This is a genomic window from Streptococcus equinus ATCC 9812, assembly GCF_000187265.1.
Taxonomy (GTDB): Bacteria; Bacillota; Bacilli; order Lactobacillales; family Streptococcaceae; genus Streptococcus; species Streptococcus equinus.
The window spans coordinates 102,701-160,371 of record NZ_GL698429.1; the positions used below are offsets into that span (position 1 = coordinate 102,701).

Sequence of the window (57,671 nt, forward strand, 5' to 3'; positions counted from 1 at the left end):
TTTTAGGCACAGCAAGCAATACTTTGCTGATTTCAGCAATTGGTTTTGCATTTATTACAATTTATGCTATCGCTCATTACGTGAGAGTGCATAAACTTCACGTTAGTAATGTCAAAGAAGAAAAAATCTGAGAGTGAATTCTTTTATCAGGAGGTATTTTTTGGAACAAAGTCAGCATGAAGTTATCAATCCTAACCAAAGACTACTTTCTTTTTTAATCGTTCATGATAATCAGGATTCAACTTATATTTCGCCACATTGGCATAGGGCAGTTGAGCTGAGTTATACCTTAAAAGGTTCGATTGACCAGTTTTATGTCGCAGGTGAAAATTTTCAAATGCATTCTGGTCAGATTTTAGTGATTAACACGCAAGAGGTTCATAGTATCCGTGTTTTAAAGCACAAGGAAGAGTCTAATTTGGCTCTGACAATAACTTATCCTTATCCTTTTTTGATTGGGCAGTGCGAAAAAAATGCTTATAGTCGTTTTGATATTAATCATCCAGAACGATTTTCAGCAGAACAAAAAAGGGCGTATAAGGAACTTCAAGAGATTCTAGAAAAAATAGTTTTAGATTGTCATTCTGACAGGTCTGATAAAAATTTAAAATTAAATCTTGGGATTTTAAAAGCCTTAGAAATGTTAATCTATTTTTTCTTGGTGGATGATTTTTCTGCAACTCGTAGGGATAATCGTCTGCAAGTTGCTGAGCGCATTAAAGAGATTGACGAATATTTGCAGCAATATTACCAAGACCATATCCATTTGGAAGATTTGGCAGCATATTGCCATCTTTCACGTTCTTATATGGCTCGATTTTTAAAAAAACATCTCGGAGTCACTTTAGGAGAATATTTGAGAAATATTCGTGCTCAGCGAGCGCGTGATAGTTTGATAGAAACGAATGATAGTTTTACAAGTATTGCTTTAGAGCATGGATTTAGTGGCTTAAGGTCGATGAATCGTGCTTTGGAAGCAAGTTTTGGGCAAAATGCTAGACAAATTCGGAATAATACAAATAGTTGAGGAGAGAAAATGGCTACATTTTTGAGCTTTGATGTAGGTGGAACACGCATAAAATACGCATTGATTACTGATAAAAGAGAAATAATTGAAAAGAATTCTACGCACACACCTGACAACGGCCAAGAGTTTTGGCAAAAGATTGATGAAATTATTGAATTTTATAAGTCTACAATCAGTGGCATAGCATTTAGTGTGCCTGGTCGTGTCGATACCGAAAAAGGAATTATTTATATCGGCGGTGCTTTACCTTATCTGAAAGATATTCATATCAAAGACGTCTTCTTTGAAAAGTATGGCTTGCCTGTGGCGGTCGTTAATGATGCAAAAGCAGCAGCGCTTGCCGAAGTCTGGCATGGCAGTCTAAAAGGAATTAAAGATGGTGCAGTTATTGTTCTAGGAACTGGTGTTGGTGGCGGTTTGATTTTAGATGGCAAACTCCGAAATGGTTCACATTTTCAAGCTGGCGAGTTGAGTTTCTTGGCACTAAATCTCACAAACAAAGGTTTTGAGCGTACTAGTGGTTATTTGGGCTCGGCAGTCGGAATGGTTTCTGCCGTTAATAAAGCAATTGGAAATGTTGATGAAAAAGATGGCAAAAAAGCTTTCTCTGCTATCAATGACAATCATCCGAAGGCGGCAATTTTTGAAAGTTACTGTCGAACAATTGCTCAGATTATCTTGAATGTCCACACGACTTTGGATTTAGAATGTTTTGCAATTGGTGGTGGTATCAGTTCCCAACCAATTCTTGTTGATGAAATTAATCGTCAGTATGATTTGCTTTTAGATGAGGACGAAGTGACTAAACACGTTTTGATACGTCCTAAAATTGTACCGACAACCTTTAAAAATGACGCCAATCTTCTCGGGGCTCTTTACCAATTATTACATTCATAAAAAAGCACACTTTTTATAAAGTGTGTTCTTTTATATACTCTAATTTTTGTTTTCGTGTTTTCTGTTTGAAATAACTTTCGGCAGACATGGCGGCTTCTTTGCTCTCAAAACTTTCTTGATAAATGAGCTTTACTGGTCGTCTAGCTCGAGTGTACTTGGCACCTTTGCCGCTATTATGAGTCTTTATACGATGCTCGACATCTGTTGTATAACCAGTGTAAAGAGTGCCATCTGAACACTCAACCACATACATGTAAGCTTTTTTAGTCTTTTTTGCCGTTTTTTCCATAATAAATTTCAAAAATTTCGTCAGTGTAGTCGCCGTTTTCTTTGTGAACAAAGAGTGGCGGAAGAATTTTAAGCCCGTCAGTTGAGCCATCTTTTATAGCTTCAACGAGGAGTAAGTTGGCGTCTTTTCCAACTTTTGGGTAAATAAATTGAATGCGTTTTGGAGCCAGATTATATTGACGTAGTATGTCAATGATGTCTAAAAATCTATCAGGGCGGTGTACGAGTGCTAGACGTCCATTTGATTTGAGAGCATGGCGTGCAATGTCACAAATTTCTTCAAGGTTTGTTGTGATTTCATGCCTTGCAAGCAAGTAATGTTCAGAGAGATTCTTCTTTGATGTCTCTGAAACTTTGAAATACGGCGGGTTGCACAGAATCAAATCAACACCAGTTCGTGGCACATGCTTAAGAAGATTTTTCAAATCATCATTAATCATCTGAACTTGTTCACCGAGGTCATTTAACTGGATTGAACGCTCTGCCATGTCTGCTAAACGCTCTTGAATCTCTATCTCAATGATAGGCGCTTTGGTACGAGTACTGGCAAAAAGTCCAACGGCACCGTTACCAGAACAAAGGTCAACGATTAAGCCGCGTGATGGGATTTTTGGAAATCGTGACAAAAGCACGCTATCGATAGAATAACTGAATACTTCTCTATTTTGAATAATTTTTACGTCTGTCGAAAAGAGCTGATCAATACGCTCGCCTTCTTTTAAAATTGATTTAGTCATGACAATTATTATAGCAGATTTTGTTTGTTCTCACTAGCGAGCCAGCTAATTTTTACTTTCTAAAACCGCTTAAGAATGGTACAATGTTATGGAATGATTGAAAAAAGGAGTAAATCTGTGTTTTATACTTATTTACGCGGGCTAGTGGTTTTCCTACTTTGGATTATCAACGGTAATGCTCACTATCACAATGAAGACAAAATCTTGAGTAAAGATGAAAATTATATTTTGGTTGCCCCTCACCGTACATGGTGGGACCCAGTTTACATGGCTTTTGCTGCGCGACCAAAACAATTTATTTTTATGGCTAAAAAAGAATTGTTTGAAAATCGTATTTTTGGTTGGTGGATTCGCATGTGTGGTGCCTTCCCAATCGACCGTGAAAATCCTGATCAAAAAGCCATTAAATACCCTATCAATATGTTGCGAAAAAGCAATCGCTCACTTGTCATGTTTCCAAGTGGTAGCCGCCATTCTACAGACGTTAAAGGTGGCGTAGCTGTTATTGCTAAAATGGCTAAGGTTAAAATCATGCCTGTTGTTTACGCAGGACCAATGCAATTAAAAGGTCTTTTGACTGGTGAACGTGTGGACATGAACTTCGGTAATCCAATCGATATTTCTGATATCAAACGCATGAATGATGAAGGTATCGAAGAAGTAGCTAACCGCATTCAAACTGAATTTGACCGTTTGGATGCTGAAAATGTAACTTTCCACATCAATAAAAAACCAAATCCACTAACTTATATTTATCGTATCCCACTTGGGCTAGTTGCTATTGTTGTTGTGCTTTTTACACTTCTCTTTAGTTACATTGCAAGTTTTGTTTGGGACCCAGATAAACACCGTAAAATGAAATAATTTATAAAAGCTCAGCGATTTTGCTGGGCTTTTTCGAATAAATAAGTAAAGGCTCACATGAGTCTTTTTTAGTACCAAAAAGTGAGGTAGTGAGATGATTGAAGAGATGAAAGAAAAAATTTTAGAGCATAAAACTGTGGCATCAGTTTTGGGGACAGTACTTATTATGCTAGTGATGTTTTTTGCTTGGTCTAGTATGGAAAGCCACAAAGCTGAAGTGCAAAATGATTTACCAGCATTGAGCACTAGCTTTTCAACAAGCAGTGTGGAAATATCTCAGCCAAAAACAGCGAAGTCTGCTTCAAAATCTGAATCAGATAAGATTTTCGTTGATATAAAAGGTGCCGTCAGAAAAGAAGGCGTTTATGAATTGATATCAGGTAGTCGTGTGACAGATGTGGTCAAATTAGCTGGCGGTTTTACAGATGATGCGGATAAGAAATCTGTTAATTTAGCTGAAAAAGTAGCGGACGAATCAGTGATTTACGTGGCAAGAGTTGGTGAAGAGGTCACACCAGAAAGTACCACGTCTCAAATCAAAAATACAGCAGCTAGTGGAGCACTGCAGGATGCAGACTCAGCACAAATCAATCTTAATACTGCGTCTTTAGAAGAACTTCAGACGATTTCTGGCATCGGCGCCAAACGGGCTCAAGACATCATCGATTATCGTGATAACAACGGTGGATTTTCGTCAGTTGATGATTTGAAAAATGTGTCAGGTATTGGTGAGAAGACCTTAGAAAAACTAAAAGCTGAGGTGACAGTTGATTAAACATTTTCCCATTAAGCCAATTCAATTGGCTTTTTTGCACATTCTCGTTTATTACTTTTGCTTTTTGAAGTTCTTTTGGTGTTTAGTCCTCCTTTTATTAGCCCTGATCTGCTTATGGAAAAACTACGGTTCTAAAAAATTGTGGCAAACCTTGATAATTCTGATGTGCTTTGCTAGTTTTATTAGTTTTAAAAATCAGCAAGCAGAGCAAGCTGACAAAGTAGCGCCAGCTCATTTATCAAAAATCCAGATGATTCCAGACACGATTTCGGTCAATGGTGACTTGCTGTCTTTTCGAGGAAAGGAGGATGGACAGACTTATCAAGTCTTTTATACTTTGAAGTCAGAAAAGGAGCAGCAATTTTTTAAAAGTCTTAATCAGACGCTTGTCTTGTCTGGTGAGATTAACTTGGAGAAAGCAACGCCTCAGCGTAATTTTGGTGGGTTTGACTATCGGACTTACTTGAAACATGAAGGTATTTATCGCATTGGGAATCTTTCTTCAATTGTTGGGATGAGACGTCAAACTTCTTTGAATTTGGTTGAGCGACTGCATGATTTGCGACGAAAAGCAATTGTTAGCATCCAGCAAAATTTTCCAGCACCCATGCAACATTATATGACGGGGCTTTTGTTTGGTTATCTGGATAAATCTTTTGATGAGATGATCGATATTTACACGAGTTTAGGAATTATTCATCTCTTTGCTCTTTCCGGTATGCAGGTTGGCTTTTTTGTCGGTGTTTTTCGCTATTTCTTTTTGCGACTAGGCTTAAGACGTGATTATGTTGACATTCTTCAAATCCCTTTTTCGATTGTATATGCTGGTTTGACAGGATTTTCAGTGTCAGTTGTCCGAAGTCTCATTCAGTCAGGTTTAGGCAATATTGGCGTTAAGCGACTTGATAATCTTGCTTTGACTATGATGATTCTTTTCTGCATTATGTCTAATTTCCTGCTGACAACGGGAGGCATTTTGTCATTTACTTATGCCTTTATTCTAAGTTTTATTGATTTTGTGGAACTTGAAAGTTATCAGAAGAAAATTGTAGAATGCTTGGCAATTTCATTAGGTAGCTTACCAATTTTGATTTACTTTTTTTCAGTTTTTCAACCGATGTCCATTCTTTTGACAGCTATTTTTTCATTGGCATTTGATACGCTTATGTTGCCAGTTCTGTCAGTGGTTTTCTTGATTTCGCCACTCGTGAGATTATCAATTTTTAATAGCTTTTTTATCGTTTTAGAAGATGTGATAAAGCTGACTATGAATTTCCTTGGTGGTCCGATTGTTTTTGGCAAACCAAGTATTGGTATCTTGGTTTTTTTATTATTTAGCTTGGGTGTTCTTTATGATTACAGGCAGAAAAGGAAAGTTGTAATTTTTCTTGTCAGCTTAGTAGCTCTGCTATTTTTCCAAATCAAGCATCCGCTGGAAAACGAAGTGACGGTGGTTGACATCGGGCAGGGAGATAGTATTTTTGTGCGTGATGTTAAAGGGCATACGCTGTTAATTGATGTCGGAGGAAAAGTGAGTTTTAGCCCAAAAGAAGGCTGGCAGGAGCGTTTGTCTGACAGCAACGCAGATCGAACCTTGATTCCGTATCTCAATAGCCGTGGCGTTGGAAAAATTGACCAGCTGGTTCTGACGCACACGGATACTGACCACATGGGAGATATGTTGGAAGTGGCAAAGCAGGTGAAAATTGGTGAAGTTTTGGTTAGTCAAGGAAGTTTGACAAAGCCAGATTTTGTGGCAAAATTACAAGCTATGAAAACCAAGGTTCGCACAGTTTCTGATGGAGATAGTCTACCGATTATGGGAAGTAGCTTGCAGGTGCTGTACCCTATTAGAGTTGGCGATGGTTCTAATAATGATTCGGTGGTGTTGTATGGCAAGCTTCTTGGTAAAAATTTTCTGTTTACAGGAGATTTGGAAGAAGAAGGTGAGCGCGAGGTGATGGTGACTTATCCTAATTTGCCAGTTGATGTTTTAAAAGCAGGACACCATGGCTCAAAAGGGTCATCAAGCCCAGCATTTCTAGCCCATATTTCACCGCAGATTGCTCTGATTTCTGCAGGTCAAAATAACCGTTATAAGCACCCTCACCAAGAAACGCTTGAACGATTTCAAGCGCAAAATATGACCACTTACCGCACAGACCAACAAGGCGCCATCCGCTTTAGAGGATTAAACCACTGGAAAATTGAAACGATGAGGTGAGCTTTTTTTACAAACTTTCTTTGGTGATTGTGTTAAAAAGAAAGCAGTTTTGGTATAATATTCCTATGATTGCAATCGAAGAAATTGATAAATTACGAAAAGAAAATCTTAGCTTGATTACGGTGGTGACGGGTGAGGATTTGGGACAATTTTCTCAGCTGAAAGAACGCATGGTGGAGCGTGTTGGCTATGATAAGGATGATTTGACTTATTCTTACTTTGATATGGCTGAGGTTGATTATCAGGATGCGGAAATGGACCTTGAAAGTCTGCCGTTTTTTGCTGACCAAAAGGTAGTTATTTTTGATAATCTACTCGACATCACGACAGCTAAGAAGTCTTATTTGGATGAAAAGGCGCTTAAACGTTTTGAGGCATATCTTGAAAATCCTTTGGACACGACACGTTTGATTATCTTTGCGCCAGGGAAATTGGACGGCAAACGTCGTTTAGTAAAGATTCTTAAGCGAGATGCCAAGATTTTTGAAGCGAGTGAATTAAAAGAAGCCGAGCTAAAAACGTATTTCCAAAAATTAGCACACAAAGAAAATCTTACCTTTGATTCAGGTGTTTTTGAGGCTTTGCTTTTAAAATCAAATTATGATTTTAGCGAGATTTTGAAAAATATTACCTTTTTGAAATCTTATAAAAAAGACGGACACATCACAGGAGAAGACATCAATCAAGCCATTCCAAAAACACTTCAAGATAATATTTTTGATTTAACACAGTTTGTTTTGAGTGGCAAAATCGATGAGGCGCGTGAGCTGATTCGCGATTTACGTCTTCAAGGTGAGGATGAAATCAAGCTCATTGCCATTATGCTTGGTCAATTCCGCACATTTTTACAGGTCAGCATTTTAGCCAGCCAAGGAAAAACAGAACAGCAGATGGTTGTTAGCCTGTCTGATTATCTTGGACGCCGTGTCAATCCTTATCAAGTTAAGTTCGCTGTGCGTGATTCGCGTACTCTTTCTATGACTTTCTTGAAAAAAGCTATTGCTATTTTGATTGAGACGGACTATGCTATAAAAACTGGAACTTACGATAAAGATTATCTCTTTGATGTGGCTATTTTAAAAATCGCTCACGAGCATCGCTAAAGGAATTAAAAAAATAACGGTCAAATAATTTGCTAGCTTTGCCATTTTTCTATAGAATGATAATAACAAATAATGAAGAGAAAGAAGGTAACTAGCATGGCTATTATTTTACCAGAACTACCATACGCATACGATGCTCTTGAACCATATATCGATGCAGAAACAATGACATTACACCATGATAAACATCACGCAACTTACGTAGCAAACGCCAATGCGGCTCTTGAAAAACATCCTGAACTTGGAGATGATTTGGAAGTTATCTTGGCAGATGTTGACAAGATTCCAGCTGATATTCGTCAAGCAGTGATTAACAACGGTGGAGGCGCTCTTAATCACTCACTTTTCTGGGAATTCTTGTCTCCAGAAAAACAAGAACCAACAGCAGATGTCCTAGCTGCGATTGAAGCTACATTTGGTTCATTTGATAATTTTAAAGCTGAGTTTACAAAAGCTGCAACAACACGTTTTGGTTCAGGTTGGGCTTGGCTTGTGGTTAACAAAGAAGGTAAACTTGAAGTGACTTCAACAGCTAACCAAGATAACCCAATCTCAGAAGGTAAGAAACCAATTCTTGCTCTTGATGTTTGGGAACATGCTTACTATCTCAAATACCGCAATGTTCGTCCAGACTATATCAAAGCTTTCTTCGACATTATTAACTGGGCAAAAGTTGCTGAATTATACCAAGCAGCAGTTGCTGATTAAGTATCATTATCATAGCACTCTCTAATCTATGAGGATAGGCACAGCTCTATCCTCTTTTTATGTCGCAAATATGATATAATAGCAAGGAATAGGGAGGAATTTTGCATGTCAGGACATAATAAATGGGGCAAAATTAAAAACAAAAAAGGTTAAGCAGATGCTAAACGCGGAGCAATTTTTAATAAATTGTCACGTGAAATTTTTGTAGCTGCTAAAGCTGGTGGTGGCGATCCATCAATGAACGCTAATCTTCGCATGGTTTTGGATAAAGCGCGTGCGGCTAATATGCCAAAAGATAATATTAACCGTGCTATCAAAAAGGCAACTGATGTTGGCGATACAACAAACTATGATGAAATCACTTATGAAGGCTATGGGCCTAGTGGGGTAGCTATTCTCGTTCACACACTAACTGACAATAAAAAACGTACAGATGCGAACATGCACACTATTTTCACACGTAATGGTGGTAACATGGGTTCAACTGGTTCAGTTGCTTACATGTTTGACCGTAAAGGTTACATTGTCATTGACTGTGAAAATTTGGACTTGGACGAAGATAGCATGCTTGAGTTGATTTTGGATGCTGGGGCAGAAGATTTGAAAACATCAGATAATGCCTTTGAAATCTTCACTGAACCAAAAGAATTTCCAGCTGTTAAAGAAGATTTGCAAGCACAAAATCTTGAATTTGCACAAGATCAACCTAGCATGATTCCACAAGACTAGGTTAACCTTGATGCAGAACAAGCAGATATTTTGGAAACTCTCGTTGATAAACTTGAAGATGATGATGATGACGTCCAAGATGTTTACACAAATATGGCAGATTAAGAGTAAAAAAAGAACTTCGATTTTCGAAGTTCTTTTTTAAAGTTATTATTTTACAAACATAGCATCGCCAAAGCTAAAGAAGCGGTAGCGCTCATCGATGGCGTGTTGGTAAGCTTCTAAGACAAATTCACGTCCTGCAAATGCTGAAACAAGCATGACAAGAGTTGATTTTGGTAAGTGGAAGTTTGTTGAAAAGGCATCAACTACTTTAAATTCGTAACCAGGTTTGATGAAGATGTTTGTCCAACCGCTATCAGCTTTAATTTCGCCGTTGAATTTTGAACCAATTGTTTCAAGTGTACGGATAGAAGTTGTTCCGACAGCAACGATACGACCGCCAGTAGCTTTAACATCACGAAGTGTTTGAGCAGCTTCTTCAGATAGACGATAGAATTCTGAGTGCATTTCGTGTTCTTCAACATTGTCAACAGAAACTGGACGGAATGTTCCAAGTCCGACGTGCAAAGTAACGTAGACAAGTTTAACACCTTTTGCTTCAATTTTTTCAAGCAATTCTTTGGTGAAGTGAAGTCCAGCAGTTGGGGCTGCAGCAGAGCCATTTTCTTTGGCATAAACAGTTTGGTAACGATCTGGGTCATCCAATTTTTCGTGAATGTATGGTGGAAGTGGCATTTCACCAAGACTTTCCAAAACTTCAAGGAAGATACCGCCGTAATCGAACTCGACGATACGACCACCGTTATCCAATTCTTCGACGACAGTAGCAGTCAAACGTCCATCACCGAAAGAAACTTTAGTTCCGACACGAAGACGTTTTGCTGGTTTGGCAAGAACTTCCCATTTATCCCCTTCAGTATTTTTCAAAAGAAGAAGTTCAACGTGTCCGTGTGTTTCAGGTTTTTCACCATAAAGACGAGCTGGAAGTACGCGAGTATTGTTCATGACAAGTGCATCACCTGGGTTTAGCTCATCAAGAATGTGGTCAAAATGCGCATCGACCATTTCGTGAGTATTGCGGTCAATAACCAAAAGTTTAGAACTGTCTCGTTTTTCAAGAGGAGTTTGTGCGATTAACTCCTCTGGTAAATTAAAATCAAAATCGTTGGTATTCATAATATGTCCTTAATAATTATATTCTCAACTTTACATTATAACACGAGAAATCTTTTCCGTCATCTGGTCGAGTTTTAATTGTAACTATTCTAAAGAGATGTTATAATGAAGGCAATTAGGGAAAACGCTTAAAAATTTATGGAAAGTGGTGAAAAATAGATGAAAGAAAAATTTGGAGATTACGCAAAATCCATCGTCTATGGTGGTATGGATGGTATTGTAACAACCTTTGCGGTTGTTGCTGGTGCGGTCGGTGGAAATCTTGGTATCACAGCAATTGTTATACTTGGTTTTTCAAATCTACTAGCTGACGGTTTTTCAATGGCTGTTGGTGATTATCTGAGCTCGACGACTGAAGAATCAGTGGTTAAGGGAAAAGCCATAAAAAATGCAGGTGCAACATTTGTTTCATTTAACTTTTTTGGTTTGATTCCTCTTTTATCCTATCTTTTGATTAACGTCTTTAGTATTTTCAAAGTTCATACTTTTATGATGGCTTGTATTTTAGTATCGCTAGCGCTAACCTTACTTGGATTTGTCAAAGCTTTGATAACAAAGAAAAGCAAATTCAAGGAAATTTTTAGAACGCTACTGATTGGCTTAATTGCTGCGTTGTTTGCTTATTATGTTGGTGACTTTTTAGGGCAGTTAGCTGGAACTAAATAAAAAATCAAAGTCTGAGATTTGTTCTCAGGCTTTTTTAGAACATTTTTCTTGACAACAATTGGTATATACCATATAATAATTTTAGATAAGCGGTATATACCAAAAACAAAAAGTAAAAATGGGGAAGTGTCATGAAAGTAATTCGTGTTAATAATCAAGTTGAAGGTGGAAAAAAAGCTTTTGAACTGTTGAAAGCGGAAATGGAAAATGGTATTAAGACACTTGGTCTTGCGACTGGTAGCACACCTTTGTCATTTTATAATGAGCTGGTAAATAGTGACCTTGATTTTTCAGAAATGACAAGTATTAATCTGGATGAATATGTTGGCTTGGCTGCTGAAAATGACCAAAGTTATCACCATTTTATGCAGGAAAATCTATTCCAATACAAACCTTTCAAGGAAAGTTTTTTGCCAAATGGTTTAGCTACAGACTTGCAAGCAGAAGCTAAGCATTATGACCAGATTATTGCTGAGCATCTGATTGATTTTCAAATTTTAGGAATTGGGCGAAATGGTCATATTGGATTTAACGAGCCAGGGACTCCGTTTGACATGACAACACATATCGTTGATTTAACGCAGGATACGATTGAAGCAAATAGTCGTTTCTTTGACAGCATGGAAGAAGTGCCAAAACAAGCTATTTCAATGGGAATTCACTCAATCATGCAATCCAAAATGGTTGTTTTAATGGCTTATGGCAAGGATAAAGCTGATGCTATCAATCAAATGATTAATGGTCCAATCAGCGAAGCTTTGCCAGCAAGCGTTCTTCAAAATCACCCAAATGTTATAGTAATTGTTGATGAGGCTGCAGCGAGTGAATTAGACTAAAAAATTGCTTCAGAACATGGTAAAATAGGAGCATGCGTTTAGATAAATTATTAGGACAAGCGGGATTTGGCTCTCGAAATCAAGTCAAAAAGCTCATCAGAAGTCGTCAAGTTTATGTGGATGGCAGGTTAGCTGAGGCAGACAATTTGAATGTTGAGCCAAGTCTGCAAGAGATAACTGTTTCGGGCAAACAGGTTACACTATCTACAGAAAAATATTTCATTTTAAATAAGCCAGCGGGTGTTGTTTCTGCGGTTTCTGATAAGGAACATCAGACGGTGATTGATTTGATTGTAGAATCCGACCGAGTGCCAAAACTCTACCCAGTTGGAAGATTAGACCGCGACACGGAAGGGTTTCTTCTGATTACTAATAACGGTCCACTTGGCTACCGCATGCTTCATCCAAAATACCATGTCACAAAGACTTATTACGTCGAAGTTAATGGACGCTTAGCAGATGATACGCCAGCATTTTTTGAAAATGGGGTGACCTTTGATGATGGAACAGTTTGTAAACCTGCGAAACTTGAGATTATCGAATCAAGTTCTGAAAAAAGCTCTGCTTATATCACGATTGCAGAAGGAAAATTTCATCAGGTTAAGAAAATGTTTTTAGCTTATGGCGTCAAGGTGACCTACCTCAAACGAATGACCTTTGGTGAATTTGAACTTGGCGATTTACCAACAGGACACTATCGTGAACTAACTATAAATGAAAAAGAAATCTTGAAAAATTATTTGGATTAATCCAAAGTTTTTCAGGATTTTTTCGAATAATAAAATAGGAGGTTTACTATGCTGTCTGCGCTTGATGAAAATGGGAAATTAGTTTCTTTGTTAGATGAAATCCCGAAACGGCAAGATTTTTGCTGTCCGGCTTGTCACTCACCAGTTCGTCTCAAAAATGGTACGGTCATGCGAGTGCATTTTGCTCATGTCTCTTTAGAAAATTGTGATTTTTACAGTGAAAATGAAAGCAGCGAGCACCTAAGGTTAAAATCGGAGCTATATCGCAGCATTTCACGAACAGACGAAGTTGTTATCGAAAAGATTTTGCCTGAACTAGGGCAGTCGGCAGATTTATTTGTGAATGATAAGCTAGCTCTTGAGGTGCAGTGCTCACGTTTATCCGAAAAACGACTTAGACAACGAACGATTTCATATCAAAATGCAGGCTATTCTGTCCTCTGGCTTTTAGGTGAGAAATTATGGCTTCGTCATCATTTAACGCCACTACATCGCCAGTTCCTTTATTTTTCGCAGAATATGGGCTTTCACATGTGGGAATTAGACTTAAAGAAATCGGAGATACGGCTTAATTATCTTATTTATGAGGATTTGCATGGGCGGGTTCATTATTTGACAAAGTCGTGTGCTTTTTCGGCTGATGTCATGGCATTTTTACGACTTCCTTATCAAAGACAGACTTTGTCTGCATATCAAGTCACTCAAGATTCAAAGATAACATCTTACATTCAAAAGCAGCTCATCGCTCGAAATTCTCGTTGGTTAAAACGTCAAGAAGAGGCTTATCTAAAAGGAAAAAATCTCCTTACTCAATCTTTGTCGGAATTTTATCCGCAAGTGAAACCACCTGAATTTAAGGAAGGATTTTGTCAGATTAAGCAGGATTTGACAGCATTTTACAAGACTTTTGAGGATTATTATCAAAATCAAGGACAAAAACGAATTCAAACGCTTTACCCACCAGCATATTATGGTAGAATGGTTAATAATGCCCAGAAAAGGAGAAAATGATGTCAGATAATCGTAGTCATATTGATGAAAAGTATAAATGGGATTTGAGTACTGTCTTTGCGACAGATGATGCTTGGGAAGAAGCACTAGCTAAGCTTGATTCAGATTTAGAAGATGCTAAAAAATTTAAAGGGCACTTGATTGAATCAAGTAAGACTTTGCTCGATATCACTGAAAGTTATCTTGAATTGTCACGCCGCTTGGAAAAAGTTTATGGCTATGCGTCAATGAAAAATGACCAAGATACAACAGTTGCTAAATACCAAGAATTTGAAGCAAAAGCAACAACACTTTACGCCAAATACAGCGAAGTTTTTGCATTTTATGAACCAGAATTGATGCAATTATCTCAAGATGATTTCGCTAAATTCGTGACTGAAACACCAGCACTTTCAGCTTATGCTCATTTCTTTGAAAAACTTTTCAAACGTCAAGCGCACGTCTTGTCACAAAAAGAAGAAGAGCTGCTAGCAGGTGCTCACGAAATCTTTGGTGCAGCTGGAGAGACTTTTGAAATTTTAGATAATGCTGACATTGTCTTTCCTGTTGTTTTGGATGATGAGGGCAATGAAGTTCAACTAACACATGGTAACTTCATCAGTCTTTTGGAATCAAAAAATCGCGATGTTCGAAAAGCGGCTTACGAGGCTATGTATGCTACATACGAACAATATCAACATACTTATGCCAAAACACTTCAAACTAATGTAAAAGTTCATAACTTTGATGCGCGTGTTCACCATTTCAAATCAGCGCGTGAAGCAGCACTTTCAGCAAACTTCATTCCTGAATCTGTCTACGATACTTTGATTGAACGCGTGAATGCACACTTGTCATTGCTTCATCGCTATGTGGAACTTCGTAAGAAAGTTCTTAAACTTGATGATTTGAAAATGTATGATATTCATACACCTTTGTCTGAAATGGATATGAGTTTCACTTACGAGGAAGCTTTAAAAAAAGCAGAGGAGGTTTTGTCTGTCTTTGGTAAAGATTATTCAGAACGTGTTCATCGAGCTTTCACAGAACGCTGGATTGACGTTCATGTCAACAAAGGAAAACGTTCAGGAGCTTATTCTGGTGGGGCTTATGATACAAATGCCTTTATGCTATTGAACTGGCAAGATACACTTGATAATCTTTTTACTTTGGTACACGAAACAGGGCATAGCCTTCATTCTACTTTTACGCGTGAAACTCAACCATACGTTTACGGTGATTACAGCATTTTCTTGGCTGAAATTGCTTCAACGACGAATGAAAATATTTTAACAGAAACACTCTTAAAAGAAGTTGATGATGACAAAGCACGCTTTGCAATTTTGAATCACTACTTGGACGGTTTCAAAGGGACTATTTTCCGTCAAGCACAATTTGCTGAATTTGAAGATATTATCCATAAAGCTGACCAAAATGGTGAAGTTTTGACGAGTGAATACCTCAATGGTATTTATGCTGACTTAAATGAAAAATACTACGGACTCAGCAAAGAAGATAATCCAGAAATTCAATACGAATGGGCACGCATTCCGCATTTCTACTATAATTATTATGTTTATCAATATGCGACAGGTTTTGCGGCAGCAAGTTATCTAGCTGACAAAGTAGTTCACGGTACATCAGATGACATTAACCGTTACCTTGATTATCTCAAGGCTGGTAATTCTGATTATCCGTTAAATGTGATTAAAAAAGCTGGTGTGGACATGACAAGCAGTGATTATTTGGATGCTGCATTCAAGATTTTTGAAGAACGTCTAAATGAATTAGAAACTTTGGTTGAAAAAGGTCTACATTTATAAAAAGACTGATGAGGTTGGATAAAATCCAACCTCATTATGTTATAATGGAAAAAATTTGGAGGTGTTGATTGGATGTCTGACCAATTGACTATTGATTTAGAAAATGGGCATTGTTTGGCTCGTTATTGGATTAGATTGGAGAAATAGTTTGACAACATTTATTTGGGACTTTGATGGGACTTTGGTTGATTCTTATGAGGCAATCGGCGAGGCTCTGAAGGTTACTTATGCGCATTATGGCTTAACTTTTGATGAAGAATGGGTGATGGATTTTATTATCAAAGAATCTGTAAAAGCTCTCTTGTATCAAGTGGCAGCACAGGAGCAGTTGGATTTTGAAGAGTTATCAAGTTTCTTTAAAAAAGAACAAGAAGCGCGTGACCATATGATTAAGCCTATGCCTAACTTAGCTTGTGTGCTTAAAGCAACGTGGCAAAAAGGGATTCAGCATTTTATTTACACGCATAAGGGTATAACGGCAAATAATGTCTTAGAGAGACTAGATGTTCGAAAATATTTCACAGAAGTAGTGACTTCAGCAAATGGCTTTGCTCGCAAACCACATCCAGAAGCGATTGAATATCTTGTTGAAAAATATGGTTTAGACAAAGCAAGTACTTATTATGTCGGTGACCGTCGTATTGATGTGGAAGCAGCTGAAAATGCAGGTGTCAAGTCAATCAATCTTGGTCAGCCAGATTCAAAAAATAATCAGAAGATAGCTAACTTATCAGAACTTATCACACTTTTTAAGGTGTAAAAGAAAAGCTAAGTATTCACATCGACTTTATTTTGCTATATAATAAGAGTTATGGTTAAATCATATTCAAAAACAGCAAATCACAATATGCGACGCCCCGTTGTTAAAGAGGGAATTTTGCGTTACATGCGAACACGTCAAAAACAAAACGATGGTTTTTTAGCTGAATTAGAAGCTTTTGCGCATCAAGAAAATATTCCAATTATTCAGCACGAAGTTGTGGCTTATTTCCGATTTTTAATGCAAACAATGCAACCTAAGAATATTTTGGAAATCGGTACAGCAATTGGATTTTCAGCATTATTGATGGCAGAAAATGCACCAGAAGCTAAAATTACTACTCTAGACCGTAATCCAGAAATGATTGCTTTTGCGAAAGAAAATTTTGCAAAATACGACACACGTAATCAGATTACTTTGGTTGAAGGTGACGCGGTCGACACATTGTCAACACTTGAAGATGAGTACGATTTTGTTTTCATGGATTCAGCAAAATCAAAATATATCGTTTTCTTGCCAGAAGTATTAAAACGCTTAAAAGTTGGTGGTGTCGTCGTCTTTGATGATGTCTTCCAAGGTGGAGACATTGTCAAACCTATCGAAGAAGTGCGGCGCGGTCAGCGAACAATTTACCGTGGTCTTCAACATCTTTTTGATTCAACACTAGACAATCCAAACTTGACAGCAACCTTGTTGCCACTTAGCGATGGTTTGCTAATGCTTCGAAAAAATGCAGAAGACGTAGAACTGTAAAATTAAGCAATATTTAAGTTAATGTGATATACTAATGGGGTTAAAGACAAATTAAGGAGTTAATATCAATGGCCAACAAAGAAAAATCAGGATTTACAAAAATGATCCAAAGCAAGGCTTTTAAAGGTGTTTCTATTGCCGTAGCATCAGCTCTTATCGGTGCAGGTGTTACTTACCTTGCTACAAACAGCAACTCTGAAACAAAAGCTCTAGTTACAATGAAAGGTAACACAATCACTGTATCAGACTTTTACAGTGCTGCAAAAAGTTCAACATCTTCACAACAAACAATGTTGAATTTGATTTTGGCACGTGTATTTGAAGACCAATATGGAAGCAAAGTTTCAGATAAAGAAGTGACTGAAGCTTACAACAAAACTGCTTCATCATATGGTTCATCATTCTCAAGTGCACTTCAAGCTGCTGGTTTGACAACAGATACTTACAAGCAACAAATTCGCACATCAATGTTAGTGGAATATGCTGTTAAAGAAGCTGCCAAAGATAAATTGACAACTAAAAACTATAAAGAAGCTTACAAAGATTACAACCCTGACACAACAGCTACAGTTATTGCTTTGAGCGACGAAGACAAAGCTAACTCAGTTCACGACCAAGCAACTGCAGATGGCGCTGATTTTGATAAAATCGCTAAAGAAAATACAACAGCTAAGAAAACTGAATACACATTTGATTCAGCAGATACAAAACTTCCAACAGATGTTATGGATGCTGCATTCAAACAAGAGGAAGGTTCAGTTTCAGATGTTATCAAAGTAATGAATTCTTCAACATATTCATACACTTACTATATCGTTAAGACAACTAAGAAAACAGATAAAAATTCTGATTGGAAGACATACAAAAAACGTTTGAAGAAAGCTATCATGGCAAAATATCAAAACGACACAAACTTCCAAAATCAAGTTATTGCTAAAGCTCTTGATAAAGCTAACGTGAAGATTAAAGATAACAGCTTTGCAAGCATTCTTTCACAATATGCAACAAGCTCATCATCAAGTTCTTCAGCTTCATCATCAAAAGCTTCATCAACTTCTTCTGAAGCAAGCTCATCAAGTTCAACAGAAGAATCATCAACAACTGAATCATCTACAGATTCAGCTGAATAAGCTACTTGACCAGAAGCTTAAAATACAGTACAATTAAAAAGATTGAGAATCGTTTTTAAAAATTCAGATTCAGAAAAGTGGCGGTTGCTGCGAGCCATGGATGAAGTTAAAAATGTGCTACTCATGATTTCTGATTGTAAGTTTGTAACGTGGTTTACAAACGCTGATTTAAGAAAAACAATTTAACAGATAAATGAAGAATGACAGGTTCATTGAAAAGAGGTGGTACCGTGGCTAACGTCACCCTCTATGAGATGAACTTGTCGTTTTTTGTTAAATTGCAGTAGTAAAAATGATGTCAATCTATGGCAAGCGATTATCGCTTAGTAACAAGAAAAGGAAAGATGTAATGAAACAATTAACTAGTGCGCAAGTCCGCCAAATGTGGTTAGACTTTTGGAAATCAAAAGGTCACTCTGTTGAGCCTTCAGCAAACTTGGTTCCTGTAAACGACCCAACTCTTCTTTGGATTAACTCAGGTGTTGCCACACTTAAAAAATATTTCGATGGTTCAGTAATTCCTGAAAATCCACGTATTACAAATGCTCAAAAAGCTATTCGTACAAACGATATTGAAAACGTTGGTAAGACTGCACGTCACCACACAATGTTTGAAATGTTGGGTAACTTCTCAGTGGGTGATTACTTCCGTGATGAAGCTATCACTTGGGGATTTGAACTTTTGACAAGCCCAGAATGGTTTGATTTCCCTAAAGACAAACTTTACATGACTTACTACCCAGATGATAAAGATACTTACAACCGTTGGATCTCACTTGGTGTTGAACCAAGTCACTTGATTCCAATCGAAGATAACTTCTGGGAAATTGGTGCTGGACCTTCAGGACCAGATACTGAAATCTTCTTTGACCGCGGTGAAGACTTCGACCCAGATCACGTTGGTATCAAGCTTCTTGCTGAAGATATCGAAAACGATCGTTATATCGAAATCTGGAACATCGTATTATCACAATTTAACGCTGACCCAGCTGTTCCACGTTCAGAATACAAAGAACTTCCACACAAAAACATCGATACTGGTGCTGGTTTGGAACGTTTGGTTGCTGTTATGCAAGGGGCTAAAACAAACTTTGAAACTGACCTCTTCATGCCAATCATTCGTGAAATCGAAAAATTATCTGGTAAAACTTACGATCCAGATGGCGACAACATGAGCTTTAAAGTCATCGCTGACCACATCCGTTCACTTTCATTTGCAATCGGTGATGGTGCTCTTCCAGGTAACGAAGGTCGCGGATACGTTCTTCGTCGTTTGCTTCGCCGTGCTGTTATGCATGGTCGTCGTCTTGGTATCAATGAAACATTCTTGTACAAATTGGTTCCAACTGTTGGTAAAATCATGGAATCATACTACCCAGAAGTACTTGAAAAACGTGAATTTATCGAAAAAATTGTCAAACGTGAAGAAGAAACTTTTGCACGTACAATTGATGCTGGTTCAAACATGCTTGACCAATTGTTGGCTGATTTGAAAGCTGCAGGTAAAGACACTGTTGAAGGTAAAGATATCTTCAAATTGTATGATACATACGGATTCCCAGTTGAATTGACTGAAGAATTGGCTGAAGATAAAGGATTCAAGATTGACCATGCTGGCTTTGAAGCTGCCATGAAAGAACAACAAGAACGCGCTCGCGCAAGCGTTGTTAAAGGTGGTTCAATGAGTATGCAAAACGAAACATTGTCAAACATCACTGAAGAATCAGTCTTTAGCTACGAAGAAGAAGTTCTTGACTCTACATTGTCAGTAATCATTGCTGATAACGAATGTACTGAAGCTGTTTCAGAAGGTCAAGCATTGCTTGTCTTTGCTAAAACACCATTCTACGCTGAAATGGGTGGACAAGTGGCTGACCACGGTGTTATCAAAAACGATAAAGGTGACATCGTTGCTCGTGTGACTGATGTTCAAAAAGCACCAAACGGTCAAGCACTTCACACAGTTGAAGTTCTTGCAAGCTTGTCTGTTGGTACAACATACACACTTGAAATTGATAGCAAACGTCGTCACAGTGTTATTAAAAACCACACAGCTACTCACTTGCTTCACGCTGCACTTCACAACGTTATCGGTGAACACGCTACTCAAGCTGGTTCTCTTAACGAAGAAGGCTTCTTGCGTTTTGACTTTACTCACTTTGAAGCTGTAACTGCTGATGAATTGCGTCAAATCGAAGAAGAAGTTAACCAACAAATCTGGAATGCTATCCCAGTTATTACTGTTGAAACTGATATTGATACAGCTAAATCAATGGGTGCTATGGCATTGTTCGGTGAAAAATATGGTAAAAACGTACGTGTTGTAACAATCGGTGACTATTCAATCGAACTTTGTGGTGGTACACACGTTTCAAATACAGCTGAAATCGGAATCTTCAAGATTGTTAAAGAAGAAGGTATCGGTTCAGGAACTCGTCGTATCCTTGCTGTAACTGGTAAAGAAGCTTTTGAAGCATACCGTCAAGAAGAAGAAGACCTTAAAGCAATCGCTGAAACTCTTAAAGTACCTCAACTTAAAGAAGTTACTAAGAAAGTTGTAAGCTTGCAAGAACAATTGCATAAATTGCAAAAAGAAAATGCTGAGTTGAAAGAAAAAGCAGCAGCAGCTCAAGCTGGTGACGTCTTCAAAGATGTTAAAGAAGCAAATGGTCTTCGCTTTATTGCTAGCCAAGTAACTGTTTCTGATGCTGGAGCTCTTCGTACATTTGCTGATAACTGGAAACAAAAAGATTACTCTGATGTTCTTGTATTGGCAGCAGCTATTGGCGAAAAAGTAAACGTCCTTGTTGCAAGCAAATCTAAAGATGTTCATGCTGGCAATTTGATTAAAACTTTGGCACCAATCGTATCAGGTCGTGGTGGTGGTAAACCAGACATGGCTATGGCAGGTGGTTCAGATGCTGCTAAAATCGCTGACCTTCTTGCAGCAGTAGCAGAAAATCTATAAGATGACATCAAAAAATATCTTTCTAAAACTTGCAATTGCCCTAATCAGTGCAACTATAGTCATTCTAACTTGCGTGCTTATTTTAAATAGTATTCAAGGAAGAGTAAATTGGGTACTCATTGTCATTCTCTTTGCAGAAGCAAGCCTACTCAGTAGCCTGATTAAGACCTTGCAAGAAAGAAAATAAAATGAAAGCTCACCAAACGGTGGGCTTTTTGATATAGTTTTATAATCTTGTGGTAGAATAATAGTATATTTTCAGGAATTTGGGAAATGGAGATTTAGGAATGAAAAAACTATTTTCACCGGCTTGTGGAACAATTTTGGGTTTATTTTTGTTGCTGATAATATTTCCAGCAGCACGAGAGACGTTTGTACTAGGTTATCTCGGTATTATGCTGGCAGTTGGCACTCACGAGTTTGGTCATTTTTTAGCTGGTTATGTTAACGGTATAAAACCATTGTACCTTATTGTTGGTTTTACCAAGTTTAATTTTGAAAATGGTTTTCATATTCAGTTTAATAATGATTGGATGTACTATGGTGGTATTTATCGTTATAAGATAGCAAATTATCCAGGCAAGGCAGTGCTAAGCTTGCTGGTTGGAGGTCCTTTAATCAGCTTATTTGGTTCATTTGCCTTGCTTTTTTAAGATTGATTTTCTCACAATATTTGGTTATTCTAGTTTATTGTTGTTTGTAGCAACAGTAATTCCAGTGAATTTTTTTGGCTTATGCAGTGATGGTTTTAAAATATATAAATTGTTAGTGAAAGATGAATTATTTCTTTTTTGGTAAAAGATATCCAATCAATTGTTACAAGATTATAATGAAATGACTTTTGATGATGTTTCATGAATTTGTGATACTATAGAATGTCAAGTAGTTCCTAGCTATATGATAAATACTTGTTTCCTATATTTGATTTATGCCTGTGTTATTGAAGGAGAAATACGAAAAGTTAGAAATAGTTATCAAAAATTAACTAGGATGATACCAACTGATAGTTTTAATAAAAATTACTACTATAGTCTATTAATTACTTTAGAAGTAGTATTGTATAAGAGGATGTCTAGCGACTTATTTGCTAAATTTAATTTGAAGAAATTTGATAAAATTAGTCAAAAACGTTTAGAGTATTTATCCTGACTTTATTTGAAAAATGGACAGGATGTGGTAGCAAGTAGCTCTGTTTTTCAAAATGTTTTATCATCATATGGCGATAAAACGTCACTTTTAGTTCAAGCCGAAAAACAATTTTTAGTATAGAGTATGCAAAGCTCACCAAATGGAGAGCTTTTTGTTATAGTTTTTAACTATTGACTTTATTTAAAATAACTATTTTACGGGGAAAGTTCAGGCTGCTATAATAGAGAATAAGATTTCAGAAAATTTTAACAGTTTAGAGATAGAATGGAGAAAATGATGAAAATGTCACTTATTCAGATGTCAATTCGCGAAGCGGAGCCAGATAAAAATGCAAGGAAAGTTCTTGCTTTGTTAGAAAAAGCGATGCTTGATAAACCTGATGTAATTGTATTGCCTGAGATGTGGAATACTGGCTATGCTTTGGAGCAAATGTCTGAGCTTTCTGATAAGGATGGTCAGCAAACGAAAGATTTGTTAGGAAAGTTTGCCAAAGAAAATCAGGTTAATCTGGTAGCTGGTTCGGTCGCGACAGCAAAGAAAAATCAATTTTTTAATACTACTTATGTTTTTAACCGAGCTGGTCAGGTGATTGCTGATTATGATAAAGTTCATCTTTTTGGCTTGATGGGAGAAGATCGTTTTTTGCAGGCTGGGCATCGTGAAAGTACTTTTGAGCTTGATGGTGTCAAGGCAGCTAGTGTCATTTGCTATGATATCCGATTTCCAGAATGGGTGAGAACCTTAATGGCGACTGGCGCTAAGGTTTTATTTGTCGTAGCTGAGTGGCCAAAAAAACGTGTGCCACAGTGGGAGATTTTGCTGCGTGCGCGTGCAGTTGAAAATCAAGCTTTTGTAGTGGCTGTCAACCGTGTTGGTCAAGGAGTGTTGGATGATTTTTCTGGGCATTCATTGGTTATTGACCCGCTAGGAAATGTTATTTTGCAAGCGCTAGATAATCAAGAAGGTGTTTTTTCGGTAAATATTAACTTATCAGAGGTTGAAAAAGTTCGTGGGCATTTTCCTGTTTTTGCTGACCGAAAACCAGAGTTGTATCATTAAGGGGGAGTTAGGATGTTTTCACAATCAGATATTTTACAAACATTGCCAAAACAATTTTTTGCAAATCTTGTTGCTAAGGTCAATGCTAAAGTGTCACAAGGTTATGATGTGATAAATCTTGGGCAGGGAAATCCTGATCAGCCGACCTACGATTATATCGTTGATGCCTTGATTGAATCTGCTCAAAATCCTGCTTCGCATAAATACTCGCAATTTCGTGGAAATGCTAATTTTAAAGAGGCAGCAAGTCAATTTTATAAGGACAATTATCAAGTAGACCTTGATAGCGAGAAAGAGATTTGTATCCTTGGTGGTGCAAAGATTGGTCTGGTAGAATTTCCAGTAGCCACCATGAATCCTGGTGATTTGCTTTTGCTGCCTGACCCTGGTTATCCAGATTATTTATCAAGCGTTTCTCTTGGAAAAATTGAGTTTGAAACTTTTCCTTTAAAAGCAGAAAATGATTTTTTGCCTGATTTGTCAGCGATTCCTGAAGAGGTGGCGAAGCGCGCAAAATTTATCTATATCAATTACCCTAACAATCCTACCGGAGCTGTGGCAACGGCAGCATTTTATGAAAAATTGGTTGCTTGGGCGAAAAAATTCGACGTTGGTGTGGTCAGTGACTTTGCCTATGGTGCCTTGGGAGCGGATGGTTTTAAAAATCCAAGTTTTCTATCAACGCCAGGTGCAAAAGAAGTTGGCATTGAACTCTATACATTTTCCAAAACCTTTAACATGGCAGGTTGGCGTTTGGCTTTTGCGGCGGGAAATGCGGAGTTGATTGAGGCGCTTAACTTATTACAAGACCACCTTTTTGTCAGCATTTTTCCAGCTATCCAAGACACTGGTGCAGTAGCTCTTTTAGATGAGCGCGCTAAAGCGGCAATCGCAGAGCTAAATCACAAATATGACGAGCGACGCCACGCTTTTGTTAAAGCTGCTGCTAAAATCGGCTGGCACGCCTTTGAGTCAAAAGGAGCGTTTTATGCTTGGATGCCGGTGCCAGAAGGTTATAACAGTGAAAGCTTCGCTGATTTACTCTTAAACGAAGCTCACGTCGCAGTTGCACCGGGAAAAGGATTTGGTAAACAAGGTGACAGCTACGTCAGAATTGGACTCTTGGTCGAACCAGAGCGTTTGATTGAGGCGGTCGAGAGAATAGGAAAATTAGGGGTGTTTTAAAAAATAAAAACTTGGGTAAGTGCAACCCAAGTTTTTTATTTTGGAGATTTTTTAAATTTTAAACACTAAAGTTACTGTTTACGACGAAAAAAAGACAGTTTACGACATTTGCGTTTATTATTCTAAATTTGTGCTAGAATGGAAATAATATTTAAAAAGTTGGGAGACCTTTATGCTTAGGATAGATGTCCAAAATTTATCAAAAAAATTTAAGAGTATGGTGGCATTAGATGATGTATCATTTAGTGTAGCTGAGGGGGAGATTTTTGGTTTTCTGGGTCCCTCTGGGGCAGGAAAAACAACGACGATTAATATCTTGACAAATCAACTAAAAGAAGATAGCGGTGTAGTTGAGATTCTTGGCAAAAATCCAGAGCAAATTACGCCTGATGATTATTTGAAAATGGGAATCATGAGTGATACGGTTGGATTTTATGAAAACATGACTGTCTACAAAAATTTAGAATTTTTTGCTCGTTTCCATGGTCTCCCAATGGCTAAAGTTGATGAGTTATTAAAACGTCTTGATTTATACGAAGACCGCAATAAAAAAGCTAAAAAAATCTCGACAGGTATGCGTCAACGTCTTCTGCTTATTCGTGCGATTTTGCATGAACCTGAGATTGTCTTTTTAGATGAGCCAACATCTGGTATGGATCCAACCTTATCTCAAAAAGTACACCAGTTATTGTTGGAATTAAAGTCTAAAGGCATTTCAATTTTCTTGACGACTCATAACATGCAAGAAGCAGCTAAATTATGTGATAAGATTTCGCTATTGAATAAGGGGAAGATTTTGGAATATGGTAGTCCAGAAGAGATTATCAGTAAATATCGTGTTGATGACAATGTTCATCTTCTTTATTAAAACGGTGAAGAAAAAGTTGTTCCAAGAGATGAGGTAGCTAGCTACCTAAATTCCAATGTTGTCAGTATGCACACAGCAGAACCTGACTTGGAAACTATTTTTATTAAATTGACAGGAGAAAAATGGCATTGGGAATAATAGGTTTATGAGCTTACTTTGGTTGCGTTGGCAGTTTATATGGAGTAATAAATTATTTCGCCAGTTATTTACATGGGCATATTTGCTACTTTTGGTAATTCTGAAATTAATAAATTCCTTGTTGGAATGGGACTTAATCTGGTTTATAGTTTTACGGCAGGTTCCTTTGTTTCTACCATGATTTCAGAAGAAAAAGGAAAAGAAAAATTTAAAAAGTTTGATTTTATCGGGAGTTAAACAAGGAGAATATATCACGACGGTTATTATTTTTCCAACTATCTTTTCTTTAGTTGCAAGTATTTTAATTCCAATTATGATGCAAATTGAAGACATGGAGTGGGGAAAATTTTTAGTTGTTGTCAGTTTGACGAGTCTTGTCTTTATTTTGTTAAATCTTTTATTTGCATTTTTGGCTAAGAATCAAACCCAAACGACTGTTTGCAGTTTAATTTTAGTGCTTGTTGAAAGTATTTTACCCGTCTCTTCTGAATTTGTTAAATCAGCTGATACAGTTATGGAATACTCTTTTATTGGAGCAAATGCCAAATATTTCAAAGAATTATCTGATTATTAATTAACAGATAAAACTATTTTTGTGTTACTTAGTTGGATTGTCATGACTTCAATTGCTTTATATTTTGCTTATAAGAAAAATCGAAAAATTGATTAACCTCAATTATATAAATGAAAGTACGAATGAAAATTCGTACTTTTTTAATAATTTATGCAAAAATGCTTGACTTATGAATAAATATACTATAAAATTGAATACATATTTATTCAAGAGGTGTATATTATGAGAGTGTCGATTGTTGGTATCACTGGATACAGTGGACTAGAATTAGTTAAATTATTGAATAATCATAAAAAAGTTATGATTGCTTCGATTCACGCCACTAAGGAAATCGGTCGACGATTGTCAGAGCTATACCCTTACTTAGTTGGTGTTTGTGATTTAGTTATCGAAGAGTTTGACGCAGAGAAAATCATGGCAAAATCAGACTTGGTCTTCTTTGCGACACCAAGTGGTGTAGCTAGCAAATTAGCAGAGCCATTTGTTGAAGCTGATTTTCCTGTGATTGACTTATCAGGTGACCATCGCTTACCAGCCTATCTTTATGAAAAATGGTATAAAAAAACACCAGCTAGTGATAAGATTTTGAATAAATTTACATATTCTTTGGCTGAATTTACGGATGTTAAGGACAAGAAATTCATTTCTAACCCAGGTTGCTACGCGACAGTGACAGAGTTAGCTTTGATTCCTTTACTAAAGGCTGATGTTGTTGAAGAGGATTCTATTATTGTTGATGCTAAAAGTGGTTTGACAGGTGCTGGTAAAGCTCTTTCTGAATCAAGTCATTTCGTTAACGTGCATGATAATTACGTGACTTACAAATTGAATCGTCACCAGCATATTCCAGAAATTGTACAAGAGTTGAAACTTTTCAATGACCAGATTCATCATATTCAATTTTCAACATCACTTTTGCCAGTTAACCGTGGCATCATGTCAACGGTTTATGTGAAATTGAAAAAGCCCCTAACAGCAGCAAATCTCTTTGCCATTTATGAAGATTCTTACAAGGACACACCGTTTGTTCGTGTGCAGGATGATTTGCCAGAGTTGCACAATGTGATTGGGTCAAATTTTACAGATATCGGTTTTCTATACAACAAGGTGACAAATGTTTTAACGATTGTCTCGGTTATTGATAATTTGATTAAAGGTGCTGCTGGTCAAGCCGTCCAAAATCTCAATCTGATGAACGGCTGGGATGAGACAGAAGGATTATTGATTTCACCGAATTATTTATAGAAAGGGAAGGATGCTTAAAGTATTTTTGAGAGAATGAGTTTGCTTTAAGTGTTTCAGGTATAGAAAATGAAAGTTATTGAAGGTAATGTTGCAAGCCCGCTTGGATTTTCAGCGGATGGCTTGCACGCAGGGTTTAAGAAAAGAAAATTGGATTTTGGTTGGATTGTTTCAGAAGTTCCAGCTAGCGTAGCGGGAGTTTATACGACAAATAAAGTTATCGCAGCGCCATTGATTGTGACACGCCAGTCTGTTAAAAAAGCTAAGAAAATGAAAGCTATTGTTGTTAACTCAGGTGTTGCTAATTCTTGCACAGGTGTGCAAGGGATGGAAGATGCTTACACTATGCAAAAATGGACAGCTGAAAAGCTTGGCGTCGAACCTGATTTGGTCGGTGTTGCCTCAACTGGTGTCATTGGTGATTTATTGCCAATGAATACTTTAAAAACAGGTCTTTCTAAACTTGTGGTTAATGGCAATTCAGATGATTTTTCAAAAGCAATTTTGACAACTGATACCATGGTTAAAACTGTTGCAGTGACAGAAAAATTTGGTCGTGACGAGGTAACCATGGCAGGTGTTGCTAAGGGGTCAGGCATGATTCACCCAAATATGGCGACAATGCTAGCTTTTATCACTTGTGATGCTAATATTTCAAGTGAAACCTTACAACTTGCGTTAAGTCAGAACGTTGAAACGACTTTTAATCAAATCACGGTTGATGGTGATACTTCAACGAATGATATGGTTCTTGTCATGTCAAATGGTTGCACTTTGAATGAAGAAATTTTGCCAAACACACCTGAATTTGATAAATTCTCAAGCATGCTTAACTATGTCATGCAAGAATTAGCTAAAATGATTGCAAAAGACGGTGAAGGTGCAAGCAAACTCATTGAAGTCAATGTCAAAAATGCTCCAAATGCACTTGATGCGCGCATGATGGCAAAAAGTGTTGTTGGGTCAAGTCTTGTTAAGACAGCGATTTTTGGTGAAGACCCTAACTGGGGACGCATTTTAGCAGCTGTAGGCTATGCAGGTGTCGATGTACCAGTTGATAATATTGATATTTTCCTTGGAGATGTTCCAGTGATGTTGAAATCAAGTCCAGTTGATTTTGAAGCAGAAGAAATGCAAGACGTCATGCATGAAGATGAGATTACCATTACAGTTGATTTGCACGCGGGGGAAGCGCAAGGAAAAGCATGGGGCTGCGATTTGTCATATGATTATGTCAAAATCAATGCTCTTTATCGTACGTAAAGGGATGAGATAATGAAAGATACAATTGTGATTAAAATCGGAGGTGTTGCTAGTCAAAACCTCACACAACAGTTTATTAATCAGGTCAAAACTTGGAAAGAATCTGGAAAAAAACTTGTGATTGTGCACGGCGGTGGCTTTGCTATTAATAAACTAATGGAAGACAATCATGTTCCTGTTAAAAAAATCAATGGTCTTCGTGTGACAAATAAATCTGACATGCGATTAGTCAGCTACGCTCTTTTAAACATGGTCGGTCACAATCTAACTAAAAAGTTAAATCAGTCGTCAGTCGATAGTATCCAGCTTCTGTCAGGTTTAAAAAGGGTGGTCAAAGCAGAATTTCTTGATAAAGGAACTTACGGTTACGTTGGTGATGTGGCGCAGATTCAAACACCAGTTTTGGAGCAAATGCTTGATAATAACATGTTGCCAGTTCTTGCATCGCTTGGCTATTCTAAAGATGGCGAGCTTTTAAACATCAACGCAGATTATTTGGCAACAGCGGTCGCTGTCGCTTTAGGAGCTGAAAAGCTAGTCCTAATGACTGATGTTAAAGGCGTTTTGGAAAATGGAGCTGTGCTTGATAGTTTAACATCGACAGAATTTCAAGAGAAAATTGACCAAGGAATTATCACTGGCGGCATGATTCCAAAAATCGAATCAGCAGTGAACACCGTTTTAGCAGGTGTGGGTGAAGTATTGATTGGCGACAATCTTGTAACAGGAACTTCAATCATCTGCTAACGTAAAGGAGCGACGAATGACAAAACTATTTCAAAATTATAAACGCGCAGCTATCGAATTTGTTAAAGCGGAAGGTAATTATCTTTTTGACCAGGACGGCAAAAAATACCTTGATTTTTCATCTGGTATTGGTGTGACTAATCTTGGTTTTCACCCACAAGTCAAAGCAGCTTTGCTTAAGCAGGCTGAGGAGATTTGGCACATGCCAAATTTGTACCACAATTCCTTGCAAGAAGAAGTAGCAGGTAAATTAATCGGGGATAAAGATTATCTTGCTTTCTTTGCAAATAGCGGTGCGGAAGCTAATGAAGCTGCGATTAAGATTGCTCGTAAGGCGACTGGCAAGCAAGAAATTATCACTTTTGTGAATTCTTTTCACGGTCGTACCTTTGGGTCAATGTCTGCGACTGGTCAGGACAAAATTAAAGCTGGTTTTGGTGATGTTGTCCCACATTTTAGCTATGCGACATATAATGATTTGGATAGTGTCAAAGCCTTGGTGACTGAGGATACTGCAGCGGTCATGTTAGAATTGGTCCAAGGGGAGTCAGGAGTTCGCCCAGCAGATAAAACTTTTGTAACAGCCTTGAGCGAATTTTGTCAAAATACAGGGATTTTACTTATTGCCGATGAAGTCCAAACAGGTATGGGACGTACTGGGAAACTCTTTTCATTTGAACATTATGGCATTGAGCCAGACATTTTTACTTTGGCAAAAGGTCTTGGAAATGGCGTGCCAGTTGGTGCAATGATTGCAAAAGAAAAACTTGGTTCAGCTTTTTCTTACGGCAGTCATGGGTCAACCTTTGGTGGCAATAAACTTGTCATGTCAGCAGCCTCAAGCGTACTAGATATTATGCTTACTGACGGTTTCTTGCCCCAAGCTCTTGACAATGGTAATTATTTGCAAGCTGAGTTGAAGAAAGCTCTAGCAGGTAATTCTAAAGTAACTGAGGTTCGTGGGCTTGGTTACATGATTGGTATTGAAACAACTGAAAATCTTGTTGACTTGGTTGAAAAGGCATGTGACAAAGGTCTTGTTGTCTTAACTGCAGGAACAAATGTTATTCGTCTCTTACCACCATTGACTTTGACAAAAGAGCAAATTGATCAAGGTGTTGCTATTTTGAAAGACGTTTTGGCGTAAGATAAAAGGACTTCTCTAGCGAGAGGTTCTTTTTCAAGTTGACAAATCGCTTTTAATTGTATAGAATTTTCTAAAAATAGGAGGAGTGACAAAATTGGCTAAAAAAGTTCTTGTTGTTTCAGGGCATCCTGATTTGAAAAATGATTCACTTGCAAATAAAACGATTTTAAAAGAAATTAAAAAGCTTTATCCTGAAGTTGAATTGGATATTTTGAGTAATTTGTATCCTGATTATCAGATTAATGTGGCAGCTGAGCAGGAAAAATTACGTCGAGCTGATGTTATTGTTTTTCAGTATCCACTTTACTGGTATATGACACCATCTTTGATGAATAAATGGATTGAAAAAGTTTTTGTGCATGGTTTTTCACACGGTTCAAATGGTAATGCCTTGAAAAATAAAGTTTTGATTGCTTCTTTGACGACTGGCGCAGGAGAAGCAGCTTATAGCGCAGAAACAGGCACAACGATTGACGAGCTTTTGGCACCGATTCGTTTGACAGCTAAATTGACTCAGCTGAATTTTGTAGGCCATGTTGTGACACACGGCGTTTCTTATTCACTTCGAAACGACGCTGAAAAAGCCCAAGAAATGATTGCAAAATCACAAGTCCATGCCAAGAAATTGGTTGAAATGATTGAAAGTTTGTAGGAAATAATAAAAAAATTGACAGCTCTTTCAATTCGTGATAATCTTAAGAAGAATTGAATAGTTTTCTTCGGGGCAGGGTGAAATTCCCGACCGACGGTGTTGTTGTCTTGTTGATTGTTACTTGCTTTTATTTCTCGCTGATGTTTCGCTATGTCTGTGAGGAGAAGCAATTACTAATCAACTTTATTTGAAATGAGAGAGCTAAGTCCGTGAGCGTAAGCTGATCTGGTGTGATTCCAGAGCCGACAGTATAGTCTGGATGGGAGAAGAATTGATAGAGTGTCAAAAAGCATACTCTCGCTTTTTGAATTACTTTTTTAGTTGTCTTTAATCGCCTCGTAGTGTAATGCTACGGGGATTTTTATTTTTGGTATATTTTTGATGTCAGAAAATTCAGACAACTACAGTGCAACCCGATGAAAATGACTGATTAGTGCAAGCTAGTCGGATAATTTTTGTCGGGATTTTTTTATTTGAAAGGAGGAAGATATGGATAAAAACTATATGTTGCAAGCGATAGAAGAAGCTAAGCGTGGCTTTAGGCAAACTTACACCAATCCTTTAGTTGGTGCGGTGATTGTCAAAGATAATCATGTGATTGCTCGTGGTGCACACCTGCAGTATGGTCATGAGCATGCTGAAAAGAACGCGATTTTACATTGTCAAACTCCGGAAGAACTATTTAATTCAACTCTTTATGTGACCTTGGAACCTTGTCATCATGGGGGAAAACAGCCACCCTGTACCCAAGCGATTGTTGAGGTAGGTATCAAAAAGGTAGTTGCTGGCCAGTTTGACCCCAATCCTTTAGTAGCAGGAAAAGGTGTGGCTTTCTTAAAAGAGCAAGGAATAGAAGTAGTCACTCATGTTTTGGAAGAAGAGGCACGCGCACTCAACAAGCACTACAATGTTTACTATGAGCGCAAGCGTCCTTATGTTGTTTTGAAACAAGCAGTTAGTCTGGATGGAAAGATTGCAGTGCTTGGCAAACGAACAGCTTTGACTGATGATGAGACAAGTCGTTTTGTTCACGATGAACGTGATGATTTTCATGCGATATTGGTTGGTGCTGATACGGTCTTGATTGACAATCCACGTTTGCTGGGGAGTGAGACAAGCTTTTGTCCGCCAGTGCGTGTGATTTTGGATGAAAAGGGGCGTGTTTTTGACCAGTTAGATTTACAGATTTTTGAAGATAATTCGGCTCCAGTTTATATTTTTAGTAGTCGGAAGGTTTCGGATTTACCAAAGCATGTCACAGTAATTGATTTACCAGAGTTTTCAATTGAAAATATTTTGCAGGTGCTTTATGAAAAGAAGCTTCAGTCAGTTTATGTTGAGGGCGGAGCTAGTGTTCATGATGCTTTTCTGGAAAGTGGGCTTTTTGATGAAATCATTTCTTATGTGACTCCTAAGCTTATTGGCGGTAATGCCAAAGCAGCCATGTCAAGTTTTCGTTTGGTTAGTCACGCCTTAGAATTAGACGATTTTTCCTGTCAAAAAATTGGAAATAATATTAGGCTTTCGGCTAGAAGGAGGATGTGATGTTTACTGGATTAATTCAAGAACAAGGTCGTATTAGCCGGATTGTTAAACACCAGCACAATATCAAATTAACTTGCAAGGCTTCACGAAAGTTGTTAGCTGATTATAAAATTGGCGATAGTATGGCAATCAATGGTGTCTGCTTGACTTGCGTGGCTAAAGCAGAGGATGCATTTACAGTGGATGTCATGCCAGAAACCTTTAGGAGAACGATTTTTTCAGAGAGTCGCGTCGGTGATTTGGTAAATCTTGAGTTAGCTATGTCAGCCAATGCTCGATTTGAAGGGCACCTTGTGACAGGGCACGTGGATAGTGTGGCAAGGCTTGATAAAAAAGAAAGTGATGAAACTGCACTTGTACTTAGCTTTGCTTTTCCAAAAGGACTTGAAGGGCAGATTGTTGGGCAAGGTTCAATCGCGGTCAACGGTGTTAGTCTGACGGTGGTATCCGCTGAGAAGGGGCAATTTAGCGTGTCGTTGATTCCACATACGGCAAAAGAGACTAACCTGGCAAGGCTCAAAACAGGTGACAAAGTAAATATTGAGACGGATATTTTAGCAAAATACATGCAAAAACAGCTAAGAATGATGAAAGGAGACTAGATGTTTAAGGATGTTGAAAAAGCAATTTCTGATTTGAAAGCAGGAAAATTAATCGTAGTTGTCGACGATGATGACCGTGAGGCAGAAGGAGATTTGGTTGGTCTTGCGGAGTTAGCGAGTCCTGAAAATGTGAATTTCATGACTAAATACGCGCGTGGTTTGATTTGTGCGCCCGTATCTAAAAGTATCGCTGAGTGTTTGGAACTTGTTCCTATGTCAGAAGAAAATACAGATGCACATGGCACAGCATTTACTATTAGTGTAGACCACAAGACGACTTCAACAGGTATTTCAGCATTTGACCGTGCAAAAACCATTCAAGAATTAGCCTCACAAAGTAGTAAAGCAAGTGATTTTCATTATCCAGGTCATATGTTTCCTTTGGTTGGACGAAATGGTGGCGTTCTTAAACGTCGTGGACATACAGAAGCAAGTCTTGAATTGGCACGCTTGGCGGGGAGTCGAGAAGCAACTTATATTTGTGAGATTTTAAAAGATGACGGCACAATGGCACGAAAAAGTGATCTAAGGGAATTTGCTCAAAAATGGGATTTGACCATGATTGAAGTTGGTGATATCGCACGTTACGTCAGTTTTCAAGATAGTCCCAAGGTGAAATTGCCATCGAGTTATGGTGATTTTGGCCTTCGTTTATTTGAAGATGAGTTTCATCGTGAACATATCCTGTTGTCAAAAGGTGAGTTGACATCTGATGAACCGCTTTTGCTTCGTCTGCATTCAGAATGTTTGACAGGGGATATTTTTGGGTCTTATCGTTGTGATTGTGGGGAACAGCTACACGCTGCCATAAAGAAAATCAATGAAATTGGTCGTGGAGCAATTTTGTATCTTCGCCAAGAAGGACGTGGCATTGGACTAAAAAACAAGCTCAAAGCTTATCAGCTGCAAGAAAAAGGCTTTGATACTTACGATGCTAATGTCAAGTTGGGCTTTGCGCCTGATGCGCGTGATTATCAGATTGCTGCAGATATTTTATCATTTTTGAAAATCAAGCAAGTCAAGCTTTTGACAAATAATCCTGATAAGCTGGAACAACTTACGGCTGCTGGCATTGAGATTGTTGAACACTTGCCCTTGCAGGTGCCAGCTCACCAAGAAAATCAAGCTTACCTACAAACCAAACAAGAAAAATTTCATCATTTATTACACATTGTTTAAGGAGTGACCATCATGACAACATTTGAAGGAAAATTTATTGGAAAAAATGTCAAAATTGCTATCGTCGTTGCACGTTTTAACGAATTTATCACCTCAAAATTATTGGGTGGAGCAATGGACAGCTTGATTCGTAATGAAGTGGCAGAAGATGATATCGATGTATACTGGGTTCCAGGTGCTTTTGAAATTCCATTTATGACGAAAAAAATTGTGGCGAGTGGAAAATATGATGGTGTCATTACACTTGGTAGTGTCATCCGTGGGTCAACGAGTCATTATGACCTTGTCTGTAACGAAGTGGCTAAGGGTGTTGGTCAGATTAATCTTACTAGTAACATTCCAGTCATGTTTGGCGTGATTACGACTGAAGATATTGAGCAAGCTATCGAACGTTCAGGCTCAAAAGCTGGAAATAAAGGCAGCGAATGTGCGCAAGGTGTGCTTGAAATGATTGACTTAGCAAGACAACTTTAAGTTGAAAACGAGAAAAAGCTAGGAAGTTGTCCTAGCTTTTTAGTATTAAACAAAAAGAAGAGATTATCTCTTAACTAAAAACATTTTTCCTTGTGTCGGAATGATAATGGCTAGTGCTAAAATGACGAAAACCAAAGTTAGAAGACCAGCTGTGCCATTTACCATAAATGAATACAAGTAAGGCGACATACCTTTTGGAGCGTAGCTTCCCCAGAAGATAAAACCAGCTACAAAGTGCCAAAAGTAGCGGACAAAGACAGCTAATAGAGCACCACCTGTTGCGTAAAATATAGCGCGTCCTTTATTGTCTTTTGAAAGAGCATTTTGAAACGGTACTGACAAAAGTCCTGCTAACCCCATTGAGACAAAAGCGATGATGTATTCGATGATAACTTGCGATAAAGCCAAATACCAAACTTTACCTAAAATGAAATGAAGTAATCCCCAGATAAGTCCTGCTAAAGTACCATATTTTGGACCACGGCGAAGTGCAAAGAGTACTAGAGGAATAGCTCCAAATGAAGGCGTGAACCAGCTAGCAAAATCTGGAATATAAGATAAAGCCATGGCTAGCGCAGCAACAAGGGCGGTCTCAATCAAAGCAGACAGTTGAGAATTTTTCGACGACATAAAAAGCTCCTTCTAATACAAAGGAGCTTTCTTTTTATCTGATAATTGTACAAGGCGATTTCAAATCATCGTTTTAAAAAAGTCATGTCACAATCCCTACGCTCGTACTAACGAGATCAGGTTATCAGGATTTCGCGTCATGCGATCTCAGCCAGAAGCACTCCTTTGTGAAATTTTAATTACCTATAGTCTAGCACTTTTAAAAATGACTTGTCAAGAACTTTTTAATCGCTTTCAAGAAAATTAAAGCCCGTAGTTGTAGTCATCGTCTTTCATGGCTTCAACCGAACCAAGAAGATAACCATTCCCGACCTGACTAAAGAAGTCGTGGTTGGAAGTTCCAGTTGAAATACCATTCATGACAATTGGATTAACATCATTAGCGGTGTCTGGGAAAAGAGGGTCTTGTCCCAAATTCATAAGAGCTTTGTTGGCATTGTAGCGTAAGAAGGTCATGACTTCTTCAGTCCAGCCAACTTCATCGTAAAGTGATTTGGTATAATTTTCTTCATTTTCATAAAGCTGGTAAAGTAAATCGTACATCCAATCACGCAGCTCATCTTGCTTGTCTTCTGACAATTCATTAAAGCCCAGCTGGAATTTATAGCCAATGTAAGTTCCGTGGACAGATTCATCACGGATAATCAGTTTAATGATTTCAGCGACGTTAGCTAGTTTGTTATTGCCAAGGTAATAAAGCGGGGTAAAAAAGCCTGAATAGAAGAGAAAGGTTTCTAGAAAAGTTGAGGCAATTTTCTTTTGCAGGGCATCGCCGTTTTCATAAATATCGTTGATGATTTTTGCTTTTTTCTGTAAAAATTCATTCTTGTTTGTCCATTCGAAAATGGCTTCAATTTCTGATTTGGTGTTAAGCGTTGAAAAAATTGAAGAATAAGATTTGGCGTGGACAGATTCCATGAATTGGATATTGTTGAGAACAGCTTCCTCATGCGGTGTACGGACGTCAGCGCGAATAGCTTCAACGCCGGATTCTGATTGCATGGTATCAAGCAGCGTCAAACCTCCGAAGACTTTGCCAACCAAGTCTTTTTCTTGGTCAGAGAGCTTACGCCAGTCATCGAGGTCGTTAGACAGTGGAATACGAGTATCAAGCCAAAATTGTTCAGTCAACTTTTCCCAAGTTGACTTATCGATGACATCCTCAATCTCGTTCCAATTGATGGCTTTATAATATATTTGTGACATCTATTTTCTCCTAATGGATTTAAGTAAAGTTAATAAATGAATAACATAGCGTTTAACGTCTTGTTATTAGGTCCTTTAGGACCAATAACAAGTGTTCAGTTAGATTACACAGCTTTCGCATTGGTTTGAGCCGACTTCGTCCCCGTCATCTGTAAAGGTACGAATATAGTAGATTGATTTAATACCTTTGTTAAACGCATAGTGACGAAGGATTGATAAATCTCGTGTGGTTTGCTTGCTTTGCGTTTTCCATTCGTAGAGACCCTCTGGAATATCGCTGCGCAAAAACAATGTGAGTGACAAGCCTTGGTCAACATGTTCAGTCGCAGCGGCGTAGACGTCGATGACTTTTCGCATATCCATGTCATAGGCAGAAGTGTAATACGGGATAGTCTCAGTTGAAAGCCCAGCTGCTGGGTAGTAAATTTTTCCGATTTTCTTTTCTTGACGCTCTTCGATACGTTGCGTAATTGGGTGCAGCGAAGCAGACACATCATTGATGTAAGAAATTGACCCGTTTGGAGCAACAGCTAATCGGTTTTGATGATAAAGCCCATCTCTCATAACAGCATCACGAAGCTCAAGCCAGTCTTTTCCGCTTGGAATGAAATGCTTAGCAAATAATTCTTTGACTCGGTCTGATTTTGGAACATAATCATCCGTAATATATTTATCAAAATATGAGCCATCAGCGTAGCTTGATTTTTCAAATCCAACAAAAGTTTGTTTGCGTTCACGAGCGATTTTATTTGACTCCACCAAAGTCCAGTAATTCAATAACATGAAATAAATATTGGTAAATTCAATGGATTCAGGACTGCCGTATTGAATATGATTTTGGGCTAAGAAGGTGTGAAGCCCCATGGCACCGAGTCCAAAAGTATGAGCTTGTTCATTGCCGTGTTTGATTGTTGGAACGGATTCGATAGAAGACGTATCAGATACGAATGTCAAGGCGCGTGTCATAGCCTTGATAGAGCGACCAAAATCAGGTGAAGTCATCATGTTAACAATGTTTGTTGAACCAAGATTACATGAGATATCTGTTCCCATTTTGGTGAATTCCTGAGCATCGTTAATCACGCTAGGTGTCTGTACTTGTAATACTTCTGAACAAAGGTTTGACATGATGATTTTGCCATCGATAGGATTTGTACGATTTGCAGTGTCGATATTAACCACATAAGGATAACCAGATTCTTGTTGTAATTTTGAAATCTCAGTTTCCAAATCACGCGCTTTAATCTTCGTTTTAACGATATTTGGATTGGCTACCATGTTGTCGTATTCAGCTGTGATGTCGACATAGCTATAAGGAACACCGTACTCACGTTCAACGCTAAATGGGCTAAAGAGATACATGTCTTCGTTGTTACGAGTCAATTCGTAAAATTTATCAGGAACGGTAATACCAAGTGAAAGTGTTTTGACGCGAACTTTCTCATCGGCGTTCTCTTTTTTAGTTGATAAGAAAGCTAGGATATCTGGGTGAAAGACATCAAGATAAACGGCACCAGCTCCCTGACGTTGTCCAAGTTGATTTGAATATGAAAAGCTGTCTTCAAATAACTTCATAACTGGAACAACACCTGACGCGGCGCCTTCGTATCCTTTGATTGGAGCGCCAGCTTCGCGAAGATTTGACAAATTAATGCCGACTCCTCCACCAATACGAGACAATTGTAGTGCTGAGTTGATTGAACGACCGATTGAATTCATATCATCTGTCATGGAAATCAAGAAACATGACACAAATTCGCCACGTCGACTGCGACCAGCATTTAAAAACGAAGGAGTAGCAGGCTGATATCGCTGATTAATCATTTCAGTAGCTAAATCTTTTGCCAAGTCTTCATTGCCGTCAGCAAAATAAAGGGCGTTAAATAATATTCGGTCCTCGATGCTTTCAAGATATTGGCTTCCGTCGTTAGTCTTTAAGGCGTATTGCTGGTAAAACTTGTAGGCTGCCATGAAAGATTTGAAACGAAAATGATGAGCGTGTAGGTCTCTTGATAAGCTTTCGATAAATTCAGGGGAATAGCTACGAATGAAAGCTTCTTCGAGGTAATCATGTTCAATCAGATAGTTGATTTTATCGGTGATGGAATTAAAGGTCATCGTATTTGGAATAACATTTTCTAAAAAGAAAGCCTGAAGCGCTTCTTTGTCTTTATTTAGAGGGATTTGACCATTGATTGGACGGTTAATTTCGTTATTTAGGCGAAAGTATGAAACGTCGCCGAGATTATTGAGGCTCATAAAGTTAGTTACCACTTTATTATCGATGTGGTAATTCCTTTCTAATTTTGAATTTTTTATCTAGATAATCTCTTTTAGTTTGCTTGGCTGAAAACCTGAAAAAGAAATGTCGCCAGCCTTAATAACTGGAGCAGAAGTAAAGCCGAGGTTTTTAACGTAGTCGACCATATCAGGATGCTCATCGATATTAATTTCTTGGTAATTGGCACCTTCTTTGTCTAAAAGTTTTTTGGTCATTTTACATTGCATGCAATTATTTTTTGAAAAAAGTGTAATTTTATTAGTCATGAGGATTTCCTCCATAATTCGTTATATTTTTTTAAATCAATGTCTAATTAGAATAACCGAAAAATACTAAAAAAGCAACTGATATAGCTTACAAAACCACAACATATTGTACCTAAGTACTTAAAACTGCACAAAATATAGTGTTTATGTACTTTTCGCTAGCTCAATTAATGACGTCACATGACGTGTTATATAATCTGACATGAAAGCGTAAATTAATGTTGACAAAATTTTCTGAATTTTGTATAATTAAAACACTAAAATTATATTGGGGGTCCGTACATGACAGAATTTTTATCAAAATTTTCTTTCAAAGAGAATGACTATTCTTATTTTAATCTTGAAGAAGCTGTTTCTCATTATGGAGGAAATATCAAAAGAATCCCTTATACAATTCGTATATTAATTGAAAGTTTACTCAGAAAGTATGATGGCGTAGATGTTACAAAAAGTAACATTGAAAATTTAGCAACTTATAATCCTAAAAAAATCCACGGCGAAGTACCATTCAAACCAAGTCGTGTTATTTTGCAAGACTTTACTGGTGTGCCAGTTGTCGTTGATTTGGCATCGATGCGTGATGCGATTGTTGCAAACGGTGGCGATGCTGAATTGATTAACCCTGAAATTCCAGTTGATTTGGTAATCGACCATAGTGTTCAGGTTGATTTCTTTGGCTGTGACACAGCTCTAGAAGACAACATTAACATGGAGTTTAAACGTAATAATGAGCGCTACGAATTCTTGAAATGGGCTGAAAAATCATTTGATAATTATCGTGCGGTCCCACCAGCAACAGGTATTATTCACCAAGTTAATATCGAGTATCTCAGTGATGTGGTCATTGAAAAAGACGGTGTTCTTTATCCTGATTCAATGTTTGGTACAGACAGTCACACAACAATGATTAATGGTATTGGTGTTCTTGGTTGGGGTGTCGGAGGAATCGAAGCAGAAGCTGCTATGCTTGGTGAGGCTTCGTTCTTCCCAATTCCAGAAGTTATTGGTGTTCGTTTGACTGGTAAATTACCTAAGATTGCGACGGCGACTGACTTGGCACTTAAAGTGACACAGGTACTTCGTCAAGAAAAAGTCGTCGGCAAATTCGTTGAGTACTTTGGTGACGGTCTTTCAAACCTTAGTCTTGCTGAACGAGCAACTATTGCCAATATGGCACCTGAATACGGCGCAACATGCGGATATTTCCCAATCGATGACGAAACGCTTAATTACATGCGCTTGACTAATCGTGATGAAGATCATATTGCGCTAACAAAAGAATATGCTAAACGCAATAATCTTTTTTACGATACAGAGCACCAAGCAGAATACACTAAAGTGGTTGAAATTGATTTATCTACCATTTCGCCAAGTATTTCTGGACCAAAACGTCCGCAAGATTTGATTGATTTAACACAAGCTAAGCAAACCTTCCAAGAAAGTTTAACACGTGAAGCCGGTGTTCAAGGATTTGGCTTGGGGGCTGATGAGATTAACAAAACAGCAACCGTTCATTTTGAAGACAAAGATGTTGAAATCAAGACTGGACATGTTGCTATTGCAGCTATCACATCATGTACGAATACTTCAAATCCTTACGTGCTCATGTCAGCTGGACTACTTGCTAAAAAAGCTGTTGAAAAAGGGCTGCGCGTAGCTCAAACGGTCAAAACGTCGCTTGCTCCAGGTTCAAAAGTAGTAACAGGCTATCTTCGTAATTCTGGTTTGCAAGATTATCTTGATACGCTTGGCTTTAACATCGTTGGATATGGTTGTACGACATGCATCGGTAACTCAGGTAGCCTTCGTCCAGAAGTTGCAAAAGCTATTACTGACACTGACTTGCTAGCATCAGCTGTTTTGTCAGGTAACCGTAACTTTGAAGGTCGTGTTAATCCACTCGTCAAAGCAAACTTCCTTGCTAGTCCACCGTTAGTTGTGGCTTATGCGCTTGCTGGAAATACGAATATTGATTTGACAACTGAGCCGCTTGGTTTCGACCAAAATAATGAGCCTGTGTACCTTAAAGATATCATGCCAACAAATGATGAAGTTGCCAAATACGTTGATAAATTTGTCACTCGTGAATTGTTTGAACATGAGTATGAACATGTCTTTACTGATAGTGAAAAATGGAATCAAATTCCAACTGAAGAAAGCCAGATTTATCACTGGAATGAAGCGTCAACTTACATTCAAAATCCGCCATATTTTGACCATTTAGGTGATGATTTGGTTATCAAACCGCTTAAAAATTTGAAACCTTTAGCAAAATTTGGTGATAGTGTGACAACAGACCACATTTCTCCAGCAGGTAACATTGCTAGAAATAGCCCTGCTGCTAACTATTTGACAGAACACGGTGTTGATTATCTTGATTTCAACTCATATGGTAGCCGTCGTGGTAATCACGAAGTTATGATGCGAGGCACATTTGCGAATATCCGTATCCAAAACCAATTGGTTGATGGAAAAATTGGTGGTTACACAAAATATAAAGGCAAGCTTATGCCAATTTACGATGCAGCTATGCATTATAAGGAAGATAATGTTGGCACATTAGTGATTGCTGGTAAAGATTATGGTATGGGGTCAAGTCGTGACTGGGCAGCAAAAGGTTCAAACCTTCTTGGTGTCAAAGCTGTGCTTGCTGAAAGTTTTGAACGTATTCATCGCTCAAACCTTGTAATGATGGGCGTTTTGCCACTTCAATTCTTAGAAGGAGATACCGCTGCAAGTCTTGGCTTAACTGGCTACGAAACTTATGATATTAACCTTTCAGAAAATCCTGGTATTCACGATATTGTTGATATCGTTGCACGTGATGAGTCAGGTGAAAAACGCTTTAAAGCCATGGTACGTTTTGATGCTGATGCTGACATCCGCTATTACAAAAACGGTGGCATTCTACCAATGGTTGTTAGAAAGAAATTAGGGGGTGCTTAATATATGACAGGAGCAAGTGGATTAAAAGATTTAATTGCCTGCAATACCCGTATTAGTTCAATTATTAATGATAATTTATCTTATGCAGGTTACAATATTTCAGAATTAATGGATAACGATGCTAGCTTTGAAGAAGTTATTTACCTTCTTCGGAATTTGCATTTGCCAAATAAAACAGAACTTGGTGATTTTGTAAAATTGCTACGCGATAATTACGAAATCAGCGATGCTGTCGTGCAATGTATTATGATTCAATCACGTAATCATTTGCATCCAATGAGTGTACTTCGCTCAACTGTCAGTCTCCTTGGTGTTTATAATATCAATGCCGAAGATAACTCTGAAGAAGCAACATACGAACAATCTATTCAATTGATGGCAAAGATGCCAACAATTATCGCTACTTTTGCACGCTTACGTGAAGGCAAAACACCAGTGGCACCGCGTAAAGATTTGTGCTTTGCAGCTAATTTTCTTTACATGTTAAATGGAGAAGAACCAACCGATTTACAAGTTAAAGCCCTTAATCGTGCTTTGGTTTTACATGCTGACCATGAATTAAACGCCTCAACATTTGCAGCGCGCGTTTGTGCGTCAACTTTAGCTGATATTTATTCTTGTGTGACGACAGCGATTGGTACACTAAAAGGACCACTTCATGGTGGAGCTAATGAACGTGTCTTTGACATGCTCAAGGAAATTCGTGAAATGGGTGATACCAAAGCTTATCTTAAGGAAAAACTTGATTCACATGAAAAAATCATGGGATTTGGTCACCGTGTTTATAAAACACAAGACCCTCGTGAAAAATACCTTCGTGAAATGGCAAAAGCTTTGACAGAGGGTACAGAAAATGAAGTTTGGTATAAGTTGTCACGCCAAATTGAAGACTACATGAAGCATACCAAGGGTCTTATTCCAAATGTCGATTTTTATTCAGCAACAGTTTATCATGTGCTTGGCATTGATAGTTCAATCTTCACACTTATCTTTGCGATGAGTCGTGTGTCAGGTTGGATTGCTCACATCCAAGAACAACAAAAACACAACAAACTTATTCGACCTCGTTCACGTTACAAAGGTGAACTTGGTTTGAAGTATGTACCGCTTGACGAACGTTAAAAGATAGGAAAGGAAAACGAATTATGGCAGATAAAATCACTTTAGAAAATGGTCAGTTGGCTGTTTCTAATCATCCGATTATCCCTTTCATCGAAGGTGATGGTGTAGGTCGTGATATTTGGAAAAATGCGCGTGCAGTCTTTGATGCAGCGGTTGAAAAAGCTTATCAAGGTGAGAAAAAAGTTGCGTGGCATGAGCTTTTAGCTGGTAAAAAAGCACATGAAGTAACTGGTGAGTGGTTGCCTAAAGAAACACTTGATACTATTAAAGAAGATTTGATTGCTATCAAAGGACCTCTTGAAACGCCTGTTGGTGGTGGGATTCGCTCACTTAATGTGACCCTTCGTCAAGAATTAGATTTATATGCATGCGTTCGTCCAGTTCGCTATTTTAAAGGAATTGAAAGTCCGCTTAAAGAACCTGAAAAGACAAGTATTACTATTTTCCGTGAAAATACTGAAGATATTTACGCTGGTATTGAATGGGAAGCCGGCACAGCAGAAGTGAAAAAAGTCATTGAGTTCTTGCAAAATGAAATGTCTGTCAAGAAGATTCGTTTCCCTGAAACAAGTAGTATTGGTATTAAACCCATTTCAAAAGAAGGTAGCGAACGTCTTATCCGTTCCGCTATCGAGTATGCTTCAACAAACGGTTTGACTCATGTGACAATCGTTCATAAAGGAAATATTCAAAAATTCACTGAGGGTGGTTTCTGCAAATGGGGTTATGAACTTGCTGAACGTGAATATGCTGATGAGTTGGCAAATGGAAAATTAATTATCAACGATATTATTGCTGATAATTTCCTTCAACAAATTCTTCTTAATCCTGAAAAATTTGACGTTGTTGCTTTGACAAACTTAAATGGAGATTATGCCAGTGATGCGCTTGCTGCTCAAGTTGGAGGTATCGGTATCTCGCCAGGTGCTAATATCAACTACGTCACTGGTTATGCAATTTTTGAAGCGACTCATGGAACGGCTCCTGACATCGCTGGTAAAGACATTGCAAATCCATGTTCTGTTCTTTTGTCTGGTTGCATGTTATTTGATTACATTGGTTGGACAGAAGTGGCTAGCTTAATTACAGCAGCAATTGAAAAAACATTCGCTCAAGGTCAATTTACAGCTGATTTGGCGCAAGGAAAAGCAGCTTGCTCGACAAGTGAATTTGCAGCAAAACTCATTGAAAATTTGTAAAATAATAACCTAGAACAAGTCATGTTCTAGGTTTTTTGATATAATGAGAATAGTTTGAATTTTAGAAGGTTGGAGTTTTATGACATATTCATTGGCAGACATTGTCTTTTTGTTTTTTATTTATTCGTTTGTAGGTTGGCTTTGGGAGACGGTTTATTGTTCGATTAAGGATAAGAAGTTTGCTTATCGTGGTTTTCTAGTGGGACCGTATTGCCCCGTCTACGGCTTTGCAGTGACAACGGTTTTACTAGCGACAGCGCCGTTTCAAAGTAATATTTTATGGCTGTTCTTGAGTGGTTTGCTTGTAGCAACAGCATTTGAATACGTTGCAGGCTGGTTGCTAGAGACGGTCTTTCATATGAAATTATGGGACTACAGTCAGGAGTTTGGTAATATTCAGGGTCGTATTGCCCCGCGGATATCACTTTTTTGGGGATTTGGAATTGTTGTTCTCGTTGAATTTATTCAACCAGGAGTGATGTGGCTAATTAATCACTTGAATGATTGGGTGGCGTTGGGTATTGTTATTGTGATGACAGCTGACTTGATTTGGACTGTCATGGATACCGTAAAATTCCAACAAGCAGCAGCAACGTTTGAAAACTATGTTCGAACAGAGCAAGCAAAAATGTTAAAGTCTGTCAGAGAAGAATTCAATGATTGGACAAAACAAAAAGAAGTATTCGCTAAGCGTTTGGAAAATCTTCGTTTGCGTTTAAATGAAAATTTAAAAATCAAGGGTGTTCAACATTTTCGTTTCAACCAACGTCGTATGCTTAGAAACTATAGTCAATTTAGTTTGACAACAGCGCCATTCTTCAATGAAATTCGAAAACAAACACAAGCTTTGAGAAAGAAAAAGGCAGAAAAGAAAAATCATTAATTATTCAAAAGTCTGAAATCAAATTGTTTCAGGCTTGTTTTATTTACAAAATAATGTTATGTTGAATTATTTAAACCTGTTTGCAAATTTATTTTCCAGAAAAACAAAAAATTTCCAGCTTAAAAGTGCTGATTTTCCTTGTTTTTTCAAAAATAAAAGCACATACAGAGTGTGAAACTATTGAAATAAAAAAGTGTTTATGCTATAATTATGGATTGTAAGGGTTATCATAAGATAATCCGAAAAAACAGAAATAAAAGGAGAACCATAATATGGCTTCAAAAGATTTTCACATTATTGCAGAAACAGGTATTCACGCACGTCCAGCTACTTTGCTTGTTCAAACAGCTAGCAAATTTGCTTCAGACATCACTCTTGACTACAAAGGTAAAGCAGTAAACCTTAAATCAATCATGGGTGTTATGAGCCTTGGTGTTGGTCAAGGTGCTGACGTTACTATCTCAGCTGAAGGTGCAGACGCTGATGACGCACTTGCAGCAATCGAAGAAACAATGACAAAAGAAGGATTGGCTTAAGAAAATGACAGAAATGCTTAAAGGAATTGCCGCATCTGATGGTGTTGCTGTTGCTAAAGCGTATCTACTCGTTCAACCTGATTTGTCATTTGAAACTGTTACAGTTGAAGATACAAGTGCAGAGGAAGCTCGCCTAGATGCCGCATTGAAAGCATCTCAAGACGAGCTTTCTATTATACGTGAAAAAGCAGTAGAAACACTTGGCGAAGAAGCAGCTGCCGTATTTGACGCACATTTAATGGTTCTTGCTGACCCAGAAATGATCAGCCAAATTAAAGAAACTATTCGTGCAAAACAAGTTAACGCAGAAGCAGGACTTAAAGAAGTGACTGACATGTTCATCACTATCTTTGAAGGCATGGAAGACAACCCATATATGCAAGAGCGTGCGGCGGATATACGTGACGTTACTAAGCGTGTATTGGCTAACCTTCTTGGTAAGAAATTGCCAAACCCAGCTGCTATCGATGAAGAAGCAATCGTGATTGCACACGACTTGACACCATCTGACACTGCTCAATTGGACAAAAACTTCGTCAAAGCCTTTGTCACAAACATCGGTGGACGTACAAGTCACTCTGCTATCATGGCACGTACACTTGAAATTGCAGCTGTTCTTGGTACAAATAACATTACTGAAATCGTTAAAAACGGTGACATGGTTGCTGTTAACGGTATCACTGGTGAAGTTATTGTGAACCCAACTGATGAGCAAGTTGCTGAGTTCAAGGCAGCTGGTGAAGCTTACGCTAAACAAAAAGCAGAGTGGGCTCTTCTTAAAGACGCTGAAACCGTTACTGCTGACGGTAAACACTTTGAATTGGCTGCTAACATCGGGACACCTAAAGACGTTGAAGGTGTCAACGATAACGGTGCCGAAGCTGTTGGTTTGTATCGTACAGAGTTCTTGTACATGGATTCTCAAGACTTCCCAACTGAAGACGAGCAATACGAAGCTTACAAGGCTGTTCTTGAAGGCATGAACGGTAAACCTGTTGTGGTTCGTACGATGGATATCGGTGGCGATAAGGAATTGCCTTACTTTGATCTTCCAAAAGAAATGAACCCATTCCTTGGTTTCCGTGCTTTGCGTATCTCAATCTCTGAGACTGGTGATGCCATGTTCCGTACGCAAATCCGTGCCCTTCTTCGTGCGTCTGTACATGGTCAATTGCGTATCATGTTCCCAATGGTTGCCCTACTTAAAGAATTCCGTGCAGCTAAAGCCGTCTTCGAAGAAGAAAAAGCTAACCTCAAAGCTGAAGGTGTTGCCGTTGCTGACAACATCCAAGTGGGTATCATGATTGAAATCCCAGCAGCTGCCATGCTTGCTGACCAATTTGCAAAAGAAGTTGACTTCTTCTCAATTGGTACCAACGACCTGATCCAATACACTATGGCTGCAGACCGTATGAACGAACAAGTGTCATACCTCTACCAACCATACAACCCATCTATCCTTCGCTTGATTAACAATGTTATCAAGGCAGCGCATGCTGAAGGTAAATGGGCAGGTATGTGTGGAGAAATGGCCGGTGACCAAAAAGCTGTTCCACTTCTTGTCGGAATGGGACTTGACGAGTTCTCTATGTCAGCTACATCAATTCTTCGTACTCGTAGCTTGATGAAGAAACTTGACACAGCTAAAATGCAAGAATACGCTAACCGTGCTCTTGCAGAATGTTCAACAATGGAAGAAGTTCTTGAACTTAGCAAAGAATACGTTAACGTTGACTAATAACATATAAAGAATCTGAGAATTATCTCAGGTTCTTTTTTATAGTTGTTATAAAAGTGTTAAAAATACTTGACTTGGAGTCGACTTTAAGATGTATGCTTTTTTGAAAAGGCCTTTTATTGCTAATAAACTTTATTCACTATTTTTATAAATATGAAGATTTGAAGGCACAAAGTATTTGTCGAAATTTTCAGAATTTTTTCGTGTTAAAATATTGAAAAAAGTAAAAAAAGTGATAAAATGGAATTATCACATTTAAAGGAGATATCACTTGACTAAACAGTATAAAAATTATGTCAACGGTGAGTGGAAACTTTCTAAAGAAGAAATTAAAATTTACGCTCCCGCAACTGGTGAAGAACTTGGTTCTGTTCCTTCAATGAGCCATGAAGAAGTTGATTACGTTTATGCTTCTGCAAAAGCAGCTCAAAAAGCATGGCGTGCACTTTCATATGTAGAACGTGCAGAATACCTTCACAAAGCAGCAGATATTTTGATGCGTGATGCTGAAAAAATCGGTGCAGTACTTTCAAAAGAAATTGCGAAAGGTTACAAATCAGCTGTAGGTGAAGTTATCCGTACTGCTGAAATCATCAACTACGCAGCTGAAGAAGGTGTTCGTCTTGAAGGTGAAGTCCTTGAAGGTGGCAGCTTTGACCCAGCAAGCAAGAAAAAAATCGCTATTGTTCGTCGCGAACCAGTAGGTTTGGTACTTGCTATCTCACCATTTAACTATCCAATTAACCTTGCAGGTTCTAAGATTGCTCCTGCCCTTATTTCAGGGAACGTAGTTGCCCTTAAACCACCTACGCAAGGTTCTATTTCAGGTCTTCTTTTGGCTGAAGCATTTGCTGAAGCTGGACTTCCTGCAGGTGTATTTAACACAATCACTGGACGTGGTTCAGTAATTGGTGACTACATTGTAGAACACGAAGCTGTTAACTACATCAACTTTACAGGTTCAACTCCAGTTGGTGAACACATTGGTCGCTTGGCTGGTATGCGTCCAATCATGCTTGAACTTGGTGGTAAAGACTCAGCTATCATTCTTGAAGATGCTGACCTTGACTTGGCTGCTAAAAATATCGTAGCTGGTGCTTACGGTTATTCAGGTCAACGTTGTACTGCCGTAAAACGTGTTCTTGTTATGGATAGCATTGCTGATAAATTGGTTGAAAAAGTTTCTGCTCTTGTTAAAAACTTGACTGTTGGTATGCCAGAAGACAATGCCGACATTACACCACTTATCGATACAAAAGCTGCTGATTATGTTGAAGGTCTTATCAAAGACGCTCAAGATAAAGGAGCAAAAGAAATTATCTCATTCAAACGCGAAAGTAACCTTATCAGCCCAGTATTGTTTGACAATGTAACAACTGATATGCGTTTGGCTTGGGAAGAACCATTTGGTCCAGTCCTTCCATTTATCCGTGTAAACTCAGTTGAAGAAGCAATTGAAATCTCAAACAAATCTGAATACGGTCTTCAAGCTTCTGTATTTACAAATAACTTCCCATTAGCATTCAAGATTGCTGAACAACTTGAAGTGGGTACTGTTCACATCAACAACAAAACTCAACGTGGTACAGATAACTTCCCATTCCTTGGTGCTAAGAAATCTGGTGCTGGAACACAAGGTGTGAAATACTCTATTGAAGCTATGACAACTGTTAAATCTACTGTATTTGACATTGCTAAATAATAGATATTAATAGAAAGGTTTGAACATTTGTTCTGACCTTTTTTGTTTTTTTAAAATGCTATTTATTGAATTTTTAGAAAATAATATTTATTTTCTAATGGGTTTACGTTTTTGATTATGAAAACGCATACTTTTTTGGTAGAATGAAAGTAACCATAAAATAGGAGGTAGAAAATGGTAACACGTAATCAATTTTCAACGTCAGAAATGCGAAAAAGTAGTCCGTATTTCTCTCCATTAAAAACGATTGTCGAAACTGCATTTTATGAAAATCAGGTTCATCCAATAAAAACTTTAGAAGAGGTCTATCAATTAGCTTCAATGGCAGCTGGAACTGTGATTTTGGACATGCCAGTTATTCATACTAAGGAGCTTGGTTTGCCTTCTTATGCTCGAGTGTTATTGACAAATTCGGGTGCTATAGTTGGACGTACAGCAAAAGCACGTCGTATTTACGGACAGGATGATGAGGAAGATGAGCGTTTGTTATCCATTGTCAGAAGTGCTATTTATCAGGCACACCGTCGCCAATTTTACAAAGCAGATGCTATTGTAGGTTTGGACGAAAAATTTATGGTTCGAGCACATCTGATGGTGCCAGAAGAAGAAATCAATAATCTCTATTCATGGTTGCTAAATTTCCAAATTTTGGACGAAGAGGTTAAGAATCGTTTGAAAAAGTCTAAAGCTTACGACGAAGACGATATTTTTGTTTTCTTCAATCCTAGGTGGTCTCACCCTGACTATCCAGATGGTCTTGTTTATTTTGATACCAATCACAATTGTGTAGCTATTTTAGGACTTAATTATTTTGGTGAATTGAAGAAGGCAACTTTGACGCTTGCTTGGGGTACAGCAGCTCGTAATGGTTATGTATCTTGTCATGGTGGATTGAAAATCTTCCAAGGTAAAGGTGACCGAAATGATTTTGTTGCCTCATTCTTCGGTCTTTCAGGTTCTGGAAAATCAACGCTTACTCACGCTAAGCATAATGGAAAATATGATATCAAGGTTTTGCACGATGATGCCTTTGTCATTTCTGAAAAGGACGGTTCATCAATTGCACTTGAACCATCATATTTTGATAAAACAAATGATTACCCAACAGGTCATCCTGAACAAGATTTCTTTGTGACAGTTCAAAACTGTGGTGTGACTTTGGATGAAAATGGTCGTAAGAAATTGATGACTGAAGATATCCGAAATGGAAATGGTCGTACAGTTAAATCACGTTTTGCTACACCAAATCGTGTTGATCACATTGAAGAGCCGATTAATGCCATTTTCTGGATTATGAAAGATGATTCCCTTCCTCCAGTGATTAAGGTAAATGACCCATTAATGGCAGCGACAATGGGTTGTACTTTGATGACAAAACGTTCAAGCGCTGAAAATATCGAAGGCAATAAACAAACGCTTGTTATCGAACCGTTTGCAAATCCATTTAGGGTCTACCCATTAGTTGAAGATTATCAAAAATTCCATTCTTTATTTGAAGGCGATGTTGATTGTTACATCATTAATACGGGAACTTACTTGGGACAAAGTATTCCAAAAGAAGTTACTCTTGAAATCATTGAAAAAATTGTTGATGGTGATACTGAATTCAAAGATTTCGGAACAATTGAAGGCTTTGAATACCTAGATTTACCAGATTATCCTGTTCATGAATTTGATAATAAATACAAACAACTGATTCGTTCTCGCATGCAGTTCCGTTTGAATTATCTATTGTCATTTAACCAAAATAATCCCAAACTTGCTTTGCCAGTTGAAGCTATTTCACGTTTGGAGAAAGTCATTAATAATTTGAAATAATTTTTCTAATCCTTGAGAGAAGTCTCAAGGATTTTTTATGCTTTTGAGTGAGGTATAGAACTTACTTATATATGCTTATAATAATAAAAAATATCATAAGATATAGAATTTTCAGAAAATATATTGAATTTATTTTTTGTTTGCACTTTAATGTGTTTTATATTGGTTGAACCAGTATGCAAAACTTTTTTGGAGGTTTATTTATGGGTAAAAAAGAACGTTTATCGTTGAGAAAGTACAAGGTCGGATTGGTTTCTGTGTTGATTGTAACAGTCTTTTTAGCGGGGCATGTAGCAGCTGATGAGGTTAATTCTGCAGTACAACTTAATCAGGTGGGAACAGAGCAAGTTGTTCAAGTAGTTGATAGCAGTCAGGCGGTAGATGAAACTCAAGTTGAGCTTGCTACAGAACAAACATCAGAGGTTTCGTCTCAGACTGTTAATCAAGATGGTCTCAATTTGTCTGATAATCAAGAAGCAAGTCTTCCGACAGAAAATGAAGTGGCTGACAGCACTCAAGATAAAGTCAGTACTGTCAGCATCAAACACTTGACTCGACACCACAGTAAGAAGCAAGTCAAGCTAAACAACCAGAAACTCCACAAAGTATTGATACAGATGAGCAAATCAAGATTCCAGAGGTTTGGGAGAGCGGCTATAAAGGTCAAGGAACTGTTGTAGCAATCATTGATTTAGGTTTGGATGTTGATCATGATGTTTTGCACATCACAGATCCATCAAAAGCAAAATACAAGAGTCAAGAGGAAATAGATGCGGCTAAGGCTGATGCAGGCATTACTTACGGAAAATGATTTAATGACAAGGTTATTTTCGGTTATAACTACGTTGATGGAAATACCAATTTGAAAGAGGGAATTGAAGATGCTCATGGTATGCACGTTACAGGGATTGCAGCTGGTAACCCAACTCAAAAAGCTGGAGATGAGTATATCTATGGTGTGCCACCAGAAGCTCGAGTCATTTTCTTGCGAGTTTTTTCAGATTTGAAAAATACAACTGGTCCGGCATTGTATGTTAGAGCAATCGAAGACGCTGTTAAGCTTGGAGCTGATTCTACTAATCTAAGCCTCGGTAGTACCACGGGTTCAACAGCAAATATTGAAGAAAGTCTTCTTGAGGCAATTGAAGCAGCCCAACGAGCAGGTGTAACGGTTGTTATTTCAGCAGGGAACGATGGGGCATTTGGTGATGGTCAAAAACCTTTTGCTGAAAATATTGATTATGGCTTAGTTGGCTATCCTTCAACGGCAAAAGGAGTTATTTCTGTTGCGTCTTACAATAGCGATTATACCAGAGGTCAAGCCATTACATTTGTTGGAATGGAGAATAATGCGGACTTAAACTACGGAAGATACCCATTTTCTGACCCAAATAAAAGTGAAAAGAAATTTGAAATTGGTAGAGATTATGACTATGTCTACGTAGGTACAGGTACAGCAGAAGAAGTGCAAGGGGTTGATTTAACAGGAAAGATTGCTCTTATTAAGCGTGGTGGCTCAACTTTTTCTGAGAAAACTGCTAACGCCATTGCTCAATGAGCTGAAGGAGTCGTTATTTTTAACAACGACCCTCAAGGAGCAAATATCAGCATGCCCCTTGATGATACAGCTGTTGCTATTCCAGCCGTAATTATTCCATATAAATTTGGTAATGCTCTTGCAAACGGTAATTATAAAATTCGTTTCAATGGTAATCTTGAAAAATTTGATAATATTGAAGCTGGGCTTTTTTCAAGTTTTAGTAGCTGGGGATTGATGAGTGATGGTGAGTTAAAACCTGATGTTTCAGTACCCGGAGGAAGCATTTATTCATCGTTTAATGATGGTCAATACGGTTTGATGAGTGGTACAAGTATGGCTGCTCCTCACGTAACAGGTGTTGGAGCTTTGGTTAAGCAGTACCTCAAGGAAAAATACCCAGAACAATCAGATGCCGAAATAGCTTACTTGGTAAAAGCTTTGATTATGAGCAATGCTAAGGCGCATTATGATGAACAAGCAGGTGAATTTAGTTCGCCACGCCAACAAGGAGCAGGGCTAGTTGATACAGCATCAGCTATTAGTTCTGGTTTATATCTGACAGGTGACGATGGTTATGGCAGTATCACTCTAGGAAATGTTGGAGATACTTTTAATTTTGATGTAACTATTCATAACATTAGCGATAAAGATAAGACATTAACCTATGAAACAAATCTTCAAACAGATGCTGTCTAGGATGGTAAGATTACTTTATCACCACGACACTTGGCAATTATCGCTGGCAGAACTATTACTGTGAAGGCTAATAGTTCTGAGAAAGTAACGATTACTGTTGATGCACGTCAGTTTGCTGAGCTATTAACAAAAGAAATGCCAAATGGTTATTATCTTGAAGGTTTTGTTCGTTTCTTGGATTCGGTTGATTTTGCTGAAGTTGTCAGCCTTCCGTTTGTTGGATTTAGAGGTGATTTCCAAAATCTAGCTGTTGTGGAAGATCCTGTCTACAAATTGGTGGCTGATGGTAAAGAAGGTTTTTATCTAGAAATTGATGGTGACCATATTGTTTCTGGTTCTGATGATACGACAGCTTTGCTAACAAATTCGACTGATAGTTCAAAACCAATCGTTCTCGGTACTTATGCCAACAATGATGGAGACTTTGTCTTGCACATGGATGAAAATGGCACAACGCGACTTGCTATCTCACCAAATAATGACGGTAAGCAAGATTTCGTAGCTTTCAAAGGTGTCTTTTTAAGAAATTATACTGATACTAGCGCTGCGGTGTATGCAGCAGATGATGTCAATTTTGAGCATCCTTTATGGCAAAGTGAGACTTTTTCTGGAGTTAAAAATTATAAGAGCGAAAGAGGTTCAACAGCTCTTTCATCAACGATTTGATATGGTGATAATCTGGATGGTAAGGACTTGTCAGATGGTTCATACAAGTATGTCTTGACTTACTATCCAACCGTTATTGGTGCATAAGCTCAACATTTAGCATTTGATATTATTGTCGATCGTAAAAATCCAATTATCACAACTGTAACTTATGGTGCAGCTAGCCAAAACTTTAATCCTAAAAAAGCTTTAGATGATGGTTCATGCGTTTTACGTTGACGTGTTTATTATATTGATGACCATTACACCCCTGTTTATCTTGAACAAAATCCAGATGTCTCGTTTACTTTACCGCTTGATGCTGCTTCGCTAGAAGATTTTTACTATGTGGTAGAAGATTTTGCTGGCAATACGGAAACGGCTAAAGTTAGTGATTTGGTCAATGTCGGAAATGAAAGTGGGCGCGTTACAATCAACCTTCTTGATGGTCAGACAAATGTTGCAAGTTATGTTGATTATACGTTTATTGTCAAAGACCATGATGGTAATGTTATCACTGATTTGAAGTATTATGGCAATGATTTTATGGCAATGATTTATCTACAGTTAATTTGCCATTTGGTGATTATACTGTAGAACTTGCACTTTATGATACAGATGCTGCCGAATTAGCTGGTCCAACTAGCCAAATTATTAAGCTTTCAGATGCGGATAGTTACAAAACGGTGAATTTCTATGTTCATACGCGTAATCAGGCAGCATTGGTACTTGATTTTGATAAGGAACTTCCAAAGGGTACAACAGTTTCTATTTCAAATAAAAATGGCAAACTGACAGTTATTCCAGCAGCAAGATATGCTAAGAAAGATTATGGTAAAAACGTATATGTTGGAGACTACACATTAGAATTGCCACTTCCAGTTGGTTATGAGCCTTATGAGGATCCACATTTCACAGTTGTTTATGGAAAACAAAATCATATTGCTTTTAGTATTATTGATAAAACTGCTTTGATTGCGGCGACACAAGCAACAAATGGTATTGAAAATGAAGCGCGTTATTACAATGCTTCACTAGAAAAACTCTTAGCTTATCGAGATGCATTGACAAGCGCGCAAGCCATTTTGTCAGGAAAATACACACAAATTGAAGTTGATGCAGCACTTCAAACATTACAAGACGCTATTGAAGCTTTAGATGGCAAAACGACAGACTTTAAGGCATTGACTGAAGAAGATAGTCAGTTTCAAGCAGAACAAGAAGACCAGCTTATTACAATGCTGGAGTTGCAGCCCGTACCACTTATGACACTCAGCACCGTAAAGCGAACTTAGTGCTTGCAAAAGGTTCACCAACCCAAGAAGAAGTTGATGCAACATTGAAAAATTTGAAATCTGCGCGTGAAGCTCTTGATGGAAAGGCAACAGATTTCCGAGCACTTTCAAATCTTTCAAACAAATCAAAAGTCTTGAAAGTCACATCAGCTAAATATAAAAATGCAAGTGAACCAGCAAAAACAGCCTATAATCAAGCTTTAGTCGAAGCGCAAGCTGTTTTGAGCAATTCAGAAGCAACTCAAGGTGAGGTCGATGCTGCCTTAGCTAACCTAAAAGCGGCAGAAGCTGAGCTTGATGGAAAAGAAAATCAAACCACATCTAATCAAACTGAGCTTAATGATTTCATTCCAAAAGAGGTTATTAAGAGTGAAACACCACCACAATCGATGAGAACTCAAAGTGCCAGTGAGAAAGGAGGAGAGGTAGTAGCCCTAGGGGTGAATAAACGAGGTTTAGCAGGAAAATCTGCTTCGCCACTTAAACAATCCAAAGAGACTGCTTATCTTCCTACGACATCTAGTCAATCGGAACCATTCTTAGTTTCATTAGGATTTGTAATCTTAGCAGGTGTTTCTCTTATCTGGGAAAAACGAAAACACGTACAAGAATAAAAAATAATGCATAGCCTAGTTGGCTATGCATTTTTAGATATTATTTTTTCAAATGAAGTTCTTGTTTTTTAAGATAAACTTCTGAGACATCAGCGAATTTTTTAAGTCTTTTCAAGTCTTCTTTGTGGCTGACAAATGTGATAACAACACCAGATTTGCCCATGCGTCCAGTTCGTCCAGCACGGTGTGTGTAGGTTTCCTTATCGCGAGCAACTTCAAAATTGATGACATATTCAAGGTTGTCAATATCGATACCACGTGCCACCAAATCTGTTCCCAGAAGAAGTGAGATATCATGATTCTTGAATTTTTCAAGGATGACTTTACGGAATTTTACATTGATATCTGAAGCTAAAGAAACAGCAGATGCACGGTTGAACTGTAAGCGTTCCTCAGCTGCACCGAGGTCTGAAAGACTATTGAAGAAGACGAGACCACGAAAATCAGGAATGTTTGCGAATTTACGAAGCAATTCAACACGGTCACGCTTGTCAACTGAAATGTAGTAGTGAGCAATCTGGTCAAGTTTTTGGTCAGAAAGATTGATAGTAATCGTATTTTCAGCTAAAACTTCAGGATCAACTTTATCTGTTGCGCTCATGTAAATCATTTGATGGTCGCGCGGAACACGGTGAATGATATTTTCAACAAAATGATATTGAGAGTCACTTAATAATTCATCAAATTCATCTAGGATGATAGTGTCAACATTCATCATTTTGATTTTCTTTAGTTTGACAAGTTCAAAGACACGCCCTGGCGTTCCAATTAAAATTTCAGGACCTTTTTTCAAACGTTCGATTTGGCGTTTTTGGCTAGAACCCGAAATGAAAAGCTGTGTTGATAGATTTAAAGGCTCAGCCCATGTTTTAGTAACGTCAAAGATTTGTCCAGCTAGCTCAGTATTTGGCGCTAAAATAAGTAATTGTTGTGATTTTTTAGGTTTTAATTTTAGCAATGCTGGAAATAGGTAAGCTAACGTTTTACCTGTACCTGTCGGGCTAATACCAAGAAGGTTATCTCCTTGTGAAATTGGTTCAAAGACTTGTTTTTGAATGTCTGTTAGTTTAGAAAATCCTGCTTCTTTTAGTTGGTCTTGCCATACTTGTGGAAATTGTGAGATCATAGTTTTCCTTTTCTTTGTATAAGTTCTTTACCCCATTATAACATATAAAAAGTCAACTTTTTTCAAATAAAAGACAAGTAAGGGATTACAATATTTGAAAAATTTAAAAAAAGTAGTAGAATAGATAGGAAATATTTTTTATTTGGAGTAATAAATGCGTAAAAAACCTATTATTATTGGTGTTACTGGTGGATCTGGTGGCGGAAAAACCAGCGTTTCTAAAGCAATTTTGGCTAACTTCCAAGATCAAAAAATTGCAATGATTCAACACGATTCTTACTACAAAGATCAAAGTCATTTGACTTTTGAAGAACGTGCTACAACTAACTATGACCACCCACTTGCTTTTGATACAGATTTGATGATTGAACACATCAACGAATTGATTGCAGGTCGTC

53 protein-coding genes, 3 pseudogenes and 2 riboswitches (1 of these 58 cut by a window edge) are annotated in these 57,671 nt (G+C 37.9%); of the genes and pseudogenes, 48 read left to right on the forward strand and 8 right to left on the reverse strand.

The window, feature by feature from the left end:
* The first annotated feature begins 160 nt into the window (after window positions 1-160).
* A complete protein-coding gene (locus tag HMPREF0819_RS00510; RefSeq protein ID WP_004230867.1) occupies window positions 161-1,027 on the forward strand; it encodes an AraC family transcriptional regulator in 867 nt (288 codons plus the stop codon).
* 9 nt (window positions 1,028-1,036) lie between these two features.
* Window positions 1,037-1,924 (forward strand): ROK family protein, encoded by an 888-nt coding sequence (locus HMPREF0819_RS00515; protein ID WP_004230869.1) that lies wholly within the window; start codon window positions 1,037-1,039, stop codon window positions 1,922-1,924.
* Between the two features lie 13 nt (window positions 1,925-1,937).
* On the opposite strand, the gene HMPREF0819_RS00520 is transcribed toward HMPREF0819_RS00515, so the two are convergent.
* Window positions 1,938-2,213: a GIY-YIG nuclease family protein gene (locus HMPREF0819_RS00520; RefSeq protein ID WP_004230871.1), complete on the reverse strand. Its 276-nt coding sequence runs from the start codon at window positions 2,211-2,213 to the stop codon at window positions 1,938-1,940.
* The gene (locus HMPREF0819_RS00525; protein WP_004230873.1) at window positions 2,188-2,949 is read right to left on the reverse strand and encodes a tRNA1(Val) (adenine(37)-N6)-methyltransferase; all 762 of its coding nucleotides are present in this window, start codon (window positions 2,947-2,949) and stop codon (window positions 2,188-2,190) included. The genes HMPREF0819_RS00520 and HMPREF0819_RS00525 overlap by 26 nt, the downstream gene beginning before the upstream one ends.
* A gap of 117 nt (window positions 2,950-3,066) precedes the next feature.
* Here HMPREF0819_RS00525 and HMPREF0819_RS00530 point away from each other — a divergent pair, with 117 nt between their 5' ends.
* The 6 genes and pseudogenes from HMPREF0819_RS00530 to HMPREF0819_RS00555 all read left to right on the forward strand — a co-directional run bounded on the left by HMPREF0819_RS00530 (window position 3,067) and on the right by HMPREF0819_RS00555 (window position 9,457).
* Window positions 3,067-3,813, forward strand: a complete 747-nt coding sequence (locus HMPREF0819_RS00530) for a lysophospholipid acyltransferase family protein (RefSeq protein ID WP_044023235.1) — start codon at window positions 3,067-3,069, stop codon at window positions 3,811-3,813.
* 94 nt (window positions 3,814-3,907) lie between these two features.
* Entirely contained in the window at window positions 3,908-4,588 is a 681-nt protein-coding gene (locus tag HMPREF0819_RS00535) for a helix-hairpin-helix domain-containing protein (protein WP_004230876.1), read from the forward strand.
* Complete coding sequence (locus HMPREF0819_RS00540) at window positions 4,581-6,812, forward strand: DNA internalization-related competence protein ComEC/Rec2 (RefSeq protein ID WP_004230877.1); 2,232 nt, start codon at window positions 4,581-4,583, stop codon at window positions 6,810-6,812. The genes HMPREF0819_RS00535 and HMPREF0819_RS00540 overlap by 8 nt, the downstream gene beginning before the upstream one ends.
* A gap of 65 nt (window positions 6,813-6,877) precedes the next feature.
* A complete protein-coding gene (holA, locus tag HMPREF0819_RS00545; protein WP_044023236.1) occupies window positions 6,878-7,915 on the forward strand; it encodes a DNA polymerase III subunit delta in 1,038 nt (345 codons plus the stop codon).
* A 96-nt stretch (window positions 7,916-8,011) separates the two neighbouring features.
* The gene (sodA, locus tag HMPREF0819_RS00550; RefSeq protein WP_044023237.1) at window positions 8,012-8,623 is read left to right on the forward strand and encodes a superoxide dismutase SodA; all 612 of its coding nucleotides are present in this window, start codon (window positions 8,012-8,014) and stop codon (window positions 8,621-8,623) included.
* Window positions 8,624-8,728: 105 nt separating this feature from the next.
* Window positions 8,729-9,457: pseudogene (locus HMPREF0819_RS00555) on the forward strand (YebC/PmpR family DNA-binding transcriptional regulator).
* A 45-nt stretch (window positions 9,458-9,502) separates the two neighbouring features.
* On the opposite strand, the gene queA reads toward HMPREF0819_RS00555, so the two are convergent.
* Window positions 9,503-10,531 (reverse strand): tRNA preQ1(34) S-adenosylmethionine ribosyltransferase-isomerase QueA, encoded by a 1,029-nt coding sequence (queA, locus tag HMPREF0819_RS00560; protein ID WP_004230887.1) that lies wholly within the window; start codon window positions 10,529-10,531, stop codon window positions 9,503-9,505.
* A gap of 159 nt (window positions 10,532-10,690) precedes the next feature.
* Here queA and HMPREF0819_RS00565 point away from each other — a divergent pair, with 159 nt between their 5' ends.
* From HMPREF0819_RS00565 to ribH, 24 genes and pseudogenes are all read left to right on the forward strand, one after another.
* Complete coding sequence (locus HMPREF0819_RS00565) at window positions 10,691-11,197, forward strand: VIT1/CCC1 transporter family protein (RefSeq protein ID WP_004230888.1); 507 nt, start codon at window positions 10,691-10,693, stop codon at window positions 11,195-11,197.
* 131 nt (window positions 11,198-11,328) lie between these two features.
* Complete coding sequence (gene nagB, locus HMPREF0819_RS00570; RefSeq protein WP_004230889.1) at window positions 11,329-12,033, forward strand: glucosamine-6-phosphate deaminase; 705 nt, start codon at window positions 11,329-11,331, stop codon at window positions 12,031-12,033.
* 32 nt (window positions 12,034-12,065) lie between these two features.
* The gene (locus tag HMPREF0819_RS00575; protein WP_004230890.1) at window positions 12,066-12,782 is read left to right on the forward strand and encodes a pseudouridine synthase; all 717 of its coding nucleotides are present in this window, start codon (window positions 12,066-12,068) and stop codon (window positions 12,780-12,782) included.
* Window positions 12,783-12,830: 48 nt separating this feature from the next.
* A complete protein-coding gene (locus HMPREF0819_RS00580) occupies window positions 12,831-13,793 on the forward strand; it encodes a competence protein CoiA (RefSeq protein WP_004230891.1) in 963 nt (320 codons plus the stop codon).
* Window positions 13,793-15,595, forward strand: a complete 1,803-nt coding sequence (gene pepF, locus HMPREF0819_RS00585) for an oligoendopeptidase F (protein ID WP_044023238.1) — start codon at window positions 13,793-13,795, stop codon at window positions 15,593-15,595. Before HMPREF0819_RS00580 ends, pepF begins: the two co-directional genes overlap by 1 nt.
* Window positions 15,596-15,743: 148 nt before the next feature.
* Window positions 15,744-16,355, forward strand: a complete 612-nt coding sequence (locus tag HMPREF0819_RS00590; protein ID WP_044023239.1) for an HAD-IA family hydrolase — start codon at window positions 15,744-15,746, stop codon at window positions 16,353-16,355.
* A 51-nt stretch (window positions 16,356-16,406) separates the two neighbouring features.
* On the forward strand, window positions 16,407-17,108 hold the full coding sequence (locus tag HMPREF0819_RS00595; RefSeq protein WP_004230901.1) for an O-methyltransferase: 702 nt from the start codon (window positions 16,407-16,409) through the stop codon (window positions 17,106-17,108).
* 68 nt (window positions 17,109-17,176) lie between these two features.
* A complete protein-coding gene (locus tag HMPREF0819_RS00600; RefSeq protein WP_004230903.1) occupies window positions 17,177-18,238 on the forward strand; it encodes a peptidyl-prolyl cis-trans isomerase in 1,062 nt (353 codons plus the stop codon).
* A gap of 349 nt (window positions 18,239-18,587) precedes the next feature.
* Window positions 18,588-21,206 carry an alanine--tRNA ligase gene (gene alaS / locus HMPREF0819_RS00605; RefSeq protein WP_044023240.1) on the forward strand — a complete coding sequence of 873 codons (2,619 nt, stop codon included), beginning with the start codon at window positions 18,588-18,590 and terminating at the stop codon, window positions 21,204-21,206.
* 287 nt (window positions 21,207-21,493) lie between these two features.
* Window positions 21,494-21,859, forward strand: a complete 366-nt coding sequence (locus HMPREF0819_RS09155; RefSeq protein ID WP_237393033.1) for a hypothetical protein — start codon at window positions 21,494-21,496, stop codon at window positions 21,857-21,859.
* A gap of 772 nt (window positions 21,860-22,631) precedes the next feature.
* Window positions 22,632-23,414 (forward strand): carbon-nitrogen family hydrolase, encoded by a 783-nt coding sequence (locus HMPREF0819_RS00620; RefSeq protein WP_044023241.1) that lies wholly within the window; start codon window positions 22,632-22,634, stop codon window positions 23,412-23,414.
* Between the two features lie 12 nt (window positions 23,415-23,426).
* Window positions 23,427-24,599, forward strand: a complete 1,173-nt coding sequence (locus HMPREF0819_RS00625; protein WP_004230912.1) for a pyridoxal phosphate-dependent aminotransferase — start codon at window positions 23,427-23,429, stop codon at window positions 24,597-24,599.
* A 172-nt stretch (window positions 24,600-24,771) separates the two neighbouring features.
* Window positions 24,772-25,605, forward strand: a pseudogene (locus tag HMPREF0819_RS00630) (ABC transporter ATP-binding protein).
* Window positions 25,606-25,677: 72 nt separating this feature from the next.
* On the forward strand, window positions 25,678-25,842 hold the full coding sequence (locus tag HMPREF0819_RS09160) for a hypothetical protein (protein ID WP_004230915.1): 165 nt from the start codon (window positions 25,678-25,680) through the stop codon (window positions 25,840-25,842).
* Window positions 25,823-26,179 carry a hypothetical protein gene (locus tag HMPREF0819_RS09165; RefSeq protein ID WP_004230918.1) on the forward strand — a complete coding sequence of 119 codons (357 nt, stop codon included), beginning with the start codon at window positions 25,823-25,825 and terminating at the stop codon, window positions 26,177-26,179. Before HMPREF0819_RS09160 ends, HMPREF0819_RS09165 begins: the two co-directional genes overlap by 20 nt.
* Window positions 26,180-26,401: 222 nt before the next feature.
* Window positions 26,402-27,424 (forward strand): N-acetyl-gamma-glutamyl-phosphate reductase, encoded by a 1,023-nt coding sequence (gene argC / locus HMPREF0819_RS00640; RefSeq protein ID WP_004230921.1) that lies wholly within the window; start codon window positions 26,402-26,404, stop codon window positions 27,422-27,424.
* 66 nt (window positions 27,425-27,490) lie between these two features.
* Window positions 27,491-28,684: a bifunctional ornithine acetyltransferase/N-acetylglutamate synthase gene (argJ, locus tag HMPREF0819_RS00645; protein ID WP_004230927.1), complete on the forward strand. Its 1,194-nt coding sequence runs from the start codon at window positions 27,491-27,493 to the stop codon at window positions 28,682-28,684.
* A 12-nt stretch (window positions 28,685-28,696) separates the two neighbouring features.
* Window positions 28,697-29,431: an acetylglutamate kinase gene (gene argB, locus HMPREF0819_RS00650; protein WP_004230929.1), complete on the forward strand. Its 735-nt coding sequence runs from the start codon at window positions 28,697-28,699 to the stop codon at window positions 29,429-29,431.
* A 16-nt stretch (window positions 29,432-29,447) separates the two neighbouring features.
* The gene (locus tag HMPREF0819_RS00655) at window positions 29,448-30,578 is read left to right on the forward strand and encodes an acetylornithine transaminase (protein ID WP_004230932.1); all 1,131 of its coding nucleotides are present in this window, start codon (window positions 29,448-29,450) and stop codon (window positions 30,576-30,578) included.
* 94 nt (window positions 30,579-30,672) lie between these two features.
* Window positions 30,673-31,230, forward strand: a complete 558-nt coding sequence (locus tag HMPREF0819_RS00660; protein ID WP_044023242.1) for an NAD(P)H-dependent oxidoreductase — start codon at window positions 30,673-30,675, stop codon at window positions 31,228-31,230.
* Between the two features lie 59 nt (window positions 31,231-31,289).
* Window positions 31,290-31,505: riboswitch (FMN riboswitch) on the forward strand.
* Between the two features lie 214 nt (window positions 31,506-31,719).
* Window positions 31,720-32,775: a bifunctional diaminohydroxyphosphoribosylaminopyrimidine deaminase/5-amino-6-(5-phosphoribosylamino)uracil reductase RibD gene (gene ribD / locus HMPREF0819_RS00665; protein ID WP_004230938.1), complete on the forward strand. Its 1,056-nt coding sequence runs from the start codon at window positions 31,720-31,722 to the stop codon at window positions 32,773-32,775.
* A complete protein-coding gene (locus HMPREF0819_RS00670; protein WP_004230940.1) occupies window positions 32,775-33,377 on the forward strand; it encodes a riboflavin synthase in 603 nt (200 codons plus the stop codon). Before ribD ends, HMPREF0819_RS00670 begins: the two co-directional genes overlap by 1 nt.
* A complete protein-coding gene (locus HMPREF0819_RS00675) occupies window positions 33,378-34,556 on the forward strand; it encodes a bifunctional 3,4-dihydroxy-2-butanone-4-phosphate synthase/GTP cyclohydrolase II (RefSeq protein ID WP_004230942.1) in 1,179 nt (392 codons plus the stop codon).
* Between the two features lie 12 nt (window positions 34,557-34,568).
* Window positions 34,569-35,030 (forward strand): 6,7-dimethyl-8-ribityllumazine synthase, encoded by a 462-nt coding sequence (ribH, locus tag HMPREF0819_RS00680; RefSeq protein ID WP_004230944.1) that lies wholly within the window; start codon window positions 34,569-34,571, stop codon window positions 35,028-35,030.
* Between the two features lie 63 nt (window positions 35,031-35,093).
* On the opposite strand, the gene thiT is transcribed toward ribH, so the two are convergent.
* The 4 genes from thiT to nrdH all read right to left on the reverse strand — a co-directional run bounded on the left by thiT (window position 35,094) and on the right by nrdH (window position 39,413).
* Window positions 35,094-35,660, reverse strand: a complete 567-nt coding sequence (gene thiT, locus HMPREF0819_RS00685) for an energy-coupled thiamine transporter ThiT (protein WP_004230946.1) — start codon at window positions 35,658-35,660, stop codon at window positions 35,094-35,096.
* 76 nt (window positions 35,661-35,736) lie between these two features.
* Window positions 35,737-35,835, reverse strand: a riboswitch (TPP riboswitch).
* Between the two features lie 68 nt (window positions 35,836-35,903).
* On the reverse strand, window positions 35,904-36,866 hold the full coding sequence (gene nrdF / locus HMPREF0819_RS00690; protein ID WP_004230948.1) for a class 1b ribonucleoside-diphosphate reductase subunit beta: 963 nt from the start codon (window positions 36,864-36,866) through the stop codon (window positions 35,904-35,906).
* A gap of 99 nt (window positions 36,867-36,965) precedes the next feature.
* Window positions 36,966-39,125: a class 1b ribonucleoside-diphosphate reductase subunit alpha gene (nrdE, locus tag HMPREF0819_RS00695; RefSeq protein ID WP_004230950.1), complete on the reverse strand. Its 2,160-nt coding sequence runs from the start codon at window positions 39,123-39,125 to the stop codon at window positions 36,966-36,968.
* A gap of 60 nt (window positions 39,126-39,185) precedes the next feature.
* Window positions 39,186-39,413: a glutaredoxin-like protein NrdH gene (gene nrdH, locus HMPREF0819_RS00700; protein ID WP_044023243.1), complete on the reverse strand. Its 228-nt coding sequence runs from the start codon at window positions 39,411-39,413 to the stop codon at window positions 39,186-39,188.
* 282 nt (window positions 39,414-39,695) lie between these two features.
* On the opposite strand from nrdH, the gene acnA reads away from it, so the two are divergent.
* From acnA to HMPREF0819_RS09205, 15 genes and pseudogenes are all read left to right on the forward strand, one after another.
* Window positions 39,696-42,359 carry an aconitate hydratase AcnA gene (gene acnA / locus HMPREF0819_RS00705; protein ID WP_004230952.1) on the forward strand — a complete coding sequence of 888 codons (2,664 nt, stop codon included), beginning with the start codon at window positions 39,696-39,698 and terminating at the stop codon, window positions 42,357-42,359.
* A 3-nt stretch (window positions 42,360-42,362) separates the two neighbouring features.
* Entirely contained in the window at window positions 42,363-43,481 is a 1,119-nt protein-coding gene (locus HMPREF0819_RS00710) for a citrate synthase (RefSeq protein ID WP_004230955.1), read from the forward strand.
* Window positions 43,482-43,504: 23 nt separating this feature from the next.
* Complete coding sequence (gene icd, locus HMPREF0819_RS00715) at window positions 43,505-44,680, forward strand: NADP-dependent isocitrate dehydrogenase (RefSeq protein ID WP_004230956.1); 1,176 nt, start codon at window positions 43,505-43,507, stop codon at window positions 44,678-44,680.
* Window positions 44,681-44,759: 79 nt separating this feature from the next.
* Window positions 44,760-45,563: a putative ABC transporter permease gene (locus tag HMPREF0819_RS00720; RefSeq protein ID WP_004230958.1), complete on the forward strand. Its 804-nt coding sequence runs from the start codon at window positions 44,760-44,762 to the stop codon at window positions 45,561-45,563.
* 272 nt (window positions 45,564-45,835) lie between these two features.
* Entirely contained in the window at window positions 45,836-46,099 is a 264-nt protein-coding gene (locus HMPREF0819_RS00725) for a phosphocarrier protein HPr (RefSeq protein ID WP_004230961.1), read from the forward strand.
* 4 nt (window positions 46,100-46,103) lie between these two features.
* Window positions 46,104-47,837, forward strand: a complete 1,734-nt coding sequence (ptsP, locus tag HMPREF0819_RS00730; protein ID WP_004230962.1) for a phosphoenolpyruvate--protein phosphotransferase — start codon at window positions 46,104-46,106, stop codon at window positions 47,835-47,837.
* Between the two features lie 271 nt (window positions 47,838-48,108).
* Window positions 48,109-49,539: an NADP-dependent glyceraldehyde-3-phosphate dehydrogenase gene (locus HMPREF0819_RS00735; RefSeq protein ID WP_004230963.1), complete on the forward strand. Its 1,431-nt coding sequence runs from the start codon at window positions 48,109-48,111 to the stop codon at window positions 49,537-49,539.
* Between the two features lie 174 nt (window positions 49,540-49,713).
* Window positions 49,714-51,357: a phosphoenolpyruvate carboxykinase (ATP) gene (locus HMPREF0819_RS00740; RefSeq protein WP_004230964.1), complete on the forward strand. Its 1,644-nt coding sequence runs from the start codon at window positions 49,714-49,716 to the stop codon at window positions 51,355-51,357.
* A 203-nt stretch (window positions 51,358-51,560) separates the two neighbouring features.
* Window positions 51,561-51,645 (forward strand): annotated as a pseudogene (locus HMPREF0819_RS09520) (YSIRK-type signal peptide-containing protein); the annotation flags it as partial.
* 574 nt (window positions 51,646-52,219) lie between these two features.
* Window positions 52,220-52,915, forward strand: coding sequence for a S8 family serine peptidase (locus HMPREF0819_RS09175; RefSeq protein WP_004230966.1), 696 nt, complete (start codon window positions 52,220-52,222; stop codon window positions 52,913-52,915).
* Window positions 52,916-52,966: 51 nt separating this feature from the next.
* Window positions 52,967-53,593: a S8 family serine peptidase gene (locus HMPREF0819_RS09180; protein ID WP_004230968.1), complete on the forward strand. Its 627-nt coding sequence runs from the start codon at window positions 52,967-52,969 to the stop codon at window positions 53,591-53,593.
* Between the two features lie 30 nt (window positions 53,594-53,623).
* On the forward strand, window positions 53,624-54,259 hold the full coding sequence (locus HMPREF0819_RS09185) for an Fn3-like domain-containing protein (RefSeq protein WP_004230970.1): 636 nt from the start codon (window positions 53,624-53,626) through the stop codon (window positions 54,257-54,259).
* Window positions 54,260-54,586: 327 nt separating this feature from the next.
* On the forward strand, window positions 54,587-54,835 hold the full coding sequence (locus tag HMPREF0819_RS09190; protein WP_004230973.1) for a hypothetical protein: 249 nt from the start codon (window positions 54,587-54,589) through the stop codon (window positions 54,833-54,835).
* An 89-nt stretch (window positions 54,836-54,924) separates the two neighbouring features.
* Window positions 54,925-55,533, forward strand: coding sequence for an FIVAR domain-containing protein (locus tag HMPREF0819_RS09195; RefSeq protein WP_333564012.1), 609 nt, complete (start codon window positions 54,925-54,927; stop codon window positions 55,531-55,533).
* 53 nt (window positions 55,534-55,586) lie between these two features.
* Window positions 55,587-56,147 carry an FIVAR domain-containing protein gene (locus HMPREF0819_RS09205; protein ID WP_336495112.1) on the forward strand — a complete coding sequence of 187 codons (561 nt, stop codon included), beginning with the start codon at window positions 55,587-55,589 and terminating at the stop codon, window positions 56,145-56,147.
* Between the two features lie 40 nt (window positions 56,148-56,187).
* Here the strand turns inward: HMPREF0819_RS09205 and HMPREF0819_RS00750 are convergent, their stop codons facing one another.
* Window positions 56,188-57,273, reverse strand: coding sequence for a DEAD/DEAH box helicase (locus HMPREF0819_RS00750; protein WP_004230978.1), 1,086 nt, complete (start codon window positions 57,271-57,273; stop codon window positions 56,188-56,190).
* A gap of 154 nt (window positions 57,274-57,427) precedes the next feature.
* Here HMPREF0819_RS00750 and udk point away from each other — a divergent pair, with 154 nt between their 5' ends.
* Window positions 57,428-57,671 carry the 5' portion of a uridine kinase gene (udk, locus tag HMPREF0819_RS00755; protein ID WP_004230980.1) on the forward strand. The gene runs 389 nt beyond the window's last position, so only the first 244 of its 633 coding nucleotides appear in the window; its start codon is at window positions 57,428-57,430; its stop codon lies beyond the right edge, outside the window.

Bases quoted from the DNA above. Each gene is read 5' to 3' on its own strand.
- HMPREF0819_RS00515 (WP_004230869.1), top strand. From the start codon at position 1,037: ATGGCTACATTTTTGAGCTTTGATGTAGGTGGAACACGCATAAAATAC.
- HMPREF0819_RS00520 (WP_004230871.1), bottom strand. From the start codon at position 2,213: ATGGAAAAAACGGCAAAAAAGACTAAAAAAGCTTACATGTATGTGGTT.
- HMPREF0819_RS00525 (WP_004230873.1), bottom strand. From the start codon at position 2,949: ATGACTAAATCAATTTTAAAAGAAGGCGAGCGTATTGATCAGCTCTTT.
- HMPREF0819_RS00535 (WP_004230876.1), top strand. From the start codon at position 3,908: ATGATTGAAGAGATGAAAGAAAAAATTTTAGAGCATAAAACTGTGGCA.
- holA (WP_044023236.1), top strand. From the start codon at position 6,878: ATGATTGCAATCGAAGAAATTGATAAATTACGAAAAGAAAATCTTAGC.
- sodA (WP_044023237.1), top strand. From the start codon at position 8,012: ATGGCTATTATTTTACCAGAACTACCATACGCATACGATGCTCTTGAA.
- queA (WP_004230887.1), bottom strand. From the start codon at position 10,531: ATGAATACCAACGATTTTGATTTTAATTTACCAGAGGAGTTAATCGCA.
- HMPREF0819_RS00565 (WP_004230888.1), top strand. From the start codon at position 10,691: ATGAAAGAAAAATTTGGAGATTACGCAAAATCCATCGTCTATGGTGGT.
- nagB (WP_004230889.1), top strand. From the start codon at position 11,329: ATGAAAGTAATTCGTGTTAATAATCAAGTTGAAGGTGGAAAAAAAGCT.
- HMPREF0819_RS00575 (WP_004230890.1), top strand. From the start codon at position 12,066: ATGCGTTTAGATAAATTATTAGGACAAGCGGGATTTGGCTCTCGAAAT.
- HMPREF0819_RS00580 (WP_004230891.1), top strand. From the start codon at position 12,831: ATGCTGTCTGCGCTTGATGAAAATGGGAAATTAGTTTCTTTGTTAGAT.
- pepF (WP_044023238.1), top strand. From the start codon at position 13,793: ATGTCAGATAATCGTAGTCATATTGATGAAAAGTATAAATGGGATTTG.
- HMPREF0819_RS00595 (WP_004230901.1), top strand. From the start codon at position 16,407: ATGGTTAAATCATATTCAAAAACAGCAAATCACAATATGCGACGCCCC.
- HMPREF0819_RS00600 (WP_004230903.1), top strand. From the start codon at position 17,177: ATGGCCAACAAAGAAAAATCAGGATTTACAAAAATGATCCAAAGCAAG.
- alaS (WP_044023240.1), top strand. From the start codon at position 18,588: ATGAAACAATTAACTAGTGCGCAAGTCCGCCAAATGTGGTTAGACTTT.
- HMPREF0819_RS09155 (WP_237393033.1), top strand. From the start codon at position 21,494: ATGAAAAAACTATTTTCACCGGCTTGTGGAACAATTTTGGGTTTATTT.
- HMPREF0819_RS00620 (WP_044023241.1), top strand. From the start codon at position 22,632: ATGAAAATGTCACTTATTCAGATGTCAATTCGCGAAGCGGAGCCAGAT.
- HMPREF0819_RS00625 (WP_004230912.1), top strand. From the start codon at position 23,427: ATGTTTTCACAATCAGATATTTTACAAACATTGCCAAAACAATTTTTT.
- HMPREF0819_RS09160 (WP_004230915.1), top strand. From the start codon at position 25,678: ATGGGCATATTTGCTACTTTTGGTAATTCTGAAATTAATAAATTCCTT.
- argC (WP_004230921.1), top strand. From the start codon at position 26,402: ATGAGAGTGTCGATTGTTGGTATCACTGGATACAGTGGACTAGAATTA.
- argJ (WP_004230927.1), top strand. From the start codon at position 27,491: ATGAAAGTTATTGAAGGTAATGTTGCAAGCCCGCTTGGATTTTCAGCG.
- argB (WP_004230929.1), top strand. From the start codon at position 28,697: ATGAAAGATACAATTGTGATTAAAATCGGAGGTGTTGCTAGTCAAAAC.
- HMPREF0819_RS00655 (WP_004230932.1), top strand. From the start codon at position 29,448: ATGACAAAACTATTTCAAAATTATAAACGCGCAGCTATCGAATTTGTT.
- ribD (WP_004230938.1), top strand. From the start codon at position 31,720: ATGGATAAAAACTATATGTTGCAAGCGATAGAAGAAGCTAAGCGTGGC.
- HMPREF0819_RS00670 (WP_004230940.1), top strand. From the start codon at position 32,775: ATGTTTACTGGATTAATTCAAGAACAAGGTCGTATTAGCCGGATTGTT.
- HMPREF0819_RS00675 (WP_004230942.1), top strand. From the start codon at position 33,378: ATGTTTAAGGATGTTGAAAAAGCAATTTCTGATTTGAAAGCAGGAAAA.
- ribH (WP_004230944.1), top strand. From the start codon at position 34,569: ATGACAACATTTGAAGGAAAATTTATTGGAAAAAATGTCAAAATTGCT.
- thiT (WP_004230946.1), bottom strand. From the start codon at position 35,660: ATGTCGTCGAAAAATTCTCAACTGTCTGCTTTGATTGAGACCGCCCTT.
- nrdF (WP_004230948.1), bottom strand. From the start codon at position 36,866: ATGTCACAAATATATTATAAAGCCATCAATTGGAACGAGATTGAGGAT.
- nrdE (WP_004230950.1), bottom strand. From the start codon at position 39,125: ATGAGCCTCAATAATCTCGGCGACGTTTCATACTTTCGCCTAAATAAC.
- nrdH (WP_044023243.1), bottom strand. From the start codon at position 39,413: ATGACTAATAAAATTACACTTTTTTCAAAAAATAATTGCATGCAATGT.
- acnA (WP_004230952.1), top strand. From the start codon at position 39,696: ATGACAGAATTTTTATCAAAATTTTCTTTCAAAGAGAATGACTATTCT.
- HMPREF0819_RS00710 (WP_004230955.1), top strand. From the start codon at position 42,363: ATGACAGGAGCAAGTGGATTAAAAGATTTAATTGCCTGCAATACCCGT.
- icd (WP_004230956.1), top strand. From the start codon at position 43,505: ATGGCAGATAAAATCACTTTAGAAAATGGTCAGTTGGCTGTTTCTAAT.
- HMPREF0819_RS00720 (WP_004230958.1), top strand. From the start codon at position 44,760: ATGACATATTCATTGGCAGACATTGTCTTTTTGTTTTTTATTTATTCG.
- HMPREF0819_RS00725 (WP_004230961.1), top strand. From the start codon at position 45,836: ATGGCTTCAAAAGATTTTCACATTATTGCAGAAACAGGTATTCACGCA.
- ptsP (WP_004230962.1), top strand. From the start codon at position 46,104: ATGACAGAAATGCTTAAAGGAATTGCCGCATCTGATGGTGTTGCTGTT.
- HMPREF0819_RS00740 (WP_004230964.1), top strand. From the start codon at position 49,714: ATGGTAACACGTAATCAATTTTCAACGTCAGAAATGCGAAAAAGTAGT.
- HMPREF0819_RS09180 (WP_004230968.1), top strand. From the start codon at position 52,967: ATGCCCCTTGATGATACAGCTGTTGCTATTCCAGCCGTAATTATTCCA.
- HMPREF0819_RS00750 (WP_004230978.1), bottom strand. From the start codon at position 57,273: ATGATCTCACAATTTCCACAAGTATGGCAAGACCAACTAAAAGAAGCA.